Source organism: Thermosipho sp. 1244, from assembly GCF_018588215.1.
Lineage (GTDB): Bacteria > Thermotogota > Thermotogae > Thermotogales > Fervidobacteriaceae > Thermosipho > Thermosipho affectus.
This window is the reverse complement of record NZ_LNGA01000023.1, coordinates 1-57,671: the sequence shown is the minus strand read 5'-3', so window position 1 is coordinate 57,671 and position 57,671 is coordinate 1. Positions and strand designations below refer to the sequence as shown.

The following is a 57,671-nucleotide window of genomic DNA, read 5'->3' as shown; positions in this document are numbered from 1 at the left end:
GTATTTCTTCAAATAAAAAATATAGTCGATTCTTATTTAGATCATTGATATATACTTTTCAAGTATATTTCTTGCCAAATCAATCAAAGATTGCATCATCCACCCACCTAAAAACAACAAAGTCAAAAACAACACAATAATCCTGGGGGCAAACGTTAAAGTTTGCTCATTTATTTGTGTAGCAGCTTGAAAAATGCTTATTATAAGTCCAACCAGAAGACTAATCAAAAGAGGTGGTAATATAACAGTTAAAAGTGTCTTTATCCCTAAGCCAAATACATCTAAAAAAACCTCTATTGTCAAAATTATCCACCCCCGAAACTTTTTATTAAGCTTCCTATTAACATATCCCAACCATTCACTAAGACAAAGAGCAAAATCTTAAAGGGTAGTGACACCAATACAGGTGGTATCATTATCATTCCCAAGGATAATAAAATACTGGCAACCACCATATCCATAACTATAAAAGGAATGTATAATAAAATTCCCATTTTAAAACCAATCTCAAGTTCTCCAATTATAAATGCGGGAATTAATATAGAATTTGGAGTTTTTTCTATATCACTGATATTTTGCCCAACGTTTTCCGCTAACATAAAGATATTATCTTCGTTGTGGTGCACCTTTATTTCAGTCAGCATAAACGTTCTAAACCTATCCATAGTTCTTGAAAACATCTCTTCGTAACCTATCTCAGAGTTCAAATATGGCGTAATGGCGTTGTTATATACATCATTCCACACAGGCTGCATTATAAAAAATGTCAAAAACAAAGCAAGCCCTATCAAAACTTGATTTGGAGGAGTTTGCCTTGTACCTAAGGCATTCCTTACAAAAGAAAATACAATTATAATACGCGTAAAAGAAGTAAACAAAATTAAAATACTCGGTGCCAATGAAAGGATTGTCAATAAAAGTAAAATTTCAAGAGTATTCACAAGCTCCCTTGGCTGTTGAGTTGGGGTTATCTGCAAAGAAATTCCAGGAAGTGGTATTTCATTTTGTGCAAAAACAAAAAACGAAAGCAATAGTAACAAAATTACTACTGTTTTTTTCACTTTTTTCCACCTTTTTTTACAACGTTTTTGAAAAATTCAAACTTAAAATCACTCTTTTCAAGCTCACCAGATTCTATTGAATCAAATTTTTTTATAACTCTTCCACCGTTTTCGGTAATCAACAAAGCATAATATTCATCTAAAATCCTAACAATTGCTATGTAAGAATTTCTCGTAATAAACTTCCTTTCAATTACCACAATAAAACGTCCCCCTACACTCCGGGGGACTTTATTCCTGATTAAAAAATAGGTAACAAACATGACTATGGAAAAAATAAGAATAGAAACTACAAATCCAACTAATGTAGAAATAACACTCTCCCCCTAACCTGATACTTTCTGAATTGCCTCAATTACCCTTGCTGCTTGGAAAGGTTTAACTATAAAATCTTTTGCTCCCGCTTGAATTGCTTCTATAACCATTGCCTGTTGTCCCATAGCACTACATACAATAATTGTTGCATTTGGATCTATCTTTTTAATCTCTTTAATAGCCTCTATACCATTCATTTCCGGCATTGTAATATCCATAGTCACGATATCTGGTTTTAATTCTTTGTATTTTTCCACAGCTTCTTTACCATTTGCCGCTTCTCCCACTACTTCATGACCTGCTTTGGTAATAATATCTTTCAACATCATCCTCATAAATGCTGCATCATCCACAATCAAAATTTTCTTCCCCATTCTCTTATACCTCCTCCACACCAATTATTTCATCCAATATCTCCTCAATATCTAAGTATACCACAAGTCTTTCACCTTTTTTTATTAATCCCTTTGCTTTCTTACCATAAGTATCCACATCTCTAAACGCTTTATCAATTTCTTCTTGAGATGTCCTTAAAACTCCCTTAACATTTTCTACCAAAAAACCTACTTCAATATCTCTTATTTTCGTAATAATTATCTTTTTAAACTCTTCGTTCTCTATGTTGTGGCATATTCCACCGAGAATTTTTTTCAAATTAACAACTGGTATAATCCTACCTCTTAAATTAATCACACCATCTATTACCTCTTTTGATTTAGGCACAGGGGTAACTTCATCCTTATCAATAACTATTTCCACATAATCTACATCAAAACTCATTTCTTGATTACAAACATTAAAACTCAAAACTTCAAATTCCGTTTCTACACTCATTCTATCCACCTCACTCCACCAAATTTAAGGTGTCAATTATCAAAGCAATACTTCCGTCACCAAGTGTTGCACCACCACTAAATTCTTTTACATCTGAGAACAATTTCCCCAAAGATTTAATAACAATATCCTCTTGCCCAATCAAACTATCCACAGCTATACCGTATTTTCTATTTGCGACTTTAACAACAACAACATTCAATTCTTCGAACTCTTTACCATGTTCTATCCCAAGTATATCCCAAAGTTTGATTATTGGAATAACTTCTCCTCTCTTAACAATTACTTCTTTATTTTGAACCATCTGTATTTCTTCTGGAACTACAATTAAAGTACTGTCTATTACGGAAATAGGAATTGCATAGATATAATTCTTTACTTTTACAAGCAATGCTTGAATAATTGCAAGTGTTAATGGCAATTTTATAATAACCTTTGTACCTACACCTTTTTGAGATTCTATCTGCACGGTTCCATTTAAAGATTCTACTGTATTCTTTACCACATCCATTCCTACACCTCTACCAGAAAGTTCACTTACTTGATCCTTCGTTGAAAATCCAGGCATAAACAAGAATTCATATATTTTTTCATCCGGTAAAGTAGATGCTTTTAATTCATCAACTAACCCCTTTTCAATAGCTTTTTTCAAAATCTTCTCTCTATCCAATCCCCTTCCATCGTCTTCAACTTCTATAACAACATTATTACCTTCATGTCTTGCAGATAAAATCAAAGTACCAACAGGGGATTTTCCTTTTGCGATTCTTTCTTCTTTTGTCTCTATACCATGATCAATTGCATTTCTTATCAAATGAACAAGAGGATCTCCTATTTCCTCAACAAAAGTTCTATCTAATTCCGTATCCTCACCTTTCATTACAAAATTTATCTCTTTTCCCAAATTCTTTGAAATATCCCTAACCATTCTTGGAAATCTATTAAACACATAAGAAATGGGCACCATTCTTACCTTCATAACTATATTTTGCAAATCAAGTGTGATTCTACTAAGTTGTGCCAAAGATTCATCTACTTCTTTTATATTATATTTCTTCAAAATCTCAATTATCCTACTTCTTGCTATAACCAATTCACCCATTAAATTCATTAATGTATCCAATTTTTCTATATCAACCCTTACCGTTTGAGTTATTTTAACTTTTTTCTTTTTAGTTTCTTTATCATCTTTTTCATTTTCTTTTTTAGGTTTTTCTTTTTTTACTTCTTCTTTCTTTTGCTTAATTTCAACCTTTTTAACTATAACTTTTTCAACTTCGGATACAGAAGATAATTTTTCTTGCAATTTCAAAGGTTCTACCTTTACAAGCACATATAATTCAACTTCTCTATCAAATTTTTCATTTTCTATATCTTCCACAGTTGGTATACTTTTTATAACTTCACCACCCAATTCTTCAATTCCATGGAAAACCATGTACATTCTTGCAGATTTTAATTGAACATTTTCTGCTAAGATAACCTTTGTATAAATAAGATTATATCCTTTTTTCTTAGCCTCGTCTACCACATGAATTAGTGCCTCATCAGTTTCATATATATATTCCTCTGCAGAATCTTCAGAAGTTTCTTCAACTTCCTCTTCTTTAACTTCTTCTTTTTGTACATTGCTTTTGGATTCTTCTTTTTTTGCATTAGTATTAACAACTTGTCCTTCTGCTAGTTTTTCAAATACTTCAACCAATCCACTTACATCTTCTTCTATTTCCTCTGTTCCTTCTTTTGCAATTTTATCTAACATTTTATCAATTAAATCTAAACCGTTAAACAAATAATCTAATTTATCAGAATCAATTCCAACCTTTCCAGATCTAACTGCATCGAGAAAATTTTCCATTCTATGACAAAGTTTTGCCATATTTTCAAATCCCATTGTTCCAGCCATACCCTTTAAAGTATGTAAAGCTCTAAATGCAATATTTATATACTCCATATCTTCTGGATTTTTTTCCAAATCTAAGAGTGCATCATTTAATTGCTGAATATACTCTCTTCCCTCATCAATAAACACACTTAGATATTCTTCAAATGACATATATGTCACCTCCTACATTATATCCAAAAAATAATTTATAAAATATCCCGATTTTTCCTGCCAAAAAATCACTTTTGAATTTATCCTAATTCCAAGAAATTTGTATACCAAATCTCCTATATCTAAAAACACTTTTACATCATAACTTCTTTTTCTATCCAAAAAGTTATAAGCGGCTATATCCATTAACTTCTTTACCCTGGCTTTTTTTGCATAATAACTTTTCTCAATATTACTTACTACAAAAAATTGTTCATATTCGTAAAAATACAATTTAAATTCCTTTGATATATTTATTACCCATTCATCTTTTATTTTATCATATTTTGCCAAATATTTTTCAAAAATTTTTTTAATATTTTCATAACCATCGGATAATTTAAACAAAAACGCCACAGAAACACTTGTTGAATCATCCACATCACCTACAACGTAAAAAGTTGAAGTGGAATTTTCTATTAAACTTTCTGCAAGGTTATAAAACTTTGTTAAATCCGTGCTTTCAATGGAAAAAACCCATGGCTCAATGATTTTCAAAGCTTCTTTTGAATCTTCAACTGTTATACCAGCAAAATAATTTCCCAAAACGGGTATATTTTCCATTAAATCATCAACAAAGGCATTTCTTTTGTAATAATTATTCGTTTTTTGATGAATTTGTATCCTTAAGACTCCATCTTCAACTTTTCCTTTGAAAAATAAGTATTCAGTCTTTACATTTCCGTCTTCCACGGTAAAAGGTAAATTAATCTTTAAAGCACTTCCTTTTGAATATCCACAAATCCAAGTATCTTTCTCTAAAATACTAGAAATAGATTTCTCCACATTTGAAAATTGTAGCTCTGGATTTTTATATACGGAAATTAAATACTCTAAAGTTGTTTTACTACCGGAAATAATATAATAATCTTTGAATTGCTTAGCATACAAAAAATCACCAATAAAAAACAAACCATCATCTACTTTCACTTTTTCATCAAGAAGTTCACCAAAATAACTTGAAATTTCCGTTGCATTGCCCGTTTCAAATATCAAAGCAGAATCTTTTGAGAGATTTCTCAATATATCAAAATAATAATTTATATCAAATGATAAGGTATCATCTAATATCACTTCTCCACCCTTGGATAAAAACAAAACATTTTTCGAGAAAATTCTAAGGAATTTCTCTTTGTCTATTCCATCTTCATAGCCCATGTTTTCAATGTAGTTTATGAAGTAATTTTCAAAAGAAAGCCCTTCATCAGACAGGACAAAATTTACAAATGGCACTTTTTTTAAATCACTATAGATCTTTCCAGTATTCTGAAATTGGATAAATAAACTATAATCCAAAGGAACAAAGTTTAGGATATTTGAAAAGGCAAAAACAACGATAAGTAAAAAAACAGATATCAAAATTTTTTTCATCTCAACTCCTCCCAGGCTCTTTTTACAATGCTTTCAATATCTATTTCTTTTTCTTTCCCTTCTATTTTCAAATACAAAAAGTATTCAATATTACCATCTGTACCTTTAATCTTTGAAAAATCAATTCCTACAGGCTTTAAACCTTCATCTAAAGCAACTCTAATAACTTTTTCCAGCACTTCTTTATGAACTATTGGTTCCCTAACAATTCCACCTTTTCCTACTTTACCTTTACCCGCTTCAAATTGTGGTTTTACCAAAACAACAGCTTTCCCCGATTCTTTTAATATTTTCTTTATAATAGGAAAGATCTTTGTTATTGAAATAAAAGAAACATCGCAAACTACAAGATCCACTTTTTCAGGTAATTGTAAATTTCTTGCATTTGTTTTTTCTAAAACTATTGTTCTTTCATCACTTCTAATCTTCCAATGTAATTGTCCATATCCCACATCTACACAATACACCCTTTTTACACCATTTTGAAGCAAAAAATCTGTAAATCCACCTGTAGAAGCACCTATATCACATGCAACTTTATCCTTTATCTCAAATGAAAAAGAGTTAAAAGCACCTTCTAATTTATAACCACCACGACTTACATACTTTTCCTTTTGTTTTATCCTTATATTTGAGTTGATATCAACCATTTTCCCTGCTTTATCAACACGCTCATTATTAACAATTACATTTCCCGCCATTATAAGTCTTTTGGCCTTTTCCCTACTTTCAACTAAACCTTTTTTTACAAGAAGTACATCTAATCTTTCCTTCATCTTTTTATCCTCCATGTCCCATCCAAAGTTATTATAAAATACTCTTTTTCATCGTACAACAAATTTAAGTAGTTTTTAAATTTAACATCTTTAAAGTGGAAAAAATCCCCATCAAACCACACCATTTTATACCTCGGACGTATAACCATACCTCTAACAAATTTTATCTTCCCATTCTCGATTAAAAAATCATCACTTATTTCAGATATATCCTCTTTCTTTTTTGACCAGATATCTATTCTAAAAAGTTTTTTATCTGCATTTACATACAAATACTTGCCGTAACCCACACCGTAAAGTTTTTTAAATTTTTCCTTATATAGAACTCTCCTTTTACTCAAATCAAATACAACAACATCACCATTTACAAAGGCCAAAACAAGTAAATTACCGCTTATAAACCAATCAAATGGGACATCTGAGAACTTATATTTCCATGTTCTTTCCAAATCACTTAAACTACCATCAGAATAAAGCACAAAATTATTAAATACATCCAAAACAGATACTTTATTTTTTTCTAATATTTTCTCATACCAATAGTGCTGGGAAATTATTCTTTTTTCACTCGCAAAAATAGGTAGTTCTGGAAAATCAATGCTCTTTTTTCCCAAAATTAACTTTCTACCATCATAAACAAAACTTCCGAACAAATATATCCCACTTACAAAACTTTGTACATTTTCTATCTTTGTATCCTTTCCTATGTATACCACATTTCCATAAAAATCATAAAAACCTTCCTTGATGTATCTTATTTCGCTACCCACTTTAACTTTGTACATATTCTCCATATGCTTAATAACAAACGGCTTAAAGACATTTTCTACTATATAAAAATTCTCTTTGATGGGATCAAAAGCTATTGATTTTTTTGGTATATTCTTTTTTTCAAAGACTTTATCCAAACTTTGAAATAAATCATCCAGAGAATACGATAAAGATAAAAAGTTATCTTTTTCTATATCTTTGTACCTAAATTTCCAGGCTATTGTGTCATCTTTTCTTTTTAAAAAAATATACACAGGCTCTCCTATACCTATCAAATATCCCCTTTTGTAAAAATAATTTTCAACGTAAAACTTTAAATCATCAGGTCCTTCGTACAAAAGAGTTATAACAGGTTGTTTTAACCATTCTTGTATAATTTGACTTGCCTGATTGGTAATTTCATCTCCCATAAAAAATATCACACCACTTGCTTCAAATGTAACACCTATCAAAATAATACTTTGTACAAGTACAATCCATGTGGTGGTGCTGTACCAGCGGCCTCTTGTCTGGAACGTGCCTGCAAAATTTCTTCTATCTTTTCCGGTGTCCATTGACCTAATCCCACCCTTACCAAACTTCCAACTATATTTCTCACCATACTTCTTAAAAAAGATCTACCTTCTACCCTAATTAATATCAAACCGTTTGTTATCTCCAAAACCCTTATTTTATATATTGTTCTAACGGGATTTTTCTTATCATTTCCCTTTTTAAAAGATGAGAAATCATGTTCTCCCTCCAAAAAACTGCTAGCTTTCCTCATTGCATCAACATCCAATTTGTATCTAAAATGCCATACGTAATTTCTCTTAAAAACATCTTTTTCTCTCATGCTAATAAAATAGTGATATATCCTTTTTTTTGCGGCAAATCTTGGATTAAATTTTTTGTCAACTTCCCAAGCTTTTTTTATATATATATCCTCTGGAAGATTAGCATTCAAAGCATTTTTTATATCTTTATCAGTCAATCTATCAATCGGACAATTAAAAGCTGCAACTTGACCATTTGCATGAACACCTGCATCAGTTCTTCCCGCTCCCTGAGTATATATCCGCTCTTTAAATATCCTTTCCAGTGCATTTTCCAACTCACCTTGAACAGTTCTAACATTTGGTTGCCCTTGATATCCGAAAAAATTTGTTCCATCGTATGAAAATTCTATTGCAAAACGCTTCATAAAGCCATGATCCTCCCACCACCAGATTTTTTTGCAACTTTTAAAGCTTCTCTTGCTTTGCTTAACAAATCAAAATAAGAATTCTCACCTTCATCATGTACTAAACCTATACTGACCGTAACATTGAATTTTTCTAAAAGTTTCTCGTTAAACTTTCCAAAATACATTAAAGACTTTAATTTTGTACTATTTGGAAACAAAAACACAAAATTTTCTCCACTCAACTTATAAAAATAAACATCTTTTCTTTCCTCAAAATAATCATCTATATATTCGGAAATCATTTCCGCATATTCCGGCCCTTTTTCAAAATTAATACTATCAAAATTATCAATATCCAAAACTCCCAATACAACTTCTTCGCTATTACCTATTACAGATTCACAAAACCTCACAAATTCCGGATAAGATAAATACTTTAAATCTTTTGAAATCCAATATCTTGCATATGGCGTTCTCTTTAAAAACTGATATACAAACCATGATAACGTTTTTAAAAGCTTCAAATCGTTAACCGATGGTCTCATACCGGTAACTGGTTTATCAAAACTTATATATCCTATCATATTAGATTGATCATCTAAAATTGGAACAAGTAGTAAATCTTTTGGTTTCCAACTATTTTCATATTCAAAAGACATGTAATTTTCAAAGACATAAGAAACTTCTTCCTCCAAAGACACGGCATCTTCTGGGACAAAATAACAACCTTCTCTTTCAAATCGTTTTGAAAAATATTTCATAGTTGAATCTATTGATATAACCGAACTCCTTAATTTAAAAAACACATCATCGGTTATACCAGCTTTTGCAATCCTTAAAATCTTTTTATCTTTCCTATCAAATAAACTTAACAAAGCGGCTTCATAACTTGATATTTTACATATTATTTCTAATATATTATCCAATCTTTCTTCAAAATTTTCAATATTTTCGTCGTAAATAACCTCTATTAAATTCATCAGATTTTCATTTTCTTGTTCCAATTTTTTTCTTTCTATTTTCTCAACAAGCATAATATTGTATGATTTAATATAAAAAACTACAACAAAAAGATATACTACATACATAAAGGCCAAAAACAAAAACGGAAAAATTTTTACTTCAGAAAATAGATAAACAACGGAAATTATAAAAGACCCAAAAAATATCAATAAATAACTATTTAAAAGAGGATTTATTAATTCTTTTATTAACTCTAGAGAATAAATAGACATCCAAATAAAATTTGCAAGTAGTGCACCTAATATAAAAAGTGGTATCCTTAAAAATTCTTCACCTGCCAAGTAATATAAATAAGTACCAGCAGAACACATCAAAAAAGATAATAAAGCTCTTAACAACCTATTTCTCTTGGATGTCAAAAACCAAATAATCGGCAAAATAACGGTAACAGTTTCAGGAGTAATAAACAATAAATACGGAAGTGCTATCAAAAGTTCAAGTGAAAATTTGTACTTTGAAACATTAAGATCCAAAAACCTTGAAATAAATACAGATAAGGCAAAACTCACTACAAAAAACCAAGAAGTAGAAAATACAAATTTATCCGTCAAAACTAAAAGGAAAATACCAATAAATAGGGAAAAAATCACCAAATATAAATTTTTCTTTATAACAATCCCCCCTTGTACTTCTTATTTTAACATTTTTTATCAAAATTTTGATAATTTTCCAGAATGAAAAATAAGGATTGGTTAACAAAATATTAACCATTTCAAAAAATAAAAATGAACTTTTTATTAAATTTATATTTGAAATAGTTTTTCCCTAATCAAATTAAAGAAAGCAGCCTAAGGCTGCTTTCTCAAACTAGTTGATCAATCCTTTTCCCACTGTATAGTGCACTTGCAATACGTACCAACTTCAAATTCATGTTATTTTGTTGATAAGTCATAAAACTTAATAGTTGTGCCATCTGCTCCTTAGACATAACCGTATTCTTCTGAACTGAAGTCTCAACTGCTTTACTCATATGTGGTGTATATGTTATATTTCCTACTCCGGCTATTCTCAAATTATCACCTCCCTACATTACTTATCGGAAAAACTCACTCTTGGTTATAGATCCCCGCAAAAATAATACCAAGCCCTATGGAAAAAGATAAAATAGAGCTTCCACCATAACTTACAAATGGTAGTGGAATGCCCGTAACGGGAAAAATACGGCTTACCACACCCATATTAATAACCACCTGAAACAACATCAAAACAGCATATCCCCATATAAAGTATCTGACAACATCATCTTTCACTTCATCGGCTATCTTTATCAAATTACTTACAATAAACAAATAACTGATTACTATTAATAAAATTCCAAAATATCCAAAATTTTCCCCTATTGTTGCTATAATAAAATCTGATTCAGATTGTGGAACAAAAAAATAATACTTTCCCAGCGCAAGCCCTGTACCAAAAAATCCTCCATTTCCAATTGCATCGTATGCTTTTTTCACTTGCCATTGCATTTCATTTGACAAAAAAGCCTTCAGCCTATCCAATTGATAATCGTGTATAAATCCTATTTCTTTTAAAACAAACGCAATTAACACTAAAACTAAAATTAGAAAAATTACTTGAACTAATCTTGCACCTGAAAAATAAAGCAAAGTAATTGCAACCAACAAAATTAAAAGAGTGGTACTCAAGTCTGGCTCTATAAAAATTAAAAACAACAATGGGCTTATCAATAACAAGGGTTTTAACAGTCCAAACCAAATGTGCTTTATCTTTTCTTTGTTATCTTTTATATATATCGCCAAGAAATAGATCACAAATATCTTGGCAAGTTCTGAAGGCTGAAATGTCACAGAAAAACCTGGAATTTTTATCCATCTGTTTGCTCCATTTACTTTGTATGAAAATGGTCCAAAAAGAGGTAACAAAAGAAATCCAACAACTATTAAATAAAAAATCCACATTAATGCCTTATTTTCAAAAAAATCTTTCTTCAAATAAAATGTCAGAAATGTAGAAACTAGTATACCAAATAATATATAAAACACATATTTTTTAAAGAAAAAATTCATTCCAAAATCATAAAAATCCCTTGCAAAATCTATTGTATACAAAGCTACTGAAGCGACTATAAACAACGCAAAAAGCGCCGTTATCAAGATCAAAATACTATATCTCATAAAATTCCTCCCAAAGCATTAACAGCTCGGACAGGAACATAGACGAAAAATCCATACCTTTTTCACTCAATTTCACACCGTCAAAAAAAGAAAATTTCCTTTTTAGAGTATTTAAAATTGCTTCCATATTTAAATCCAAATGTACCAACTTCCTATCAATTCCCCATTTTGTCCTAAGCATCATAAATATAGTTTCCAATACTTCTCTGATATTATTATTCTCGGAATTGTATCCATATGGATATTCTCCTAAACGCAATTTTGAAAAATAACTTTTAAAGTCAGAAACATTGTTATACCTAAATTTTTTTAAATGACCACCTGCAGCCAATCCTAAACCTATGTAATCACCGTTAGCCCAATAAACTAAATTGTGTTTTCCATACTTTTCATTTAACGCAAAGTTTGATATCTCGTATCTCTCATATCCTTCTTTTTTAAAAAAATCCAACAAGGCATCGTATCTTTCAAAAGACTCTTCAGATATTCTCTTTATAATCTTTGAAATAAAAGTTCCTTCGTGAATTTCTAACAAGTACAAAGATAAATGAACGGGATACTCAAGTCTTACAAATTCCACTATTTTTTCAACGCTTCTCCAATTCTCCCCTGGTAAACCTACTATAAAATCTACGCTTACATTGTCAAAAATTTCGCTGGCAATTTTATACGCCTTATATGCCTGATAACTATCGTGAGATCTTCCTGCCTTTTTTAATACCTCATCGTCAAAAGACTGGATTCCCAAACTAATCCTATTCACACCTAAAGATTTGTAAAAAAGCGCCTTTTGCCTATCAAAAGAATCAGGATTAATTTCTATAGTAAATTCTTCTAAAAATAAATATCTATCTATGTGGAATAAAATCTTCTCAATATAATGCTCATTTATATAACTCGGGGTCCCACCACCAATATATAGGGTCTTTATCCCTTTTTTCAAAAAACTTTCATACAAACTTATTTCTTTTATCAACGCTTCTATATAATTTTCCACACTACCTTCTGTATAACTAACAAAATCACAATAATAACATTTCTTTTTACAAAAAGGTATGTGAATATAAAGTGATACTTTATCTAAATCACCAATTAAATCTGATAGAGATTTTTCCATCCCAAACAACAAATTCTCCTTTCAAAGGTTGTATTACGTAAAATCCCGTAAAATAGTTAAAATTAAATATATCATTTGTAGGAGAATAAACGTACGCATATCCAAATCCCCTTATCTTACCAAGATTAAAAAATTTTCTAATTCCTACATCCAAATAAATCTCTTTAAAATTACTACCAAGTCCCCCTAATATTCCTTGTTCCAAAGAATTATCCAAAGGATATAAATAACCCAAAAAATATTTTCCAGCTAAATTAAAAAAATAACCGGAATAATCCTTATATTTGAAAAAATACCTATTCATAGAATAACCAAAATCAAATCCCTTTTTTAAAAACAAACTCCTCGTGTTTAAAGAAATAGGACCTATTGCGTAAAAAGACTTTGAAAGAGAAGAATAAAATGCGTAATCTTTTGAAACAAAAAATTCCAAATTTTGAAAACTATTGGGAATTTGCAAAACTTCATTTTCAACATAAAGGTAAATTCCAAAATTACTCCCCACAAAAAAAGCACCTGAAAATGCCTCTTTACTTTGTGGAATTTTGACTTTCAAAAACCCTACATCCTTTACCGTATAATATCTTGTTTCAGTAGAATAGGAAAATCCCACTCCAAAACTATCGCCCAGCTGTATAAAAAAAGGTGGAGAGTTTAATATAATTGAATTATCAAAAATCAAAAATTCTCCTGAAAATATGGCTATTGAAAACACTAAAAAAAGCAACACAAATTTTTTCATTTTATCAATCTCCCAACAGTTTCTTTGCTATTTCATTTACCTTCCTTGCATCTGCTTTTCCTTTTGTTTGTTTCATTACCTGCCCCACAAAAAATCCCATCAATCCTTTTTTACCATTCTTGTATGCCTCTACCTTATCTTTGTTTTCATCCATAATCTTTTTCAACATCTCTTCAATTAACGTTTCATCACCTATTACCTCTATTCCCTTTTCTTCCACTATTTTGCTTGGACTTTTCCCCGTTTCAAAAACTTCTTTAAAGATTTCCTTTGCAATATTTCTTGTAATCTTTCCATCAACAATCAACTCAAACAACTCTTTAAAATGATGAGGTTTTATTTTCAAAGTATCAAAATCATCTTCAGACGATGTGTATTTTAGAAGCTCTGTTAAAAACCAATTTGATGTCTCTTTTGGATTCTTTGTTTCAAATACACATCTTTCAAAGAAATCCGCAAGTTTAACGGAAGAAGTTAAAATTTTTGCTTCATAATCTGTCAACGTATATTCTTTCTTAAATCTATTTAATTTTTCATCTGGAAGTTCAGGCATCTTTTCCACAATTTTCTTGATTTCTTCCTTTGAAATTACAACAGGAGGTATATCTGGTTCTGGAAAATATCTGTAATCATTTGCTTCTTCTTTGCTCCTCATAGAAATAGTTGTTTTTGTTGATAAATCCCAACCTCGTGTTTCCTTTAAAACGTTCTCACCTCTTTTAAGTTGTGACTTTATCCTTTCAAATTCATATTCTAATGCCTTTTCCACAAATTTAAAAGAATTCATATTTTTTACTTCTACTTTATTGCTCTGGACATTGTTTTCCAAGTCAATTACGGAAATATTGGCATCACATCTCAGCGCACCTTTTTCCATATCACCTGTACTTACACCTAAATATCTTAATATCTGCCTCAATTTTTCTAAAAATTTCTTTGCTTCTTCTGGTGATTCTATATCAGGTTCAGTTACTATTTCTGCAAGAGGTACACCACACCTATTCATATCAACAAAAGAACTTTCAGCCTGGGTAATAGTCTCAGAAGAGTGAATTAATTTTCCCGCATCTTCTTCCAAATGAATTCTGTTTATTCTTATCTTTTTACCATCTAATTCCAAAAAACCTTCAGTGGCAAGTGGATAAAAATATTGTGTTATTTGATATCCCTTTGGAAGATCCGGATAAAAATAATTTTTTCTGTCAAATTTTGTATATTCATGTATTTTACAATTCAACGCAGCGGCTAATAATATACCAAATTCATACATCTGCTTAGATGGCACAGGCAACGCTCCTGGTTGCCCTGTACACACTGGACAAATTGCAGTATTTGGTTCTAATTCAAATACATCCGCACTACAAGAACAAAACGCCTTTGTCTCAGTATTCAACTGGACGTGTATTTCAAGACCAATTACTGGCTTAAATCTCATTTTTTCGCCTCCCATGGAAAAACAACAGGAACATCTCTTTCAATGAAATTTGCAAATCCCAATACTTTTGGATCATCAAACCTTTTACCCATTATTTGCATTCCCACTGGCAAATTGCCTGAAAAACCAAATGGAATACTTATGGCAGGTAATCCTGCAAGATTAGCTGGAATGGTAAAGATATCCATCATATAATAGACCAAAGGATCCCTTACTTCTCCTATTTTAAAAGCGGTAATTGGAGAAGTAGGTGTGATTATAAAATCGTACTTTTCCAAAAAACTGTTTAATCTATTTGAAATCAACCTTCTGACCTTCTGTGCTTTTTCAAAATACGCATCATAATACGCAGCGCTTAAAGTAAAAGTTCCCAACATTATCCTTCTTATAACCTCTGTTCCAAGTTGTTTTCTACTTTTTAAATAAGTTTCAAGCAGACCTTTTTCCTCCACTCTGGTTCCAAACCTAATTCCATCAAACCTGGATAAATTAGAACTTACCTCAGCAGGTGCTATTATGTAATACGTTGCCACAGAGTACTTTAACTCGGGAAAAGAAATCTTTTCAACCTTTACACCTTTCTTTTCCAAAAATTTTATAAATTCTTCAAATTGTTTTTTTACTCCTTCTTCAACACCTTCACCAAAGACTTCCTCTGGATATGCTACAACAGCTTTTGAAAAATCCTTTTCTAATAATACTTCAAAATCAATTTTTTTATCAACCGTTGTTGCATCTCTTTCGTCTTTTCCGTAAATTACATTCATCAAATAAGCAGCATCTTTTGTAGTTTTAGTTATAGGACCAATCTGATCTAAAGAAGACGCAAACGCCACAAGTCCATATCTTGAAACCAAACCATATGTAGGCTTAAAACCTATAACACCACAAAATGCGGCAGGCTGCCGTATCGAGCCACCTGTATCACTTCCAAGAGCAGCAACCACCTCTCCACTAGCGACAGCTGCCGCAGATCCCCCACTACTCCCCCCTGCAACTCTCTCTTTATCCCAAGGATTTTTTGTAACAAAAAACGCAGAATACTCTGTTCCCGTCCCCATGGCAAATTCATCTAAATTTGTCTTACCAACTATTGCAAAATTATTCTTTTTTAACTTTTCTACAACTGTTGCATCAAATGGCGGAATAAAATCTTCTAAAATCTTAGAGGCACAAGTGGTCCTTATACCCTCTGTTACAATATTGTCTTTAACAGCAATGGGAATCTTACCACTTGATTGTTCTACAACTGTAATAAATGCGTTAATATCTCCATCTTCTTTTCTTATAACCTTTAAAGATTCTCCTACATAATCTTCTTCTCCTTTAAGTACATCCTTTATAGTTAGTTTCTTGAATTTATCCAACAGGATCACCTCATCACTTCAATTTAATTCAACTATATATTATATCACATAAAAAAAATCCAGGTAACAGTGATTACCTGGATTTCAATTAATCTTTTTTCACTTTAAAACGGATTTTGCAAATATTTTTCCATCTTTTGCGTAAACTTGTATCTTCAAATAGGCCTCTGTGTCTACACCTATGAAATTAAATATAGTAGGACTTAAATTCAATAACACTCCAAAGAAATAATCATCACTGTAATTTTGTTCAATAAATGTTCTATCACCTGGTGTATATTGTTCAGGGCTTATCCCATATAATGTCATCTTGTCACTTTCCAAATTCACATACACAACAGGTGTACCCTCTTCGGTAACTTCAACCCCATATTTTTTACCATTTATTACTTCAAATTTGCTTATTCCTTCTAAATCATCCCAATTCAATCCACTATAATATACCACACCATAGAAAGGTACAGTTGATTGTTGCATACCAGAAAGAGCGTTTAATATAAAATCGGATATGTTAGCAGATATGTAAGCCGTACCACTAAAATCTTCCAAAAATTTGTTTAAATCAACATTCATCTCTTCTGTAACGTTTGTTAAAAGCTTCAACAAAGATTTTGGAATCTTTTTGTTCAAAAATATAAACAAATCTCCTCCTATTTTATTATCACTTAAAATATCCTTTCCTTGTTGTTTTTCCAAATCTAAAATAAAATCTTTAGTTTCTTGGTCTTTGGGAACAATTTCATTATAAAGTCTAAATGTATTTCCCTCTAATCTTGCATAACCATACCCTTCTACTTTTAAATCCTCATTAGTATTTACATAACTTACTGCCAAATAGCCTTTTTCTATATTTTCTTTAACCTTGTTAGGTAGCTTTCCACCAAACGGTAAATTTGAAAATACAAAATAACCATCCTTAACCAAGACCTCAGACGGAAATTGTATTCCTGAAAACGCTTCAAAAATTTCCTTTATTTTTTGTGGGTCTTTAGAAGGTCCAATAGCTATAACTGCACTCCCATCGACAGTTGAGGCAACTAACAATTCCTTAAATAAATCCAAATCATCTAAGGTGTAATTTTGCATCATTAGCTGCTGTTCCAAAATACCCAAAACCATCTGTTCAAGACCTATTTGATTTATAAATACATCTCCAGTATTTGTCTTTTTTAAAGCATCGTAAAATTGTGTTAAATCTGGTACATAAAACAACGAATCAAATTTTTCAGGTAAAAATTGGAAAATATTCGAAAAAGCTAAAAATACAAACAATACTCCCACCAAAACTAAATTTTTTTTCATTCTATCACCTCCAACAATCTATTAAAACCTATATTGCTAATATAATTCCCTTTACTTCTTCCCCCTCCTCCTGTACCACCATATATTTCTTTTAATTTCATTATAATTTCACCAACGTTGTACTTTCCAGTTGATGTAAAACTATAACTTTTACCATCAAATAGAATTAAAAGAGCATCTTTCTTGTCAAAAAACTTTGGAATATATTTTAATATTTCCTTTTCACCTTCTAAATAGTACACATCACCAACATTCTTAATTTCTCTTATCTTATACTTTGCCAATTCTTGAGAAAGTCTTTCAACTTTAGATACATACATTTTTAAATCTTCCAACGTTTTTGACACTTTTTCCTCAAGTTCAAATACAGAACTAGTTAAACTCTTTGAAATCCCACCTAAAATCCTATTATACTTTTGAAAGTAACTTAAAGCTAAACTAGAAGCAACAAAATAAACCCTTGTAAGGTTTCCCTTAACTTTTTCTTTTCTCAATATCTTTATTATTCCAATCTCTCCTGTATTCTTCACATGAAAACCACCACACGGTGAATAATCAAAATCTTCAATCTTTATTATCCTTATATCACCTTTCACTTTATCACTAACAGCCTTTCTAAGATTAAATTTATCAAGTTCAAATCTTTTAACCCAAATTTCCTCTACATTATAACATCTTCTCACGATTTCATTTGACAGTATTTCTGCTTCTTGTAATACATTATCTTCAATAAAGGGTACATCTAAATCTATAGTGGTATACTCAAATCCCATTCTAAATCCAACCGTATTTATATCTGCAACTTCATGGAGTGAAGCAGATAAAATATGTTGTGCCGTATGGTGTGCCCTTACAAATTCCCTATGTTTTTCATCTATAAAAACCCCCAAGATTCCTTGTTTTATCTCTCTATCGATTCTATGATATATTTTTCCATCTTTTTCAAACACACCTAAAACCTTGGCATCACCTATGTACCCTCTATCCCCAAGTTGTCCTCCCTTAAAATCCACATAAAATGGACTATTTGAAGAAACAGCGTATATTTTTTCTCCATCCTTTACAATACTTTCAACAACAATTTCCAATTAAATCCTCTCCTTTAAAATGTTTTTCCCATTAAAAAGAAGAAATTCCACTTATCGTTATAATACGCTTCACCTACTCTTATTAACCCCAACATTGGAACATTTAAACCAAGTTCTACTCCTATAGACCAATCTATCCTATCAAATGTGTAAGTATCACCTACATACGCCACATCACCAAATAACGAAAAGTAAAATGGATAATTACTCTTTTTATCTACATATCTTAAATCATTGTTTAAGAGAAATGCCATATTCCCTTCAAGTGTTGCTCCTCTAAGGCTGTTTAATCCAGACAAATAATTGTATATTTTGTTGCCTTCTTCCTGTAAAAGTTGAGATGCATATAAACGAGAGGCTATCGAAAACTTTCCAACCGGTATATGCATAGATGCTTCCTCTTGAAATTTATACGCAACAGGTGCATTTCCCATAACTTTAAAGTATCTTTGCCCTGTAAAGTTTAGATAAATTCCTTCTGTTGGAATTATTAAATCATCAAGTGTTTCAAATATATATCCACCTAATACGTTTCCTCCCAAATATTCTTCACTAACTTGAGTAGAAACAGTAGTCTTGTAATCTACACCAGCCCCAAAGATATACGAATTGTTGTTTATCTTTAAAGTACTAAGAGATATACTAAATCCCACGTTATTAGTTATAGTTGCATCATCAGTTGAATAAGAATAATTTAATTTCGCACCAAAAATTAACGGTCTTCCAAAAGGCTTTCTTATTGAATACTCAAGCCCCACTATTTTATTTTCCAATCCCAAAGAAAGATTTAAACCAATATTCTGTCCAAATCCAAACGGATTAACAGTCTTTAATTGAACTTGCGCTGCAAATCCTTCATACCACGGTTTTCCATCACCAGGAGGTCCCCATACCCCTCCTCCTATAAAGTTAAATCTTTTTGTTTTCTCTTCCAATTTCAACTTTACATCTAAAACGTTAGTTGAAACAGGCGTAATATCAAAATCTATATTATCGAAAAATTGTGTTTTATAAATCTCAACATATGTTTTTCTAAGTTCACTTTTATTTGCAAAATCTCCAGGTACAATAAAAATTAAATCATCAAAAGTGTATTTCTTTGTTCTTGTTAGACCTTCAATCTTCACATCTCCAAATTTGTATTCAGTTACACTAACAATAAATTTATTATCCTTTATTTTTGGTTGAACATTTACTATGTATTCATTTTTCTCATACCAATCTTTTACCTTTTGTAAAATATCTAACAAATCACTATTCGTCAGTGTGCCAGACGCAGTTATCTCTGGAAAATCATATAAGGTATTTCCTTCTACTTCCACACTCTCAAAAAATAACGGATTTTTTATAAGTCTATTCTGCACAACGATAATTTTCAACTTTTTCGATGGTTTTTCACTTTCCACACTCAAAATTTGTATTTTTGAGTATGGTGAAAAATACACATACTTTCCGAACTCTTGAAATATCCTTTGCAAATCAGACATCTTTGGATAATAAGATTTTTCATCGTCAAATAAACGTAAAAACCAATTTTTTGATAAATAACTTTTATATTCTTTTAATTTTGAGTTTTCCTTTATTTTGGTCAAAATATCCTCTATATTTTCCGTTTCACCGGAAAATTCCACTTCATACAATGCATATTCAGTTACTTTAAAAGTTACACTTGTCGCGTTAACACTTCCCGAAACATAAATAAAAGCCTGCTCTTTATTTTTTGAAAAAACATTCGAAACAATATAACCTTCATCTTCGTACTCTTTTGAGATATTTAAAATACTTTCCCTGAATTTTACAAAACTAAATGGCTTATCTTCCTTTAAAGTAATAGATGCATCTAAAGTTTCCTTCGAAATTAATCCAACTCCTTCTACCACTAAGTTCACTTTTTCCACCTTTTTATTTTCTACCACATCTATAACTAACTCTAAACCTTTTCCTTCAATTTTCGACCATTCCACACTTGAAAAATAACCTGTGGATTTTAAGGATTTTACAATATCTAAAATTGCATAATCGTTAATATCTTTTCCCAAATATTGAGAATATGCAAACTCTAAATCTTTCTCATCAAGTAGTTTCAAACCATTAATAGTTACCTTCTCAAGTACCGTTGCAAATGAAAACAGAAAGATTCCCAAAAAGAAAAGGACAAAAAACTTTCGCATGCTTATTCCTCCTTGTATTCTAATTCTTTAATCATTTCCTTTAAAATATTTATTTTACTTGGAGAATCTAGCTCTCCTAAGTATTTTTTTACAACTTCTGAACTTATTTCATAGCATTCTTCATTTCTGCATCTTTTGATTTGGAAATTTACATTTTTGTTCATTAAAAGTGATAAAAATACAGAAATTAAATCTCCTACAGGTTGACAGTCTATATGTGTCTTTATAAAAGTAGCCCTTACTTTTGTACCTACACCCATTTTTGTCTGTATATCTAAAGTCCCCCCTGTCATCTCAACCGCTTGTTTTAAAAATGGAAGTCCCAGACCAAACCTTCTTATTTTTTTATCCCTCGATGTGTAAAAAGGATCAAAAACTCTATCTAAATCTTTAATACCAGGTCCATCGTCTCTTACCTCAAAGGTAAATTCCCTATCCGTTTCAAATATTTCTAACACTATATTTTTTGAACCTGCTTTCACAGAATTTTCGGCTATATCTAAAACATGATCTGCTATAGTCAAAAGTCCCATATTGTTTTCACCTTGCCTTCAACAATAGAAAGTAATACAGATTTCACTGTTTTTATTTCACAATCTATTATACTATATCTTTCACCAATCTGCTCTAAAAAATGGGCATCAGAAGAAGATATGGCTACAAACCCATTCTTACGCGCTATATCCAGCTCTTCTTTATTTGTAACTTCACAAATATTCACCGATAAACGTGGAAATACACCCAATTGGTACAGAATTCCAAATTTTCTTCCTATATGTGCATATACGGGTATTCCTTCAAACTTTAAAATAAGGGAAATTACTTTTTCTAAAGACAAATCGGTAGGAAAACCCAATGGTGTTTCTTCAACGCCTGTAAACTCATCCTTTTCATTGACATATAACTGATATCCAAAGCGTTCCGGATCATAATTAACTTTTGGCAGATGTTTTTTTACTATTAAAGAAAAGGTTTCTAAAGAAAGAATGTCAAAAAAATAACCTAAAATGTGTACATCCTCTATCGTCTGGACCTCAATTCCAGGTACAACTAACTTACCACATCTTTGAAAAACATCTCTGAAACTTCTCACATTTCCCCCTATGTTATGATCACAAATAGCCACAACATCTGGTGCCCTTTTTAATACCTCACCTGGAACCATTGTAATATCCGCACAAGGAGATAAACACGTATGAATGTGTAAATCACACTTCATCTTATCCCCAACGCATATACCTTTCCCGAAACAACAAATGCATTATCAGGAATCTTTAAAAGACATATATTTTCTTCTTTTGCTTTTTCTATGACTTCATCTGAAAAATCTAAATTCTCACAAAGCAATATCGCTTTGATCCCGGTCATAGCCGCTACAGCAATTATATTCAGATGATTCTGAACGGTAATCCATATAGAACTACTCTCTGCATTTTTCATGACCATGCTCAGTAAGTCCCCTGTATATGCATGAAGGATTTCACAATCATCTCTCAAAAAAACCTCTTTAGCACCTATTTTCTCAATTATTTCGGAAAGTCTCATAAAAAGCCCCCTTTAAGCAGTTTGATCAAACAAAATCCCTAACAAATACTTTGGAACAGACATCCCAAATGCCAAAGCATTTTTGGCAATTTCCAATAACAAAATTTGTCTTTTTAATTCCTCTCTTTTTATAGGATCTTGTTCAAGTTTCAATTTTATCTCAATTTGCCTTATTTTATCACTTATATGCCTTGTATCAACTGGTGTACTTTTCTCTTCACTTTTACGACCTGGAATGTACATCCAAACCTTTGTCTTTCCCGCAACTGCAGCTAAAAAAGAACCACGTTTTCTAATGTCAAGATAAATTCCTCCAGAAATTATGTACCCGCCTTCTTTTTCAGCTTTTCTCTTAAAAGCAAAATAATTACTCAGCTCCTGATTTAAAACCCTTAATACACTTCTACTTGCAGGCGCACCATGTGAAAGCCCTGGTTCTCCTAAGTCAAGTTTGTAACCCAACATAGGGTTTGAGATCGCTGAAACTTTCATTTTCTCACCTGCTTAAAAATTTAAGCGCTTTTTTTATTACATCATCTAAAGTATCATCCTTTTCTAAAACTCTATTAACAGCCTTTTTAGATTGAATTCTACTAAATCCCAAGGTAACCAACGCTTCTATCGCCTCAAGCACCTTTTTATCTTTTTTACTCATTGTTAAATCAAATTCCTTCATTGAATCCTTCAATTCCAAAATGATTCTTTCTGCAGTCTTTGGCCCTATCCCTGGAAGCATGGACAATGCTTTTACATCTTCATTGACAATGGCACTTACAATGTATGATACATCATTAGAAGTTATTATCTTTAACGCCGTCTTTGGTCCAAGCTTATTAACTAACAATAGCTTTTCAAACAATTTCAATTTCAAAACATCTAAAAATCCATATAAATTTATTCCATCATCATTTATTATCATCTTGGTAAAAACTTTAATTTTTTGACTTAAATATTCTTCAAAGACTCCAGGATCCCCTACAATAACTTCGTAGACTAAATCGTTTACATTTAAATAAATCCTTCCGTTTTCTATCTTTTCTAAAACTCCGAATATTGCATGTATCACAATTTCACCTCAAACAATTCTGCCGCATTTTTCACAAGAGTTTCTGAAACATCTTCACCCAAAACCCTGTTAATTTCCTCCACAACAAATCTTACATACCCCGGTTCATTTCTCTTTCCCCTAAACGGTTGCGGTGGAAGGTATGGACAATCTGTTTCTGAAACAATATTTTCTTCTCCCACCAATCTGACCACATCCCTTAAATTTTCGTTCTTTTTATACGTTACAGGTCCCCCTATTCCCAAGAAAAATCCCAATTTTACAAACTTTAACGCATATTCATTATCACCACTAAATGCATGTATTACCCCATTAAAATGTCCTATCATTTCAATTATATTATACGCATCTTCATATGCATCTCTAATATGCACAACAACTGGTAAATTTAACTCCTTTGCCAAAATAAGTTGCTCAGTAAAAACTTTTTGTTGAATCTCAAAAGGTGAAATATTTCTATAATAATCCAATCCTATTTCTCCGATGGCTACTACCTTTTCGTCTTTTGCTAACTTTTCCAAAACTCCGAGATAATCTTTACTCACATCTTTACTATCATGTGGATGAACACCTACTGTAGCGTAAATTTTTTTATAATTTTTTGCAAGCGATAAAGATAAATAACTATCTTCAATATTAGTGGCAACATTAACCAAAAACGGAAAATCATTTAACTTTTCTATTATTTCTTTTCTATCTTTATCAAAGTGTTTCATATGTAAATGCGCATGCGTATCTACAAATCTCATATATTATCACCTCAAAAATATTATACCACTTTCAAAAGAAAAAAGTCCCGGAAAACCGGGACTTTTATTTAGATTCTTTCTCCTTTAATTTTTTTACTATAAATGAAGCGACATGTATTCCTTTTGTTCCCCGACCAAATCCTGCATCCATACCATTTTCAATTGCCAAATCATTGTTAATCTGTGTCCCACCTGCAATAATTATAACCTTATCCCTTATACCTTTTTCAATGGCTAATTCATGTATTTTTTTCATATTTTGTACATGCACATCATTGTGGGTTATAATCATAGAGGCAAGTATTGCCTTTGCTCCAGTCTCAATAGCTGCATCTATGAGCTTTTCGGGTGGAACACTTGTCCCAAGATACGTATATTTTATACCATACTTTTCAATTCCACCATGTTTAATATCCAATATTTCCCTTAATCCAACAGAATGCTCATCGTTTCCCACTGTACCGGCAACTACGTGTATAGGATTGTTCTTTACATATTCGAATATCTCTTCTTCAGGCAAAGTTTCAGGTTTTTTTGGAAGTTCCAATTTATCAATTTCAATTTCAAATGGCACCTTTGCTTTCACTTCAATATATGTTCCTTCAGATGGATGTAATATTGTCTTATGAATAATCGTTGGCTCCTCAAGCCCTAATTTTTCACACAACGCTATAGCAGCAGCTTCTGCAAGTTCTTTAGGCAGTGCAAATGTCATATCCATTTGGATCCAACCATCTGAAAACCATTCCACCTCAGGTTTAACAACCTTTCTTTTCCTCATATCCCTTATCTTCTCAAGTCTAACATTAACATTATCACTTTCATCTAATTCGTCTATAAATTGTATTTTATCTGGATTATGTAAAGTACATCCACCAATTAAATCACATGGCTTTTCTATATCTTTTGGTAAATTGTTGTAACCAAAATGCTCGCAAACTGGCGCCATGTAATCTGCATCTCTTGGTACTACTGTACCTGCAGCTATCTCTCCATCTTTCTTCCTTGCAATTCCATCTCCTATTCTCTCTGGATAATATCCATTATCAACAAACATCCCTGCTTCTAACGCTTCAAAATATCCTCCCATATCCAATATTTCTTCAAGCATTAAAATTGCACGCATTTTAAGTTCTCTGACCCTTTCCCTTATTTTCTTTTCGTCTATTTTCACATACTGCTTCATTCCATCTAATGCTACTAAGGTGTGCTTTGCCGTTTCTACTCCACGTATTGAATTTACATGCCACGGCACATTTCTACCTTCATCTGGAGTAATAGTTGATTGCAGATCAGCAGAGGTTAGTCTTGAAATCAATGTATTAAGCACATGTATCCTTGTCGCATCAAATAAATCGGATTCTATATATCTTGTATTCATTTGAGCTCTAAATTTAAATCCATCAAATAATTCCCTTAAAGCCACTGCATAAGGAAGGTTATACCTAAACTCGGGCATTGGTGCTACAACAGGCGGCACTGTAGAAAGTGCAATATATTCTTTTTTCATTCCTGCTTTTAAAGAATACATACAATTAATTCCATGCTGTACTAAAAGTTCAGGCATAACTGTCCATGCAAGCTTTGCAGAGGCATTGGCATTGTGTGCACCGTCAATTTGTAGCATGTTAACAGAAGCCATAATTTTCTTTGCAACGGCAGCATCTACAAATGAACGAATAGGGTTAATTCCCCTATACAAAACATTATATTGAGGATCCTGGTGCGCTCCATTTACCCCTTCTTCTGCAAACAAAACGGCAATTTCAGGTCCAGCAACCCCCGACACATAACTGTGAAAGTTTATAGGTCTTCCTACCTCTTCTTCTATCAAATCTAGGGCTTTTCTTGTAGCTCTAAGTTGTTTTCTTGTAATGGGAATACCACCTATACCTTCTGGTGTACCTTCAATAAGTCCATCGTAATGCGATTGTCCCAAAGTCCTTATAACCATAATATGGTCTGCTCCATGCCAAGCGGCCATTCTCATTCTTCTGATATCATCTTCAAACCTTCCAGAGGCAATTTCCGAAGTAATTACAACCTCCGGTTGTGGATCTATACTTCCAAAATAGTGTGCAGCGGGAAGAGGAATAGAATTTTTCAAGTCTTCGCTAACTTGGTAGTACTTGTAATCTCCTATTTTCGTACCTTCAGGAAGTCTTTTTCTCCACACCCACCCTTTTCTCTTTGGCCTATATTTATCCAAGTCTTTCAATATTTCATCTATATCTATAGGTTTTTTTGGATCAAGCATCATTATTCACCCCTTTAAATATCCTATCCACATCTTCCCAATACTTCCCCTCTATAAGTGCCCTTCCTGCATCTAAAATATCCATATTTTTCTCTTTAGCTATTCTCCAAACAATGTGACCTGCGCCCTTTCCCAACAAATTTCTCTGAAAAACTAAATCTACAATTTTTGAAGCTTCCAAACTATTAAATCCCATTCTAAGAAGTACTGATCTTTCCACAGAAGGAGAAGTATGTGTTTCTGCAAGCTCTATTAGAGGATCAACAACTTTTTCAACAAGATGCCAAAAGTACTGATTAAGTTCTTCTTCGGTCATCTTTTGTAAATGTTTACTTCTTTCTTTAAAATCATCTTTTCTAGGCTTCAACTTATTCACCTCCAAGTAAATCTTTAACAATTTGCCTTATTTTTTCTTCTGTAGTCTTTGTATCCTCAGCCATAAATTTGACTTCTTCATCGCTAAACTTTCTTTTGTTATACCTTTTCATCACTTCTTTTACATAACTTTTTCTTACATTATCCATGTTAAGCTCGATATACCCTATTTGTGAAGGATGCTCTGGAATAACTATTCTTTTCCCAGGCAAGTCCTCATTAATTGGATCTCCTCTTTTTATTTCCATTCCCATCTTTTTTGCAAAAGTAAGCTGAGCAGATGGAAGTTTTCCAGCACCCGTATATTCCGTTTCGTTAACCACAATTACTTTATCCTCATCCATTTCAAGTGCAAGTGCAAATGCTGCAGCAAGCGAAGTGTTACCAGCAGGTCCTCTTTGTATACCTTCAAGTTGTGCAAGCATTTCTGTTATATAAAAGACCTCTCCTTGGGAAACAAGTAAGTATTTATCCATATATCTTAAAGCACGTGCTGCATTTTTTGGTACATCTGATCTATCGGGGAAGGTAGCAAAAGGTAATCCAAAACCCGTATGACCTGTAGTAAAGTATTTTTTATTAAAATCGCTATCACTTGCCATGTGAAGTCCCTTCAAATTAACACTCGCTGCAACTACTTGTGTTTCTACAGCTCCTGCTTTTTTCAATCCTCTTGCAGTTCCAGTTAAAATTCCCCCACCCGCATGGGTAATCACCACAGCATCTGGATATTTTCCTACAAACTCCTTCGTTTGCTTGGCTATCTCATATCCCAAGGTTTCAACTCCTGCTATTGCATATGGTGTGTACAACGAAGCGTTAAAAAATCCCGTTTCTTCAAGTAAAACTAATGTATAATAAAAAAGTTCTGGACCTACTGTTAATTGGACTACTTCTGCTCCATATGCTTCACATGCCCTGGCTTTTTCTAAAATTTCTGGTTGTCCAATCCATTTACTGTCATAACATTCTTGTACAATTATACATTTTAAACCCCTTTTTGCCGCTTGTGATGCAACTGCCGCTCCATAATTTCCACTAGTTGCGGCAATTACTCCTTTATATCCATGTTTTTGTGCATGATATACACTCACAGACGCCCTTCTATCCTTGTAACTTCCAGAAGGATTTGTAGCTTCATCTTTTATAAAAATCCGTGCACCTTTACCCTTTGGAGCAATCTTTTTTATAAGCCTATTAATTTGTTTTAACTCTACTAATGGAGTGTTCCCAACCCCTGTTTCTTGTTGAATTTCCCTGACCTTTTCTAAACTATATCCTACCTCCCGCATCATTTTTTCATAGTCAAAAACAATATCTGATATTATAAATTTTTCGTAATCTATACCTACCGCTCTTTTCATAATCTCATTTTTTCTAGACATAACTGCATTGTACGATAAATCAGACATTATTATCACCTTCTAAAATCTTTCTAAGTTCCAATCCTACTGTGATAAGTTCTGGAACAGGTTCTCCAAAATCATGTTCATATTTTGGATTAATTGCAACTAGTTTCCCCTTTACAAGTCTTCCCGTTAATGTCTTTATCTCAACTTCCTGTCCAATTTCTGCAGTTTCATTAATCAAAAACCCTTTTATCCTCATCATTAAGGGAACCTTTTGGGTATCTTCTGGCAGTGGTGCGGTTCTTTCCTCTGGTTTTAAAAGTATCTGTTGAATTTGAACCCAATCACCTTTTTTTGCATGCATAAAAATCACCTCATTTTGTTGAAAGGATAGACCTTGGTACAGGTAAATCCGCCATAGTCTTTAACCCAGGTGTTGCATCAATTACTATAGGAATCATATTCGTTGCTATTGCTATTGTAGCCTTACCACCTGGTATTTCCGGCTTTATAGCAAGTTTTATATCTGGATCTCCGTATATTTCTATATAATCTCCTGTTTCCACCCCTTCAAGATGTGGATGTATCTGTTGAGGGTGTTGCATTTCAATAACTACCCTATCACCTATATAAGCCTTTGCAGAATGATTACAACCTGCCACCATACCAGGTTCCACCTTTACAACAGGAGTTTCTCTATGAACATTTGAAATTATCGGCTTTCTCTCTTCTTCGATCTTTGTTATATTCCATCCCAACGCCCTTGCTATCATCATAATACTCTGTGGAAATCCAATGTGTCCAACTATTTTTCCCGTCTTTAATCCTTCTTCAAATTCCTCTGGCGTAGTTCCAACACCTTGTGTTTCCATAACTGTTTTTCCAAAAGGAGAAAGATCATTTATTCTTCTTGCAATAATTTTATCTACCCTATTACAAACACCCGTTAAGGAAAGTATCAAAGTATCAAGTACAAAACCGGGATTTACTCCTGTACCTAAGATTGAAACCCCATATCTTTTTGCAAGACTATCCATGTATAACGATTCCTCTGGGTGTGAATCAAATGGAAAAGCCATCTCCTCTGCTATTGTAATAACATTACAGTGGTTTTTCACGGCATATTCTATTTGTGGAAGCACATCTTTGACAAAAGAAGATGTGGCAATAACAACTAAATCAGGATTTGTCCTTTCTATAATCTCCTTCTCTTTTGAAATCTCAACACCTAGCTTTTCCATATTCAAAACTTCTCCAACATCTTCTCCCGCATGGTTAAAATCTATTGCCCCTACCAAGTTCATAAAATCACTTTCAACTATGTTTTTTGCTACTCCACTTCCCATAGCACCTAATCCCCAACAAACTATCCTCATACTAGAACCTCCTTTTTTAAGACTTTCCATTCTAATGTTATCATGTGTTTTATTTTTTTTCTATCTTGTATAAATTCAATTAATTTTACGTAAAAATAATAAAGCGTAAAAAATAACATTATACACATTTTTATATAACAATACTCAAAAAAATAGGCCCCCGTACGGGGACCTTAATCAATTTTCTAAATTTCTAGGATAAATATCAAACTCATCGAGAATTTCATATACCTTTGAAAGTTTGTGATTTTCTTCCTTTCCAACTGCTTTTACAACAAAATGAATACTATCATCTTTCACATTACCTACAACATAATGTAAATAACCTGCTGCAGCAGCTTTAGAAAATGGTAAATATGACACATCACCGGAATATAATCCATATCCAAAAGGAGCTCCCCCTCCACCAGTTGTTACATACATTACACCATCTTTAAAAAAACGCTCATAATGGTGAATATGTCCGTTAAAGACCGCAGAAACTTTATACTTCACAAAAAGTTCATGCCATTTCTCTCTAAACTCTTGACCCCTTCCTTTTACATTTGAAAAGAAAGGATGGTGAAATAATACAATTACATAAGCTTTTTTCGTCTTTTTTAAATCTTTCTCTAACCATTGAGTTTGATAAAAACCCAAAGTAGTATTCTCTTGAACATCACTGTCAAGCACAATATAGTGCACATCCCCCATGTCAAAAGAATACCACTGTTTGAGAAAATCTCCTCCTCCCATTTTTGGTGGCATAAAAGCCTGATAATAGTATACGGCATTATGCTCGTGATTTCCTATTACAGGCATAATAGGGGTTGTTGAAAAAAGAGAATGTCCCGTATTAAAGAACAATCCCCACTCGAATAATTGAGGACCACTTTCCACAAGATCTCCTGTATGAAGCACAAAAAGGGCATTTTCTTTCGACATCTCATCGCAAATAATCTCATGCCAATCTGTATTTGTCCTAGTATCGCCATAAACTAAAAATTTGTATTTTTTGTCTCCTGCCATCTTAAAGGATATTTTCTCCTTCAAACGACCTACAACAATCTCACCTTCATAATTAGTTGATAAACTTAAATCATCTATCTTAACCATATGAAATGTATCATAAAGGTTGTCTTCTATTTTTCTACCATTTATAAACAACACTGCCGTGCTAGGTCTATTAACTTTGAATGCCACATACACACTATCCGTTGAAAGTCCTGTAAGATACGGTTGCCATAAAAATCTAATTTTTTTTATCAAATTAAGTTCTATTTTATCATTCGAAAAATCCTTTATTTTTAAATCCTCGTTTAGCAATTTAAAATTATCTCCAACACTGGAAAAATAAATTTCCCCTTTAAAATTACTGGTTGAAACATCTACTGGTTTATCCCCCTTTAACAATACCACAGTTACATTTCCAACAGGTTTATTTTCCGTATCCAAAATTACATATTTATCTTGATATTCTAATAATCCCATTTTTTCTCTTAAACTATGCACATCCTCATCAACAACAATATCAAATTCAAATTTTGAATAATTACCTACAAACACTGGTTTTCTGGACATAAACATCAAGGCACCTATTCTGTACATCGATAACGCATTTGAAAAAAACACTCCATATGCCACATGTCTACACTGAATAAAAGTATAATTCTTCTCCTTAAAAAATATAGGCTCTAAGTCACTTTCTTTGAAAAACACTTTTAATTCTTTTGCTTCTTTTGAAAAGACACTAACATGTAATCCATTTTGAGTTAACACGTACTCAACATGTACATCTTTTTTACCATTTGTTCCATATGCCACTATTTTTTCATTATTTACCACTTCTATTTTCTTAAAAGATACTTTAGATTTATCAAGTGTAAAATACATGTTGTATATTGCATCAACCATTGTTTCCTTTAATGCTAAATTTTCAAGAAGTCCATCATTTCCAATAGATGCCACCACATTTTCATTCGATAATACAAATTTTTCATTTTCTACAAATGGCGTCATTCCTCTAAAATTAACAAAGGAAAATACCACAACGGAAAATATTAATAGAAAAGTAATAATCTTCAATCTCATTGCTTAAATACCTCCCTCTTATTTATTAGAATATTATATCACTAAAAACAATGATATAATCTATTTGAGGTGATTTAAATTGGATAAATACATCAAAAGATTAATACAACTTGTTGAATTCGAAAGAAATGAAGAAGTAAAAATAATGGAATGGGAAATGAAAAATCTAACTGGACCACAAAGAGAAAAAAAAGGGCGTGCCGTTTTAGACCTCACCCCAAAAATAATTGGAGAAGAATTAGGTATGTACCTTATAAAATTTGGTAGAAAAAAAGTTATAGACACAGAAATATCCGTTGGAGATGAGGTAATAATAAGTAAAAATGATCCAACGAAAAGTGACATAAAGGGTATAGTCGTGGAAAAAGGCACAAGGTTTATAACTATATCAACAAATAATTTACTTCCAAAAAGCTTTAAAAAGGTAAGACTTGATTTATACGCAAGTGACATAACATACAAAAGACAAATCGAAAATTTGGAAAATTTAAACAAGAACGGAAAAAAAGTATTGACATACATACTAGAAACTAAAATACTTTCCGATAATGGCATAGAAAAATTCAAAGAAGTAGATAAAAAATTAAACAAATTTCAAAAACTTACAATTTCAAAAGCTTTAAGAAGCAAGTATTTTTTCTTAATCCATGGACCTTTTGGTACAGGAAAAACAAGAACCTTAGTTGAATATATCATACAAGAAGTAAAAAGAGGAAAAAAAGTATTGGTAACTGCGGATAGTAATCTGGCAGTGGATAATTTAATAGAAAGATTGGAAAATAAGGTTTCACATGTAAGACTGGGACACCCTTCAAGAATTTCCAAAAATTTAAAGAAATCATCTCTAATCTTTCAAATTCAAACACACGAAAGATATAAAAATATAGAAAAATTAAAATATGAATTTGAAAAGCTACTTGAAAAAAGAGAAACATTTCAAAAGCCCATACCAAAATGGAAAAGGGGACTAAATGATAATCAAATATTAAAACTTGCAAAAAACAACAAAACACAGCGGGGAATACCTCTAAAAGTAATTAAAGACATGGCGGAATGGATAAAGCTAAACAACAAAATAGAAGAAATCAAAGAAAAAATTTCAAAAGTAGAGGAGGAAATAGCAAATGAAATAATCGAAAACTCTCAAGTTGTTTTTTCCACAAACTCCTCTTCTTACATATTGGACAAATGCAATTTCGATGTGGTTGTAGTTGATGAAGCTACACAATCTACAATTCCAAGTATATTGATTCCCCTATCCAAAGGTGAAAAATTTATACTTGCTGGAGACCACAAACAACTTCCACCAACTATTCTCTCAAATAAGGCAAAAGAACTTTCTATAACACTTTTCGAGAAATTGATTGAAAAATATCCAAAAAGAAGTGAGGTACTAAAAATCCAATACAGAATGAACGAAAAATTAATGGAATTTCCAAACAGAGAGTTTTACAACAACATTTTAATTTCACATGTAAAAAATATAACACTAAAAGATCTTGCTTTTAGCGGAAAAGATATAATAACAAATCCTAGTAGCATTTTAATATTCATAGACACTTCAAATGTTGAACATTTTGAAAAACAAAAGAAAGATTCTTCCTCATACTTCAACGAATTTGAAGCACAAATTGTTAAACATATTGTAGAAAAATTTCTAAAAGAAGGGGCAGATAAAAATTGGATTGGTATTATTTCTCCTTACGATGACCAAGTAGAATTAATTAGAAGTTACAACTTAGATATCGATATCAACACAGTTGATGGTTTTCAAGGACGCGAAAAAGAAGTCATAATAATTTCTTTTGTGCGCTCAAACAAAAGAAAAGAAATAGGATTTTTAAGTGATCTTAGAAGATTAAACGTAGCACTTACAAGGGCAAAGAGAAAACTTATATTAATTGGAAATACAAGTACTCTTGAAATTAATCCAACGTATAAAAGGTTAATAGAATTTATTAAAGAAAATGATGGAGGGATAAAATGGTTGAAAGCATCATCTTTGATTTAGGTAGAGTATTAATAAACTGGGAACCTAAAAAATATATGGAAAAAGTGTTTGATATGCGAACAACAAAGTTTTTATTGGAAAATGTCTTTAATACGGAAGATTGGAACCTAATGGACAAAGGGATAATAGATGAAAACGCACTTTGGGAAAAGAAATTAAAAATGTTTCCAAAATACAAAAATGAGATATTACATATGAAAAATAAAGTATTTGAATTACTTACCCCAATAACTGAAAACGTAGAAATTCTTTATAAATTGAAAGAAAATTACAGACTTTACATACTTTCAAATTTCAGTCAAAACGCATTTAAATACATATACGAAAAATATGATTTTTTCAAACTTTTTGATGGACTTGTAATTTCAAGTCATGTAAAATCTATTAAACCAGAGGAAAAAATCTACCAAATACTAATCAAAACGTACAACCTAAACCCTTCAAAATGTTTGTATATAGATGATAAGCTGGAAAACATAAATACGGGAAAAAGATTAGGTTTTAAAGTTATCCATTTAAAAAAACCAAAACTATTAAAAAGTGAAATAAAAAAATATCTTTAAATGCCAGGCCAGCCAAAGTCAAAAGATATACCTTGATCTATTATTTTTCCATCTTTTTTCAACTCAAAAATTACATTAATATATTTATCTACGTACACATACGTTGTAGTGGTGGAAACAAGCGTATAAACAACCTCTCTAGTTGAATTTAAATTATACTTAAAATTAGTATTAAAAACAAGACTTGTGTTTTTGTAAGGATCAGATTCTTTTTGAATATAATCCCAAAATGCCGCATTCTCCGTCAAAAACTTTTTCCAAATATTTGCCCCAGAAACATACATTATCTTTGTGTACGTATTATCAATACTTTCAAGTACTTTTTCTTGTACATGTATTGCATCTCTCGATAAGTAAGATAACAAAAGTGCTGAAACTGCTGAAAAAAATATCAAAATTATACCTACCGAAATATTTAGAAATCCCTTTTTCATATTTTCCCCTCACAAATTTGGAATAAGTAAAATCACTCTTGTTTTTGTAATTTCAAAATTTTTGCTGCCAAATTTCCACGGAGAAGACCACGTCACTAAAAACTTTAATGCGTATATAGAACTCAAATCAAAACTTTGGTTTTTTATCTCGGAAAGTCTTTTCTCTCCGTTAGGGTAATACAAGGCATACACTTCAAAACTCTTTACATTTTCCAGTATATCCTGTCTGTAAACTTTTTTTGTTAAATCAAGTATAGGGAAAAATTTTTCTATATAGATTTTTCCAGTGTTTTTTTCAAACACAACTTTAATTTGCCTAAAAAGATTCTTTGAAAATTCTACAGAAGTAAGTGTATTTCTAGACAACGGATAGATATACTTATCCTCGTCACCTAGCACAACCTTTTCCGTTTGATCAGCAAGATTTATCTCTTCAATTTTAAACGTATCCTCAGGACCCACAATTCCAGGAAATTCATCTGGTCCCGATATTTTTTCAACATCTAGCTTTACAAATCTTGTAAAATAACCTTCTGTAGAGGGCGATAATTTATTTTTTATTATCGCCCATCTAAAATCTCCAACATACCCCTTAAACAACGGAGAATACGTACCGTCTGCATTTCTTACGAAAAAATTCTTGTATGTTACAACATAAGTTACGTAAAATTCCAGTTTATTTGTATCTTCTTTTACATCTATAGAGTTTGCAAGCCATATGCGATCCGTTATTTCCGAATATTTTTCTCCTTTTTGAATATAACTAGAAACATTCCCTAAAACATAACTAGGTTTATACAAATTTTTTAAAAGTTCTCCACCACTTCCCGCATATTTTAGTTCATTTTCCAAAATATCGTACAAAAGTGAGACATAACTTTCTGCGTATAAATTCTGCATATTTACTTTTGAAATCTTGTACGATTCCATTATGTTAAAAACTACCGAAAATACTATTTGAAAAGTTAATGTGAGTATAATTAGCGACACAAGTAATTCAACAAAGGTAAAACCTTTTCTCATATTATCACTCCGCCATTTTTGGTAAAGAATTCTCAATTATTATCTTCTTTGATTTTTCCAATTTTATCTCAATTTCCAAATTTGAATAATCTGTATTTAAATATCCACCTATATTTTTCAAAAAAAATCCATCGTATGTGTAAATCAAGAAATTATTCACTTTGTTACCATTTAGATAAACTTCCATAGAATCTTCAAGAGAAAATTCAGATTTTTTACCATCATCTGATATTCCATCCAAATCTTCATCAACAAAGCTTGAAAATTTTCCATTTTCAAACTTTATACAATGAATTCTATTCTTAATAACAGCACCTCTTCTTGCATCTACAAGCAAATAAAATAAATTTTGCGTAATACCAGAAAGCTTAGAATTTATCGTCGTATTTTTGTATACAACCTCAAATCCCACATATCCAATTCCCATCAAAACTGAAATGATGGTAATAACAATCAAAACTTCTATTAAACTAAATCCTTTTCTCACCATTGTTGAGGCACCACCTGTGCTTCAATATACTTTCCATCTTTTTCTACACGTATAGTAACAACAGTTATTATAGGATAAATAATTTCACTATAATTTGAATAAACGTTGAAATTGCTTTCTAAATGCTTCTTTAAAATCGTTATTTTATATACTTCTCCATTATACTCTTCGGTGAATGTACCAGCTACTATATTCGAAACACTAAAGTAAGTATACTCTTCGCATTTGTTCAATAAAATTTCAGACATTTTCATAAGCTCTGAATTTTCCTTTGTTTTCTTTAAAAGGTTCCACGAAGGTAAAAATGCTATTCCAAAGGCAAAAGTTATAATGATTAACGTTACAAGTGCTTCAACTAGCAAAGAGCCTTTTTTCATACTATTTATCCCCTTTTATCCAATTAAATCCCTTAATTATAACCTGTGATGGTTGCGTTTCAATTTCGTATTTCAAATAAGTAATATGAGGTGCGGAAAATGGTCCAGCAGGTCTTGTGATTATTATTATCTGTGGATCAGGTACAGGTTTGTCAAATTCTATCTCTGTTGTAAAACTTCCAACTATTTTACCGCTTGCCCCTGGCATTAAGGGATAACTCTCTGGATCGATAAGCTGTGGGTCTTTTATTCCACTTTTTACATATCTAATTTCAAATGTACCATCTCCAAGTGACAAATCGAACTTAATAGTTACTTTTATCCTCTTTACAAAGTTATTTGGTAAATCTTTTGGTAAAATTCCAACAAGATTTGGTAGATAATCACTTATTATATAACCCGCCTCATCTGTTTCATACTCTTTTTGCGTCTGTGTGATTATCTTGTAAAAATTACCGGAATGATTACCATCTGCCGCCACAAAATCTGGTACACCATCATTATCCAAATCCGCAACTGTACCCGCATCAAAATCATACGGTGGATTATCCTCCCAACTATAACTACCGTGTACCAATTCCAAACTCACAAATTCCGGTTTATTATCTGAAGTAATGTTAAACCCTTTAAACAAGTACACACTTCCCCCAAAATCTTTATTTTGTCTCCACGCATCTGTTCCTACAAAGATATCTTTGTATCCATCTCTATCCACATCAGTTATCTTAATTATTGTAGGTCCAAAACTTGGTAAATCTTTCGGTGATTTTGAATTTGAATACCTTGAATCAACTTTTACGTGTTCTCCCAATTTTCCATCTCTTGTTATCACAAACTTATTTTCCACATCAAACTCTAATTGATTATTCACAATTTTTCCAAAATACACGTATATATCTTTTTTATCGGTATGTCCCGCTATTAAATCTATTATTCCATCGTTGTTCAAATCTCCTATATCTAAAACGGCACCACCACCATTTGAAGACAAATCTTTATCACGAAAAAGTTTAATAATATTATTTTTGTTAAAAAACCTCTCTCTACCTTTAGAATTATCATTTATCCATACCCAAAATCTCCCCTTATAATCCACGTAAAATATGTCCTTGTACCCATCTCCGTTGTAATCATAACTCGCCATAGCAGAAACCGTCCACTCTGTTACAAAATTCTTATCTTTTGAAATTTTCTTGTAAGTAGATTCATCTTTATTTAAAACATCGTCCACATATTGTGCATATTGCCAACTGTTAAAGGAAAATAAATCTAACTTTCCATCATTATCAAAATCATCTACAATCATCGTTCCATCACCATTTTTTACCAAAAGTCTAAAATATCTTTCATTTTCAAAACTTAATTCACCAGTCTCCTTCATCTTATTTTTCTTAATAACTACAAATCCATCGTACGTTAATGAAATTATATCCGCATATCCATCGTTATTAAAATCAACGGAAAATGTCTGTGAAACCTGAGTAAATGGGCCATAGCCAGGCACAGCAGAAATATCATTTATCTTGTAAACATTTACCGCCACTATTTTATCTTCAACAACCCTTGTAGATATATTTTTTACATAAATTGCACCCCAAGCTTTTTCAGGATATTGCTGGCTCCAGTTAGAAATAGGAAAAGTTGCCGTATATGTTTCTGCAAAAGAAAGAAATGATATTAATAACATAATTAAAACAAACTTTTTCATATTTTTACCTCCTATAAAATATCTTTTGCAAAAGTAATCATGTGTGGTTTTATTCCAAATCCTATAAATAATCCCCATTTTCCTTCAGAAAATTTTAAACCTCCTTGCAAATACAACATATTGTTATCTGGCATTCCCAAATAAATATAACCTAGAAAACTTGGAATATCATTCTTTCCAATTGCCCCAACACCAATACCAGATTGTTTGTAAAAAGGAAAAATATTTGAAATTAAAATCACACTATACCTTATGTTATTTAAATCGTAATTCACATCTATATAACTATACGTTTTTTGGTTAAAAATATCCAAAAAGTATCCACCTATCAAAAGATAAGAAATATTTTTCATTGCACTTAAGGTAAAATAACCTCCATAATTCTTATCGACAGCATTTATCCCTATATTAGGAGTTAAATTTACAAATATCCCATTAATATCATAATATGCCTCTACTGAAGTTTGTATATAAAAAGTTCTATCATATGAAACTTTTCTTACAAATGGAATCCAGTTAAAAGACGAATACCCAAGGACATTTGGTTCTTTTTCCTTCACAACTCCAAAACTAGCAAAATTCACCCTATCATTTTCAAAACTATATGCAAAACCCATACCATACTCCTTAAATATCCATTCATATCTTTGTAGTTCCAAAGTATATTTCAAATCCGTATAAAATGGCACAAAAATCAAATCGGAATCTACCGATGGTTTAAAATCAAAAATGGCACCAACTCCCCAACCTTCCAACGTATCATTGGGAACAAAATAAGTTGTAAACGCAAAAGGTGCAAAAACTGATGGTGTAATACTATAGAGTTTATCCTCACAAAAACTCGATTTTTTGTACTTTGCTTTAAACATATTTTCTTTCCTTGCCTTTTTAAATACCACATCTCTTCTTAAAATTTCTTTTTCTTCTTTGTAAACATTCATTCCCCCTTGGGAATAACCTATGTAAATTATTCCATCACCTTCTACTAAAGCATCAAATGCAAATAAACCCTCCGTTATCTTTTTTTTCTCATCTATATCGACTAAATCCATATAACCTTTTTGTTTCATAATCACATAGATTTTTTCTCCTTGTTTTTTTAAAAATGCCCCTTTTAGACAATAATCATCTAGCAACTTATCATCTTTCCAAAGTTTATTTCCCACAAGATAATAAAGATTTTTCCCGTTATATACTAAGTTCCTTACAAATCCTTTTACCTCAAAAACTTTTTCTAAACCAAAAATTTTTGATGAATCGTATTTATCATCGTAGACAGCGTATATTATATTTCCATTTTCCACATCAAAAGCGGAAATAAATCCTTCAAATAACTTTTTATTATCTGTCACATTCCAAATTTCCATCTTATCACTATTTACAAGCGCGTATATTTTCCCATTGTCCACCCTAAAATCCACTGCAGATACGTTATATTCCTCTACCTTTTTTTTGCCTGCAAGAACTATTATTTTATTCAAAGGATAACCTAGATATCCAGAGACACTTCCAAAACTACTTTTCAAAATATAAAGTTTATCTTTTTCCCTTTCCACCTTGTAAATTCTTTCATTTTCACCAATATAAATTTGTTTACTTCCTTTTCTTAAAACATAATTTGACAACCAATTTGAAACTTCCTCATCATATGTACTACCAAAATGCTTTTTAAACAAATCTTCCAAAAGGGTTGGTACCCTGAAAAGAAAAACATATGGAATGGAAAACTCAAGCATTAATTCAGGATAAGTGTACGATCTTTTCAGTGCATCTTTTAAATACGCATTAACCTTATCCATGCCGTATTTTTCCTTTAAATATTCAAAAAAACCACCATTTGCGTTGTAAAATACCTGACCAACTCTAAAATCGTTGGGTATCTTATCTTCTGGTAATTCACCATTAAAAGTATCAAAAAGCGCTTCTGACACCAAAGGATTTCTCAATCTACCAGAATTTTCTGAAAATTGAGACTCAGAAAAAACAGTAGGAGCTTCAACCGAAAAGACCCCCAAATCTGGATAATACGGTATTGACAACTGGGAAAGAAATTTTAAATAACCCTCATCAGGTTTTAAAGTAACTATATGCGTGAACTCGTGAATCAAAAGATACCTATACCAATCATCAAATGGCAAATAATTGTATAGATATCCCGTTGGATGCCAAGTATAAATAACAATTGTATTTTTCTGGACAGGATTAGCATACCCATTTGTGATTGTAGTCTTTGTTTTAATAAATATATTTACCCTGCCTGGATCATTTTTAAATAAATTTATCACATATTTTCTAATATTTTCAAATTCCATACCAACTCTTTTGGCAAGTTCGTCATATCCTGCAGGATAATAAATTGTTGCATGTTCAAAATACAAACTTTGAGAAAAAAACTGTAAAGAAATTATCAAAAAAACAAACACAAACTTTTTCATTCCGATTCCCCTTTCATATTTTTCCAACTGGTGCAAGATAAATTACAAACTCGTTTTTTCCATCTACACCCACCAATTTATCCATTTTATCTTGGTCATACGCAGCAACTGCACAGGTTCCACAATCTATAGCAGTTGCGGCAAGGTAAAGATTTTGACAGACATGCCCTGCATCAATGGCAATAGTTTTATACGATTCTTCTTTATACTTCCACTCTGTTCTATATGGTACTGCCACCCAAACAAATACCACAGCACTTTCTCCAACAAATCTTTGTCCCAAAGTAGCTTCAATAACATCAGTCTCAAAGCTACCTTTTTTTATCTCACACAAACCATGATTTAAACCAGAATATCTGTAAATCCCTTTTTCAACTTTATCGATGTTAAAAACAATAAGATAGGTGTCAAATGGATGTGTAGAACCCGCCGATGGGACTGTTCTAAAAATTACCTTCTTTTTCTCTATATACTTTCTTACTCCCTGAGTTGCCCAAAGTAAAAAAGAAAGTTCCTCTAAGGTTAACGGTTCTTTAGAATATTTTCTTATACTTAGCCTTTCTTTGACTACCTGATAGAAAGGTTTTTCCCCCATATTAAAGCTTGGAAGTGCTATCAGATTTCCACAATCTTTTTCCACATCTGGCTTTTCAATTCCTTTCTCTCTATCCGTATCTTTAATCGCCATCCAATTTGACTTTAAAAATTCCCTATTCTTCATATTTTCAATTTTCCTCCAATCATTTTAGTCTTTATTATATTATATCAAATAAATATTTAAAATCACAGAGCAGAAATTGTAAATTCAAAAATTTGAAAATAATGATATAATTTACCAGGAGGTGCATAAAATGAAGGTTTTCATAACTTATAAAATTCCAGAAAAGGGAATTAAACTATTAAAAGAAAAATTTCATGTAGATGTTTACGAAGGTAAAAACTTTTTGACAAAAGAAGAAATGCTAGAAAGGGTAAAATATGCCGACGCCGTAATTACGCAACTAAGAGATCCAATAGATAGAGAATTTATAGACGCAGGAAAAAAACTAAAAATTATAGCAAATTACGCAGTTGGATACAACAATATTGACGTGGAATACGCAAAAGAAAAAGGTATCTTTGTTACAAATACCCCTGATGTATTGACAGAGGCAACAGCTGATATAGCATGGGCTTTAATACTAGCAGTTGCAAGAAAAATAATACCAGCTGATAAATTTGTAAGAGAAGGAAAATTTGAAGGTTGGAAACCACATCTTTTCTTGGGATATGAAATATATGGAAAAACACTTGGAATAATAGGAATGGGAAGAATAGGAAAAGCCGTTGCCAGAAGAGCTTTGGGCTTTGGAATGAATGTGATTTACCATAACAGAAAAAAGGTAGAAGATGATTATAAATACAACGCAAAATACGTGGATCTTGAAACACTTTTAAAAGAAAGTGATTTTATATCTATAAATGCTCCTTTAACCAAAGAAACATACCATCTCCTTGATAGTGAAAAACTTTCACTACTAAAACCTACAGCAATAATAGTTAATACGGCACGAGGCCCTATTGTAGACGAAAAAGCGTTATATGACCTATTAAAAGATGGGAAAATAGCAGGTGCAGGTTTCGATGTTTATGAAAACGAACCAAAACTCACAAAAGGGCTTGAAAAACTCGACAACGTTGTACTTTTACCGCATATTGGTTCTGCCACATTCCAGACAAGGGAAAAAATGGCTATAATGGTTGCAGAAAATGTAATAGATGCACTTGAGGGAAGAATACCAAAGAATTTGGTGTGGAAAAATGATTAAAATAGCAGTAGCAGGTGGAGTAACAGGAGGACACCTTTATCCGGCTCTTGCTGTACTCTCTGAACTTCAAAAAATTACAACCATTGACGTATTGTACTTCACCGTTAAAGGGAAGTTGGAGGAAAAAGTACTAAAAAAATACACTTATAAAACTGTATCGTTGGATGTAAAAGGCCTTGTAAGACCAATTTATTCTCTTGCAAATATATCAAGGATATTAAAAATAATAAATGCACAAAAAACAGTAAAAAAAACTCTAAAAGATTTCAAACCAGATATAGTTTTTGTTACAGGTGGATACGTCAGTTATCCCGTTGGAATTATCGCAAAAAAATTGAGAATTCCATTATTCATACACGAGCAAAACGTAATACCAGGACTTACAAATTTAAAACTTTCAAAAGTTGCAGATAAAGTATTTGTGTCATTTAAAAGTTCCAAAAAGTATTTTAAAAGAAAAGTCATTGTAAGTGGAAATCCCGTATTTATAAACGAAAATAAAAAGATCAATTTTGATAAAAAAACCGTATTAGTTGTCGGTGGAAGTGGTGGAAGTGAATTTTTAAATAAACTTGCATGCAACCTTTCAAAAAAAATGAAAGATTTTCACTTTATACTATCTTCCGGAGGAAAAGAGGTTAGCTGTAGCAACGAAAACATAGAAATAACAAAATATATAGAAAATATGGCAGATTACTACAAAGCGGTAAACTGTGCTATTACAAGAGCAGGGGCTACAACAATTAGTGAACTCTTGTATTTTCAAGTTCCATCAATTGTTATTCCATGGGAAGGTGCAACTGAATCTCATCAATTGGAAAACGCAAAAGAAATTGAAAAAAATAACTTGGGATTTGTAATAAGGGAAAAAAATTTGGATTTAGAAGATGTAATAAATAAACTAATTGTACTTTCAAACAAAACAAGAAACCTCAAAAAGCTTGAAAATCCTGCAAAAATTATTGCAAAAGAAATAGTAAAAGAGGTGTTAAAATGAAAATTCACTTTTTAGGTATCGGTGGAATTGGTATGAGTGCCCAAGCAATACACGAGCACCTTTTGGGAAATGATGTTTCTGGAACAGATCCCTATTCTACAGAAAGAACCAAATATCTGGAAAATGTAGGAATAAGAGTTTTTAAAAAACATCTTCCCGAAAATGTAGATAATGCCGACTTAATAGTTAGAACTCCTGCAGTCCCAGACACAAATCCAGAAATTAATAAAGCGAGGGAAAAAAATATTCCCATACTCTCAAGGCTAGAACACCATATCAAAATATTAAAACCCTATGAAAAGATAGGTATAACAGGTACAGATGGAAAAACCACAACTACCTCAATGATGGCACATGTTCTTCTAAAACTAGGGAAAAACCCTACAGTGTTTTTAGGTTCTACCCATCCTATGCTTGAATATAAAAACTATAGGAAAGGTGGAAATATTTCCGTATTTGAGATGGACGAAAGTCAACCTGGATTTGAAAATTATAGCCCGGACTTCTTGATTATAACCAATATAAGATATGATCACATAGAAAATTTTAAAAACTCGCAACATTATAACAACTGTTTTGAAAAATCATGTAAAAATGCTAAAATATGTATATCAAACTCTGAAAATAATTTAATTAGAAATGCAAAAACATTTGGTCTTGAGAATGCAGATTACAAAATTTTGTCCATAGAAAAAATGGGGTTTAGACAAAAAATTGAGATCTCAACTCCACACAAAACCAAAAAATTTATTTTAAACGTTCCAGGTGTGCACAATGCGTTAAACGCATTATCTGTAATTGCTTTGTGTTTTGAAATGGGATATGAAAAAGATGCGGTATTAGACACATTCAAAGATTTCGTATTACCTGGAAGAAGGTTTCAAATTTCATTTAACAACGAAAAGATAACTGTCGTGGATGACTATTCACATACACCTATTGAAATAAAAAGTCTAATATTGACGGCAAAAGAAGTATTTAAAGGGAAAAAAATCAACATAATTTTTCAACCACATAGATTTTCGCGCCTAAAAAGAGACTGGAAAGAATTTGCAAAAGCACTTTCTATAGCGGATAGGACATACATAACAGAAGTATACAGTGCATTTGAGCACGATGAAAAAATAAGCGCAAAGGTTATTGCAGAAGAGATTGGAGCAACCTTTGTACAAAATAAAGAAGATATATTAAATATTGAAATTGAACCAAACAACGTGTATATCTTTGCTGGTGCTGGTGATATTATTAAAGTTTCTCAAAAATTCAGGAAAAAAATAGGAGGGCTCAAAGTTTGAGCATTGTTTTGAAGGAGATTTTTCTAAAAGGTTTCAAATCCTTTGGGAAACCTACAAAAATTCCCATATCTCCAAGCATTACGGCCATAGTTGGACCAAATGGTTCTGGAAAATCAAATATTGTTGAGGCTATCCAATGGGTTTTAGGAGAACATTCTTTGAAAAACTTGCGGGCTTCAGAAAAATTTGATGTTATATTTAAAGGTAGTAAAAAATATTCCGCATCCAAAAGCGCATACGTTGAACTAACCTTTGATTTTAACGACGTGGAATATAAGATAGCAAGAGAACTAAACACATCAGGCGAAAATACATATTTTATAAACGGCGAGAAAGCAAGACTTAAAGACATTACAAATTTGTTTGGGGCAAACGGCATGGTATCCATAATAGGTCAGGGCAAAATAGATAAAATAGCCATGTCCAGTCCTGATGAGCTTAAAAAATTATTTGAAGATGCCGCTGGAACAACCATATACATAGAAAAAAAGAAAGAAGCGCTCTCCAAACTTGCCGGTACTGAGGCAAACATAGAAAGGCTAAAAGACGTCATATATGAAATAGAAAAAAACAAAAAAGGACTATATATAAAAGTAAAAAAAGCAGAAAAATACAGAGAATACTCACAAAAATTAGAACAGTTGAAAGAAAGGTATTTTGGTGGAATTTATTACTTTGAAAAACTCAAACTAAATTCTTTAATAAATCAGCACACGAAATACAAAAATTTGTTAAAAGAAAAAATTAAAAACCTCGCAGAAATTGAAAGTAAATGGAATATTTTAAGAGAAGAATTCAATGACTTAAACAAAAAAATGGAAGATTTTACATCATTGCTTGAAACTCAAAAAACCCGCCAAAATCAGTTGCTTGAATTAAAAAATGCGTATACAAATAGATTAAACGATTTAAAAAGCTCATATGTGGAAAAAATGTCAAAAATAGATTCACTAAAGGAAGAATTACAAAGAATTAAAGAAAGAGAACAAGAAATTACGCTTATTTTTGATTCTCTAAAAGGTGAAATATCTGAAAAAGAGAAAAAACTTTCAAAAATAGAAGAAGAAAGGAATTCACTACTCTCAAAATATTCGGCAAAAGAGATGGAATATCTGAAAAAAAAGAATGAATACGACGAGATGGAAAAACATATCAACAAACTGGAAAATGAACAAAAATCACTCCTTTCATCTTCAAAAGAATTAAAAGAAAGAATTTCCATGATAAAAGAGCAACTTGAAATAAAATACGAAAGAAAGAAAGATTTAGATGCTGAGATACAAGAATTAACTGAAAATGCCGAAAAATATGATTCAAAAACTCAACAACTCCTAGAAGAAATAAATAAAATTAGAGAAAAAAGAACATCCATTTCCCAAGAAAGGGAACTTTTAAAAGAAAATCTAGAAAAACTAATAAGAAGAAAAAAAGAATTACAATCGGAAATTTCAATTATAGAAAGACAACTTTCAGAGTACCAAGGATATTCACATGCTATAAAACGAATATTTGAAAATAAAAAGCAATTTCCTGGAATTATCGATGTTGTTGCAAACATTATAGAAGTCGAAAAAAAATACGTTGAAGCAATTGAAGCACTATTAGGGGGAAGATTACAACACATAGTGGTCAAAGATTCTGTAGTTGCAAAAAAAATTCTTCAATTTGCTAAAAAAGAAAAAATAGGTAGAATTACAATAATTCCACTTGACCTTATAAAAGTATATACAAAAACTTGTACTCTCCCGAAAAAAGCTATAGATTTTGCAAAAAATATTGTAAAACTTAAAATCAAAAAAGAAGAAAAACTCTTAAATTTTCTATTTGGCAACGATATAATCGTTGACAACATAGACACGGCAGTAGAAATAAAGAAAAAATTTGATTTCAGAATTGCAACCTTAGATGGTGAATTAATAAGCAATTCCGGAACTATGACCGGTGGAAAATCAGAACATATTTCACCACTTCTACGAAAAAAATTACTTGAAGATTTAAAAGAAGAATTAGACAATATATTGAAAATAGAAGAAAAGACAAGCAAACAAATTTCCCACTTGAAAGAAGAAATAAACGAACTAAACAAATACAATGAAGTGGTTAATTCGGAGTTTCTAGAAATAAACAGCAAAAGTTCTTCTGCAAAACGAATGCTACAAGAACTGGTAAAATCTCAAAATGAATTGAATAAAGAGATAACAAATCTGGAAAAATTACTTAAAGATTCCACTTTAAGATTAACTGGAATTAATGAAAGATTAAAAATAATAAGTATAGAAATGGAAAATTCAAAAGATGTAATTAAACAATTAAAAGTAGATATAGATAACTCAAATAAAGAAATGTACAGTGATAAAGAAAAAATCGAAGAAATCAATGAAAAGTATATGGAACTACAATCTGATTTAATGGGTCTAAGAGAGAGAAAAATACAATACGATGGTGAACTTAAAAGACTTTTAAAAAGAAAAGATGAAATTGAAATAGAGACTTCATCAATATTAAACGAAACATATTCCTTTAAAGAAAAAATGGAAAAACTAAAACTATCAATTAAAGAAATAGATGAAGAATTAAAAACATTAAAAGAAGAAACGGAAACACTTTTTAAAAACATGAGCAAAGACAAAAGTGGAAAAAAAGACAAATTAAAAGAACTTGAAGATTTGGAAAACACAATGGAAAAAGAAAGAAACGAAATAGAAAAACTAAGGGAAACAATCCATTCAACAGAACTTGAAATTCAGAAGATAAAGATGAAAATAGAAAACATAGATGAAAAGTACAAAAAAAGCGTAAAAATTTCAAAAGAAGAATTAGAAACCTTAAAAAATGAAATGGAAGATATTGAGACTAAACTAAAATACATCGGACCTGTAGACTTTGAGGCAGAAGAAGAATACATTGAAGTTTCAAAAAAACTTGAATCTCTTGAAAAACAAAAAAAAGATTTGGAAGATGCAAGAAAAAAAATAATAGAATTAATAGAAACAACAGATAAAGAGGCAACGCAAATATTTATGAATACCTTCAACACCATAAAGAAAACTTTTAAAAATTACATTAAAGAACTATTCTTTAGCGGAAAAGGTGATATAAGACTCCTTGATAAAGATAATGTTCTGGAAAGCGGTATAGAAATTGTTATTTCAAAGGGAGATGGCCGATCTCAAAAATTACAACTTTTGTCCGGAGGGGAAAAAGCTCTTGTAGGTCTTGCACTACTTATGTCATTACTACAAGCCCAACCAAGTGCTTTCTATGTCCTTGACGAGCCAGATGCACCACTTGACGAATTTAACGCAGAAAGATTTAAGTTACTGCTTAAAAATTCTAACGCACAGATAATAATAATAACTCATAAAAAAATTGTTATGGAGGCGGCTGATATAATGGTGGGAATTACAAAAGCAGATGATATCTCAACAGTAGTACCTGTGAGAATGGAGGAGGTAGTATGAGACATCTATTTTACCTACAACAATTTTTCGAAAGATTACCATCCCCAGCTTTTATAAAAGACAACAAACACAAATATATTTGGATAAACAGAGAATGGAAAAAAACATATGGTTTGGACGATAGGAAAGTGGTTGGAAAAACCGATGAAAAAATCTTTAATGATTCACTAACTCTAAAAATTGAAGAATCTGTTATGAAAACCAAGAAAAAACAAGAGTACGAAAAAGAATACAACGGTAAATACTTCAAGGTAACTGTAATACCCATTAGATTAGGCGATGGTACTTATGGTATCGCAGGCATTGAATTTGATGAAACACAGAAATATTTTAACGATTTAATACTCGATATCAACTTAAAAATATCGGAAATAATAAGAGAATTATTACTATCAAATTTAGATAGCAAAGACTTTTTTATTGAATTATTTTCGGAAAAACTATACGAAAAAATTAAAATAGGCGATTATGCCCTATTAAAAGGAAATGAAATACTAAAAACTTATCTTCCAGAAAAAGTTTGTCTTAAAGCTATGCAAAAAGAAGGTATAAAAGAATTCAGCGTAAGTGGTGAAAAATACATAGTCATTCCATTATTTGAATACAAGTTAGTAATTAGAAGTTTGCCAAATTACTTTAAACTTGTAAACTACATTGTTCCTCTTGTTTTACCAAAAATCGAAAATGTGCTGGAAAAAATCGAAAATGAATCAAAAAAGAAAAGATATTATTTTACACTTGAAAAGATGGTCGATGCAGTAGTTTCATGGAAAAAAATCGAAATTAATTCATTTCTTAAAAAGGTATTAAAAGATATAGTAGAAATCATTCCAGAGGCGGAAAAAGGAACAATTTGGCTGATCAAAGACAACAAGTACAAATGCGTTGCGGAAGTTGGATATGAAAATGCAGAAATGCTTGAATTTCCACCTGAAAAAACCGCTTATGGTCAAAAGATAGAAGAAAATATAGAAAAAGGCTATACCGTATTTGAAATAGATGACGCAAAAAGCCTTGTAAAAACAAGCCCACTAGCAGAAACGTTTAGAAAGTATGGCATGTTTGATGAAAAATTTAGACCATTGTTAGGTGTCTTTAAGATAGGGGGAAAAGTTGTTGGAAGTATATCCATCGATAATTTTTCTGGAATAAACTTTTCAGACGAAAGCAGAAAAATACTGGAGTTATACGTAAAAATCCTTACAAATTTCTTAGAAGACTATGAAATTTAGACTACAAAAACTCCTCGATATTGCCAAAAAAGAAGAGGAATTAAAAAAACAGCAGTTATTTAAGATAAGAAAAGATATTGACAATTTAAAAGAAGAAATAGAGAAAAATAAAGAATATATTTCACAATTAAACGACGAAATTTTAGGAAAAAAAATTCAAGGCACCTACCTTCAAATGATCCTAGAGATCAAAAAAAATGGAGAAAGACATTTAAAAGCATTGCACCAAAAATTGGAACAATTAAAAGGCATTGAAGAAAAAATCCTTATGGAATACCTTGAAAAAAGGAAGGAAAAAATGTCATTTGAAAAATTAAAAGAAAGATTTGAATTAAAAAACAAATTGGAGCAGCAACGAAAGGAAAACAAAAATATGGATGAAATAGCAGAAAGAAAATTCTTTTTCGGAGGAAAAAGATGATTTATTTGTATAAAATGATCGGCAGTTTTGTACAATTTCCAGGAATTTTAATATTATTTTTTGTGCTCTTTTCTTTATATTTTCTTTTTAAAAGACGCCAAATGTGGCGATTTTTTATTATTCTTTCAATATTTCTCTATATCATTTCAACTTCAGCCTTTAATTATGTTGTTTCTAAACTCTTCTACGTTAAAGAAGTTCCCATTCCAAAAACTGGAACCATTGTAATCTTAGGAGGTGGAATAACAAATTACTCAAACCACGTAGAATTGGGATCGCATACACAAAAAAGATTATTTAAGGGGTTTGAAGTTTACAAAAATTTACACCAAAAAATAATACTAACAGGTGGAGTTATAGGTAAAGGAGCAACAGAAGCAGACCTTATGAAAAAATTTCTAATTACATTGGGGGTCCCAGAAAATGATATCTTAGTTGAAAACAAATCAAGAACGACAAAAGAAAATGCCAAAAATGTGGCTAAAATTGTAAAAGAAGAAAATATAATACTTGTAACATCGTATATTCATATGAAAAGGGCCAAAATGTTGTTTGAAAAATACACAAAAAAAAATATAATCCCAGTTGTATGCGACTATCCAATAGATTTTAGAAATAATTTCTTAGATTATCTTCCATCACCTCAAGCACTTTATACCTTTTCGCAAATTACACACGAGTTTTTTGGCATACTTAAGGGGGGATAATTTGAAAAGGGGAAATTTAGCTTTAATTGTACTTTTAGTTTTTCTTTTTTGTAGTTTTATCCTTGCAAAAATTTGGCAACTTCTATACATAAGGTTAAATGGCATTCCATAAGGAGGGAGAGTATGTTTCCACTTTACGATACTATACCAAGTAAAAAAAAGCCAGTAATAACTTATTCCATTATTTTCATCAATGTTTTGATATTTATATACGAATTAACACTAAATAACTTTCAGCTCCAGGAATTCTTTTTCAACTACGGTATAGTTCCACTCAGATACACCTGGAAGTTCAATTACAAATATTCCATAATTTGGAAAGAGATATTTCCCGTTATTTACTCCAATCCGTTTGTTCCCTTTCTTTCACATATGTTTATTCATGGTGGTTGGTCTCACATATTGGGGAATATGTGGTTTTTGTGGATCTTTGGTGATAACGTAGAAGATAAAATGGGACATTTTAATTTTCTTTTTTTCTACATATTTGGTGGTTTTTTTGCTTTGTTCTTTCACTGGATGTTTAACTTTTTCTCCCCATACCCATTAGTAGGTGCCTCTGGTGCAATTTCTGCTGTAATGGGGGCTTATTTTGTACAATTTTGGTATTCAAGAATTGTAACATTAATTATCTGGTTCATACCATTTTTAGTTGAAATTCCAGCTGTAATATACCTCTTCATATGGTTCGTATTACAAATACTAAACGGAACAATATCTAATATAACTGGATCAGGAGTAGCGTATTGGGCACATGCGGGGGGATTTATCTTTGGAATGATTGTTGGAAACAGAGCAAAAAGGAGGTATTATCTATGAAAAGAATCGTAATAATTACCACTGGTGGTACTATTGCTATGGTAAAAGGAGATCAAGGGGTAATTCCATACGAAAAGGGGAATTTATTAATAAGTGAGATACCATTACTTAAAAAAGTTGGAGTAAAAATAGATTTAATAGAATTTTCAAATATTCCAAGTCCTCATATGAAACCCTCAGATATGTGGGCTTTATCACAAAAAATAGACGAAATACTTAAGGATGACAACGTTATTGGTGTAGTTGTAACGCACGGTACAGACACCCTAGAAGAAACCTCATATTTACTAGATCTTACATTAAAAAGTGAAAAACCCGTTGTTTGTACAGCTGCTATGCGAAATATAGGAGAACTGGGCACTGATGGACCAAGAAATGTCTATTCATCAGTATTAACTGTTCTATCTCCACAGGCTTCCAAAATGGGCGTAATGGTTTGTTTAAACGATGAAATACACGCAGCAAGAGAAGTAACAAAAACGTATACAAGTAATGTTGCAACTTTTGACTCACCTGGATATGGTCCACTTGGAATTGTTGATGAAGATAATGTTATTTTTTTCAGAAAATCACTCACAAGAGAAAAGATATTAGTCGATAAAATAGAAGAAAGGGTCGCATTAATAAAAACATTTACAGGAGATGATGGAAAATTACTAAAATACGCAAAAGAAATAGGGTACAAAGGAATAGTACTAGAAGGCTTTGGAAGGGGAAATGTTCCCCCCTCTGTTGCAGATGTTGTAGAGGAAATTGTAGAAGAAGGAATCCCAGTGGTTATTACTTCTAGGTGTTTTAAAGGAAGAATATATCCAGTATACGCATACCACGGTGGAGGTGCTGATCTTAGAAAAAAAGGTGCAATAATGAGTGAACATCCAATAGGTCAAAAAGCAAAAATAAAATTAATGGTGGTAATGGGAAAAACAAGAAAACTAGATGAAATTAGACGTTATTTTGAACCAAATATATCAAGGAGGCCAATCCTATATGAGGGATAAAAGAAACTTAGCTGCAATTTATGTAAGCGCATATGCACTACTTTTTCTAATCATATGTATAATATTCAACACAGTTTTAAATGTTTTTGTTTTCACGTTAATTTCCGTTTTAATTGTAAATTTAATAACAAAATTATTGAAGTTTTTAAAGTTAAAAACAAAATCCGCTATAATTGTAGGACTTGTTATTTACTTTTTTTTGATAATTTATGGTATAATATTAATAATCCCAGCTGCCACTGAACAATTTGGAAGTTTCGTCTCAACTATCAATTATGTCTTTGAAAATCAATCATGGAAAACTTATCTTGAAAAAAATCCGGAATTGCTATCTGGTGTGAATAATTTGATGAAGTGGTTACAACCTAAATTAAATGATCTCACAAATTATCTGCTTGACAACATTGCAAAAGGAACTCCTTCGTTTTTTGTAACCATATTCTATTCTATTCTCTTAACAATTTACACACTTTTGTATTCTTCTTGGCTAAAAAAATCACTGCCAAATTTATTCCCAAAAAAAATAAGACCACAAATTGAAAAGTTCTTTGAAAAAGTATACAGTGCTTTGTCTAGTTTTGTGGATGTTGTAATAATAAACGCAGTTATTACAGCCGTTGCTTTTTATCTATTATCAAGTTTTTATTTCAAGGACACAGCAGTTATTCTCTCTTTTTGGGCGGGAATAACAAATTTGATACCCATCGTTGGAGTTTTCTTTGAATACATTCCCGTTTTTCTATTCTCTTTAACATTAGGATTAAAAGGATTTATCATAGTAAATATCTTCGTTATCGCTATACACTTGGGATTATTCGTGATATTTGTAAACGTTATGAAAATGCATTTAAACCTAAACCCTGTACTTATGATCATATCAATAATAATAGTAAACCAGATATTTGGATTAGTAGGTACATTTTTTGCAGTACCACTTTTGATATTCATAGTTGCTTACTGGGATGAATTTGTAAAACCTAAATTTGAAACTTAACCTTTTGGAGGTGAAATACATGAAAAAGATAATTTTTATAACCATTATAGCCTTATTATTTGTTTTTTGGTCTTGCGGAATAGTTCCAAAAAAATTACCAAACACCCTATCTATTAAACTAACAAAACATGTGGAATTTCCAATAACCACAATGAACTTTTCTATTCCAAAATTAATAGATCCACTACTTGACAAGCTTAATGAAACAGGATTTTATATATCAAAGGATAACCCAATAACACTTACCTATGCAACATCTATCGAATTTTCTCCCGGAAAGATGATTGATGAAATAAGTCAAAATATAACAAAATCTTTATCCGATGTTGCAACTTCTCTTAGCTTCTCCTTTTCCGTAGATAATATAACAGCACTAAATACTCAACAAGAAATTCAACTTCCCACAATACAAGATTCTTCAGACAATTTTAATCTCACTTCGATAAATATAGGGGATATTACTCTGTTTTCTACATCCATCTACGTGGATCCTGCTTATCCAAACGCTACAGTAGAAATTTCTTTTTCCACGGATAAATTTAGCTCTATAAACATATATGAAAGTATCCTTTCTATTAATAAAACATCATCTGAAGTAGATCCGTCAAAAGTAGAATTGGAAATTATAATAAATGGCACAAAATACACAAATAACGACATTATATCAAATCTAACAGTTAGAAACGGAGATAAAATAACACTAGTTGCAACATACACAGGCACAAATTCTGGAAATGTAAATATTAACACTAAACTATTATCAGTAAAAATAAACAAAGGTACAGGATTAAATATTGAAAACGTAAATATTAATCCAAGTCTCTCTCCAATCATCATTGATGATCAAAATTCGTGGATGTTAAAACTCTCTGGAACTTTAGATACATCTTTTTCATTTGACGCAACCAACTTAAATATAGACAAAGAAATAGTAGTAAAATCTGGTTCCACCATAGTTGCACAAGGTAACCCTCTCACATTTGACAACACAAAAACGATTGATGCAAAAATTCCATTAAACATTGATGCAACACTTACACTATATGGAAATAACGTAGATATTGATTTAACACAACCTATTAGCTACAACGTGATTCCAAACATCACAATAGAGAGTATATACAACTACCCTGTCAATCTTGAACAATATATCTCTTTGCCATCTGAAATATTGGAAAGTGAAATTGGCACGGGAACACTTTATATAGAATTCTTAGGGCTTTCATCAGTTGATGCAACAGGTTTGATAACCGATGGTACTAGCACCCACAATATAACAAGTATTAATAATTCCCTTGCTATTGACCTTTCAAATATTTGCTTGCCGGCAACATTCAATTTAAATTACATCTCAGGAAATGTTGATAACAACGTTATTAACATTAAGACTTCGCTCTCGGATGATTTTGAAATAAGAAAAGCAAAGATTTCAAATTCACTTTTAACTTCTGCTTACAAAGAAATATCATATGAAATCCCACAACAGCTTAAAGATTATCTAAATACCGTTGATGCCACTATTTTAATCCAATTTGATTACAATGCAACTAATGTATCAGACTTAACGTTAAAAATACAATCTAATTTCTTTGAAAATAAAGATATATACATCTCAAACAGCGGTAGTACAACTATTTCCAATACCACACAAACCATTGATTTCTCAACGCTTAACAATATTTCTATAACGGTGGATGCAACAGGTAATCCCATAATCACAAACATAAAGAAAAATGAAAGCTATGGTATAGATATTTTTGTAAGTATAGCAAAATTTGAATTGGATAATTTTATTATTAAAAATCAAGAAATAGAAGTACTACCTAAAACCACTCTTTTAGACTTTTCAACAAATAAAGAATTAGAACTTATTAAAAACCTTGAATCAAATATATCGATGCCCATTGAATTTAAAGCAACTGACACAACTATTGATGCCACCGTATCATTGCTAGTCTCTGGAAATTTAGTAAAATTGCAACTTGGCGAAATGGTTAATATAGGTCCTATTTTAAGTAATTTAATCAAAAACGCTTCACCAATTACTATATCTGCATCGCTTACTACAGATAATGGTATTTTAAACCAAAACTCCGTTTTTGGATTTGATGCAATAATGAATTTACCATTATCCGGTACCCCATTAGTAGACACACCAATATTAGAGGAAAATTTTGACATATCCGATCTTAGAGATTTAGTTGATATTCTAGATACAGCAACACTTACATTTAATCAATGGAAAAACACAACGGGATTAACTGCAAAGTTGAAAATACTCAACAAAGAAATTACAATAGGAGAAAGTACACCTGTTATCTCCTTTACCCACGAAGATTTCGTTAATTTACTGGAACCATCTACAATTTCCATACTACTTCCAAAAGATGAGTACATACAAATAAACAAAAACGGAATTATCGATATATCCCCATATATAATCATTGATTTAACTGTTGCTACTAAAGTATCTTTTGAAGGGAGGGAATAATAATGAGGAAAATAGTCTTATTTATACTTTTATTAAGTTTAATTTCATTTTCAAATCCATTAACTCCCTTTGGGCTTTACGCAAACCAAGGGTTAGTATTAAATGAAGGATTTTTCTTCTTAGGTGTTAATTTTTCAGGAGATTTTCTCTTAAACCAGGACATATTTTCTGCAGAGGATTTAAATGATTTCCTTGAAACTGGGACGATTAATTTAAATAACATAAACAAATTATCTTTAAATACGATATTGAATGCCTCCGGTTTTGGAACCTTAAAATTGGGAAATTTTGCAATAAGTCCATATATTTATCTTAATGGAAATATTGATTTAAAAATATCAGATCAAATAAAGAACTTTTTAATAGATCCAATTACAATAGGTACTGAGTATAACATATCAGAAAAATTTATAGTCACAAATGTATTTTTCGATGCAGGTGTTGTATTAAATTTGGGTAAATTTTTCATTGCCCCTTGTGTATTCCTGCCAATTTTATACTCTGGTGAAAACCAATATTTGGAATTTACCTATACTTCTTCTGCATCACCTGCAATGGCTAATCTACACTTATCGGAAAAGGCAGATATTTACTCTTCTTTCCCATTAGATAACGATTCTTATGAAATAAAAGGAGAAAATTTTGGAATGGCTTTCTCTTTTGGAATTTCAACAGATAGTTTTGGAATTGCAATAAACAACATCCAAATTAAACCATCTGTTGCAACGTACAAATCTACACTTAATTTAGGATTTGATTTTTCATATAGTGCGCAAGCAACAGACATTACAGCAGATGTAAGCGGTCCTAATGCAACACTTACAAATTTCCAAGAAGACTATATGGAAGTTTCAAAAACACCTGAAATAACCGCATATTACAAAACTTCTATTTTCTTCTTAAAATTAGGTGCAAGAGGAAAATATACAATAGGCAAAAAAGATAATTGGGACATAGGAGTTTTTGGATATACAAATCTTCTATTTTTCACACCATACTATTCTTTAGATTATTTAAATTCAAATGGATTATTCGTTCACAACTTTGGTTTCAAAACAGATCTACGCGTATTCTACACAAATATAAATGTAAAATCCATTTCACACACTTTTTCTCCATTTGACGATGCATCTTTTGGAATAAGTGTAAACTTTGGCTTTGGAATTTAAGTACTATACAAAAATGGCAAATATGGTATACTTGTCTTAGTTAATCTTATAAAGGGAGAGTTGAAAGTTATGCACGATCATAATCATGAACATGAACATGAACACCTCGAGGCTTTTACGTTATTTGACGAAGAAGGAAAAGAACACAACTTTGTACTATTAGGAGAACTTGAAAGGGAAAACAATCAATATTGGGTATGTGAAGAAATATTCGTTGAAGGGGAAGAAATAACAGATTTTGGAGAACTATACATATTCAAAAAATCTACGGATGAAGAAGGAAATATTTTTCTTGATACAATCGAAGATGAAAACGAATTTAACGAAGTTGCAAAGATGTGGGAAGATTTAGGAGACTTTGAAATCCTTGATGAAGATGAAAATATGGGAGTGTTTCAAAAATAAGAGGAAGTGGTTCAAAAATAAAAGGGGAGATGATATAATCTCCCCTGATATGAGAAGAACTAACATAAAGAAAATACTCAAACTTGTTAAAAAATTTTACAACAATATTTTACCACAACTTCCTCAAAAATCTACCTCCAAAGGTAGACCTAAGAAATACCCAGACGCACTAATTCTTTCCTTAGCAGTTTTAAAAGAACTGTTTGCTCTTTCGTTTAGAGAGACATTAGAAATGGGTGCATTATACTTTAAGAGAGTTCCATCTCTTAGAGATT

55 protein-coding genes and 1 pseudogene (1 of these 56 running past the window's edge) are annotated in these 57,671 nt (G+C 31.4%); 17 read left to right on the top strand and 39 right to left on the bottom strand.

Translation table 11 applies throughout. The annotated features are described in order from the left end of the window. Nucleotides 1-48: the final stretch of a dTMP kinase gene (gene tmk, locus AS157_RS05300; protein WP_077289434.1), read on the top strand. The gene continues 546 nt to the left of window position 1, outside the view; the window shows 48 of its 594 coding nt (coding positions 547-594); the start codon falls outside the window, past its left edge; its stop codon occupies nucleotides 46-48. Here tmk and fliQ read toward each other — a convergent pair. The 32 genes from fliQ to AS157_RS05140 all read right to left on the bottom strand — a co-directional run bounded on the left by fliQ (nucleotide 37) and on the right by AS157_RS05140 (nucleotide 31,555). Beyond that, nucleotides 37-303: a flagellar biosynthesis protein FliQ gene (gene fliQ, locus AS157_RS05295; protein ID WP_075665988.1), complete on the bottom strand. Its 267-nt coding sequence runs from the start codon at nucleotides 301-303 to the stop codon at nucleotides 37-39. The two genes, tmk and fliQ, sit on opposite strands and share 12 nt — an antisense overlap. A 2-nt stretch (nucleotides 304-305) precedes the next feature. Further along, nucleotides 306-1,061: a flagellar type III secretion system pore protein FliP gene (fliP, locus tag AS157_RS05290; RefSeq protein ID WP_077289433.1), complete on the bottom strand. Its 756-nt coding sequence runs from the start codon at nucleotides 1,059-1,061 to the stop codon at nucleotides 306-308. Continuing rightward, complete coding sequence (locus AS157_RS05285; protein ID WP_231450344.1) at nucleotides 1,058-1,261, bottom strand: flagellar biosynthetic protein FliO; 204 nt, start codon at nucleotides 1,259-1,261, stop codon at nucleotides 1,058-1,060. The genes fliP and AS157_RS05285 overlap by 4 nt, the downstream gene beginning before the upstream one ends. Nucleotides 1,262-1,387: 126 nt before the next feature. Beyond that, nucleotides 1,388-1,750 (bottom strand): chemotaxis protein CheY, encoded by a 363-nt coding sequence (cheY, locus tag AS157_RS05280; RefSeq protein ID WP_077289432.1) that lies wholly within the window; start codon nucleotides 1,748-1,750, stop codon nucleotides 1,388-1,390. Nucleotides 1,751-1,754: 4 nt separating this feature from the next. Beyond that, nucleotides 1,755-2,210 (bottom strand): chemotaxis protein CheW, encoded by a 456-nt coding sequence (locus AS157_RS05275; RefSeq protein ID WP_075666719.1) that lies wholly within the window; start codon nucleotides 2,208-2,210, stop codon nucleotides 1,755-1,757. A gap of 10 nt (nucleotides 2,211-2,220) precedes the next feature. After that, on the bottom strand, nucleotides 2,221-4,266 hold the full coding sequence (locus AS157_RS05270) for a chemotaxis protein CheA (protein WP_214494990.1): 2,046 nt from the start codon (nucleotides 4,264-4,266) through the stop codon (nucleotides 2,221-2,223). A 12-nt stretch (nucleotides 4,267-4,278) separates the two neighbouring features. Continuing rightward, entirely contained in the window at nucleotides 4,279-5,676 is a 1,398-nt protein-coding gene (locus AS157_RS05265) for a hypothetical protein (RefSeq protein ID WP_077289430.1), read from the bottom strand. Further along, nucleotides 5,673-6,452, bottom strand: a complete 780-nt coding sequence (locus AS157_RS05260) for a TlyA family RNA methyltransferase (RefSeq protein WP_143609001.1) — start codon at nucleotides 6,450-6,452, stop codon at nucleotides 5,673-5,675. Before AS157_RS05260 ends, AS157_RS05265 begins: the two co-directional genes overlap by 4 nt. Beyond that, on the bottom strand, nucleotides 6,449-7,777 hold the full coding sequence (locus tag AS157_RS05255; RefSeq protein ID WP_143611769.1) for a hypothetical protein: 1,329 nt from the start codon (nucleotides 7,775-7,777) through the stop codon (nucleotides 6,449-6,451). Before AS157_RS05255 ends, AS157_RS05260 begins: the two co-directional genes overlap by 4 nt. Beyond that, entirely contained in the window at nucleotides 7,672-8,406 is a 735-nt protein-coding gene (gene truA / locus AS157_RS05250; RefSeq protein WP_077289428.1) for a tRNA pseudouridine(38-40) synthase TruA, read from the bottom strand. Before truA ends, AS157_RS05255 begins: the two co-directional genes overlap by 106 nt. Further along, nucleotides 8,403-9,920, bottom strand: coding sequence for a nucleotidyl cyclase domain-containing protein (locus AS157_RS05245; protein WP_231450342.1), 1,518 nt, complete (start codon nucleotides 9,918-9,920; stop codon nucleotides 8,403-8,405). Before AS157_RS05245 ends, truA begins: the two co-directional genes overlap by 4 nt. Nucleotides 9,921-10,213: 293 nt before the next feature. Then, nucleotides 10,214-10,423, bottom strand: coding sequence for a hypothetical protein (locus AS157_RS05240; RefSeq protein WP_077198325.1), 210 nt, complete (start codon nucleotides 10,421-10,423; stop codon nucleotides 10,214-10,216). 34 nt (nucleotides 10,424-10,457) lie between these two features. Next, nucleotides 10,458-11,546, bottom strand: coding sequence for an FtsW/RodA/SpoVE family cell cycle protein (locus tag AS157_RS05235; protein WP_077198324.1), 1,089 nt, complete (start codon nucleotides 11,544-11,546; stop codon nucleotides 10,458-10,460). Then, nucleotides 11,536-12,663: a radical SAM family heme chaperone HemW gene (gene hemW, locus AS157_RS05230; RefSeq protein ID WP_077289506.1), complete on the bottom strand. Its 1,128-nt coding sequence runs from the start codon at nucleotides 12,661-12,663 to the stop codon at nucleotides 11,536-11,538. Before hemW ends, AS157_RS05235 begins: the two co-directional genes overlap by 11 nt. Next, nucleotides 12,632-13,405, bottom strand: coding sequence for a hypothetical protein (locus tag AS157_RS05225; RefSeq protein WP_197023233.1), 774 nt, complete (start codon nucleotides 13,403-13,405; stop codon nucleotides 12,632-12,634). Before AS157_RS05225 ends, hemW begins: the two co-directional genes overlap by 32 nt. Nucleotides 13,406-13,409: 4 nt before the next feature. Beyond that, a complete protein-coding gene (gene gatB / locus AS157_RS05220; RefSeq protein WP_077289426.1) occupies nucleotides 13,410-14,840 on the bottom strand; it encodes an Asp-tRNA(Asn)/Glu-tRNA(Gln) amidotransferase subunit GatB in 1,431 nt (476 codons plus the stop codon). Continuing rightward, entirely contained in the window at nucleotides 14,837-16,207 is a 1,371-nt protein-coding gene (gene gatA / locus AS157_RS05215; RefSeq protein WP_077289425.1) for an Asp-tRNA(Asn)/Glu-tRNA(Gln) amidotransferase subunit GatA, read from the bottom strand. Before gatA ends, gatB begins: the two co-directional genes overlap by 4 nt. 99 nt (nucleotides 16,208-16,306) lie before the next feature. After that, a complete protein-coding gene (locus tag AS157_RS05210; protein ID WP_077289424.1) occupies nucleotides 16,307-17,509 on the bottom strand; it encodes a hypothetical protein in 1,203 nt (400 codons plus the stop codon). Beyond that, entirely contained in the window at nucleotides 17,506-18,597 is a 1,092-nt protein-coding gene (locus AS157_RS05205) for an alanyl-tRNA editing protein (RefSeq protein ID WP_077289423.1), read from the bottom strand. Before AS157_RS05205 ends, AS157_RS05210 begins: the two co-directional genes overlap by 4 nt. 14 nt (nucleotides 18,598-18,611) lie before the next feature. Beyond that, nucleotides 18,612-20,768 (bottom strand): BamA/OMP85 family outer membrane protein, encoded by a 2,157-nt coding sequence (locus AS157_RS05200; protein ID WP_077289422.1) that lies wholly within the window; start codon nucleotides 20,766-20,768, stop codon nucleotides 18,612-18,614. A gap of 2 nt (nucleotides 20,769-20,770) precedes the next feature. Next, the gene (locus AS157_RS05195; protein ID WP_077289421.1) at nucleotides 20,771-21,301 is read right to left on the bottom strand and encodes an ATP-binding protein; all 531 of its coding nucleotides are present in this window, start codon (nucleotides 21,299-21,301) and stop codon (nucleotides 20,771-20,773) included. Further along, nucleotides 21,289-21,987: a PHP-associated domain-containing protein gene (locus tag AS157_RS05190; RefSeq protein ID WP_143611768.1), complete on the bottom strand. Its 699-nt coding sequence runs from the start codon at nucleotides 21,985-21,987 to the stop codon at nucleotides 21,289-21,291. The genes AS157_RS05195 and AS157_RS05190 overlap by 13 nt, the downstream gene beginning before the upstream one ends. Then, complete coding sequence (locus AS157_RS05185) at nucleotides 21,984-22,313, bottom strand: DRTGG domain-containing protein (protein WP_077289420.1); 330 nt, start codon at nucleotides 22,311-22,313, stop codon at nucleotides 21,984-21,986. The genes AS157_RS05190 and AS157_RS05185 overlap by 4 nt, the downstream gene beginning before the upstream one ends. Nucleotides 22,314-22,325: 12 nt before the next feature. Further along, the gene (locus AS157_RS05180) at nucleotides 22,326-22,805 is read right to left on the bottom strand and encodes a hypothetical protein (protein ID WP_077289419.1); all 480 of its coding nucleotides are present in this window, start codon (nucleotides 22,803-22,805) and stop codon (nucleotides 22,326-22,328) included. Nucleotides 22,806-22,809: 4 nt separating this feature from the next. Next, on the bottom strand, nucleotides 22,810-23,379 hold the full coding sequence (gene ruvA, locus AS157_RS05175; RefSeq protein ID WP_077289418.1) for a Holliday junction branch migration protein RuvA: 570 nt from the start codon (nucleotides 23,377-23,379) through the stop codon (nucleotides 22,810-22,812). Beyond that, nucleotides 23,376-24,128 (bottom strand): TatD family hydrolase, encoded by a 753-nt coding sequence (locus AS157_RS05170; RefSeq protein ID WP_077289417.1) that lies wholly within the window; start codon nucleotides 24,126-24,128, stop codon nucleotides 23,376-23,378. Before AS157_RS05170 ends, ruvA begins: the two co-directional genes overlap by 4 nt. A 64-nt stretch (nucleotides 24,129-24,192) precedes the next feature. Continuing rightward, nucleotides 24,193-26,385, bottom strand: coding sequence for a D-ornithine 4,5-aminomutase subunit OraE (oraE, locus tag AS157_RS05165; protein WP_077289416.1), 2,193 nt, complete (start codon nucleotides 26,383-26,385; stop codon nucleotides 24,193-24,195). After that, nucleotides 26,378-26,761 carry an ornithine aminomutase subunit alpha gene (locus AS157_RS05160; protein ID WP_231450338.1) on the bottom strand — a complete coding sequence of 128 codons (384 nt, stop codon included), beginning with the start codon at nucleotides 26,759-26,761 and terminating at the stop codon, nucleotides 26,378-26,380. The genes oraE and AS157_RS05160 overlap by 8 nt, the downstream gene beginning before the upstream one ends. Further along, nucleotides 26,754-28,172, bottom strand: coding sequence for a 2-amino-4-oxopentanoate thiolase subunit OrtB (gene ortB, locus AS157_RS05155; RefSeq protein WP_077289415.1), 1,419 nt, complete (start codon nucleotides 28,170-28,172; stop codon nucleotides 26,754-26,756). Before ortB ends, AS157_RS05160 begins: the two co-directional genes overlap by 8 nt. Then, nucleotides 28,165-28,473, bottom strand: a complete 309-nt coding sequence (ortA, locus tag AS157_RS05150; RefSeq protein ID WP_075665963.1) for a 2-amino-4-oxopentanoate thiolase subunit OrtA — start codon at nucleotides 28,471-28,473, stop codon at nucleotides 28,165-28,167. Before ortA ends, ortB begins: the two co-directional genes overlap by 8 nt. A 10-nt stretch (nucleotides 28,474-28,483) precedes the next feature. After that, nucleotides 28,484-29,485, bottom strand: coding sequence for a 2,4-diaminopentanoate dehydrogenase (gene ord, locus AS157_RS05145; protein ID WP_077289414.1), 1,002 nt, complete (start codon nucleotides 29,483-29,485; stop codon nucleotides 28,484-28,486). Nucleotides 29,486-29,662: 177 nt separating this feature from the next. Next, nucleotides 29,663-31,555 (bottom strand): metallophosphoesterase family protein, encoded by a 1,893-nt coding sequence (locus tag AS157_RS05140; RefSeq protein WP_077289413.1) that lies wholly within the window; start codon nucleotides 31,553-31,555, stop codon nucleotides 29,663-29,665. 79 nt (nucleotides 31,556-31,634) lie between these two features. Between AS157_RS05140 and AS157_RS05135 the strand changes: the two genes are divergently transcribed. Both AS157_RS05135 and AS157_RS05130 read left to right on the top strand, forming a co-directional pair. Next, nucleotides 31,635-33,566: an IGHMBP2 family helicase gene (locus AS157_RS05135; protein ID WP_077289412.1), complete on the top strand. Its 1,932-nt coding sequence runs from the start codon at nucleotides 31,635-31,637 to the stop codon at nucleotides 33,564-33,566. Next, the gene (locus AS157_RS05130; protein WP_077289411.1) at nucleotides 33,539-34,129 is read left to right on the top strand and encodes an HAD family hydrolase; all 591 of its coding nucleotides are present in this window, start codon (nucleotides 33,539-33,541) and stop codon (nucleotides 34,127-34,129) included. Before AS157_RS05135 ends, AS157_RS05130 begins: the two co-directional genes overlap by 28 nt. Here AS157_RS05130 and AS157_RS05125 read toward each other — a convergent pair. The 7 genes from AS157_RS05125 to AS157_RS05095 are packed head-to-tail and all read right to left on the bottom strand — an operon-like array spanning nucleotide 34,126 to nucleotide 41,317. After that, on the bottom strand, nucleotides 34,126-34,563 hold the full coding sequence (locus tag AS157_RS05125; RefSeq protein WP_077289410.1) for a hypothetical protein: 438 nt from the start codon (nucleotides 34,561-34,563) through the stop codon (nucleotides 34,126-34,128). The genes AS157_RS05130 and AS157_RS05125 overlap by 4 nt on opposite strands. Before the next feature lie 9 nt (nucleotides 34,564-34,572). Further along, complete coding sequence (locus AS157_RS05120) at nucleotides 34,573-35,586, bottom strand: type II secretion system protein (RefSeq protein ID WP_077289409.1); 1,014 nt, start codon at nucleotides 35,584-35,586, stop codon at nucleotides 34,573-34,575. A 4-nt stretch (nucleotides 35,587-35,590) separates the two neighbouring features. Then, the gene (locus AS157_RS05115; protein ID WP_077289408.1) at nucleotides 35,591-36,076 is read right to left on the bottom strand and encodes a prepilin-type N-terminal cleavage/methylation domain-containing protein; all 486 of its coding nucleotides are present in this window, start codon (nucleotides 36,074-36,076) and stop codon (nucleotides 35,591-35,593) included. Further along, the gene (locus tag AS157_RS05110) at nucleotides 36,070-36,453 is read right to left on the bottom strand and encodes a hypothetical protein (protein ID WP_077289407.1); all 384 of its coding nucleotides are present in this window, start codon (nucleotides 36,451-36,453) and stop codon (nucleotides 36,070-36,072) included. Before AS157_RS05110 ends, AS157_RS05115 begins: the two co-directional genes overlap by 7 nt. A 1-nt stretch (nucleotide 36,454) precedes the next feature. Continuing rightward, nucleotides 36,455-38,161, bottom strand: coding sequence for an FG-GAP repeat domain-containing protein (locus AS157_RS05105; protein WP_077289504.1), 1,707 nt, complete (start codon nucleotides 38,159-38,161; stop codon nucleotides 36,455-36,457). A gap of 11 nt (nucleotides 38,162-38,172) precedes the next feature. After that, nucleotides 38,173-40,596 (bottom strand): hypothetical protein, encoded by a 2,424-nt coding sequence (locus tag AS157_RS05100; protein WP_077289503.1) that lies wholly within the window; start codon nucleotides 40,594-40,596, stop codon nucleotides 38,173-38,175. Nucleotides 40,597-40,609: 13 nt separating this feature from the next. Continuing rightward, a complete protein-coding gene (locus AS157_RS05095) occupies nucleotides 40,610-41,317 on the bottom strand; it encodes a SagB/ThcOx family dehydrogenase (RefSeq protein ID WP_077289406.1) in 708 nt (235 codons plus the stop codon). A gap of 130 nt (nucleotides 41,318-41,447) precedes the next feature. Here AS157_RS05095 and AS157_RS05090 point away from each other — a divergent pair, with 130 nt between their 5' ends. From AS157_RS05090 to AS157_RS05025, 14 genes and pseudogenes are all read left to right on the top strand, one after another. Next, entirely contained in the window at nucleotides 41,448-42,404 is a 957-nt protein-coding gene (locus tag AS157_RS05090; protein WP_077289405.1) for a 2-hydroxyacid dehydrogenase, read from the top strand. After that, the gene (gene murG / locus AS157_RS05085; protein WP_077289404.1) at nucleotides 42,397-43,401 is read left to right on the top strand and encodes an undecaprenyldiphospho-muramoylpentapeptide beta-N-acetylglucosaminyltransferase; all 1,005 of its coding nucleotides are present in this window, start codon (nucleotides 42,397-42,399) and stop codon (nucleotides 43,399-43,401) included. Before AS157_RS05090 ends, murG begins: the two co-directional genes overlap by 8 nt. Next, the gene (gene murC / locus AS157_RS05080) at nucleotides 43,398-44,696 is read left to right on the top strand and encodes a UDP-N-acetylmuramate--L-alanine ligase (RefSeq protein WP_077289403.1); all 1,299 of its coding nucleotides are present in this window, start codon (nucleotides 43,398-43,400) and stop codon (nucleotides 44,694-44,696) included. The genes murG and murC overlap by 4 nt, the downstream gene beginning before the upstream one ends. Continuing rightward, entirely contained in the window at nucleotides 44,693-48,157 is a 3,465-nt protein-coding gene (gene smc, locus AS157_RS05075; protein WP_077289402.1) for a chromosome segregation protein SMC, read from the top strand. The genes murC and smc overlap by 4 nt, the downstream gene beginning before the upstream one ends. After that, entirely contained in the window at nucleotides 48,154-49,389 is a 1,236-nt protein-coding gene (locus tag AS157_RS05070; RefSeq protein WP_077289401.1) for a PAS domain-containing protein, read from the top strand. Before smc ends, AS157_RS05070 begins: the two co-directional genes overlap by 4 nt. Next, nucleotides 49,379-49,810, top strand: coding sequence for a flagellar export protein FliJ (gene fliJ, locus AS157_RS05065; RefSeq protein WP_077289400.1), 432 nt, complete (start codon nucleotides 49,379-49,381; stop codon nucleotides 49,808-49,810). Before AS157_RS05070 ends, fliJ begins: the two co-directional genes overlap by 11 nt. Next, nucleotides 49,807-50,517: a YdcF family protein gene (locus tag AS157_RS05060; RefSeq protein WP_077289399.1), complete on the top strand. Its 711-nt coding sequence runs from the start codon at nucleotides 49,807-49,809 to the stop codon at nucleotides 50,515-50,517. Before fliJ ends, AS157_RS05060 begins: the two co-directional genes overlap by 4 nt. 123 nt (nucleotides 50,518-50,640) lie before the next feature. Further along, a complete protein-coding gene (locus AS157_RS05055; RefSeq protein WP_077289398.1) occupies nucleotides 50,641-51,336 on the top strand; it encodes a rhomboid family intramembrane serine protease in 696 nt (231 codons plus the stop codon). Then, entirely contained in the window at nucleotides 51,333-52,337 is a 1,005-nt protein-coding gene (locus AS157_RS05050) for an asparaginase (RefSeq protein ID WP_077289397.1), read from the top strand. Before AS157_RS05055 ends, AS157_RS05050 begins: the two co-directional genes overlap by 4 nt. Beyond that, nucleotides 52,327-53,331: an AI-2E family transporter gene (locus AS157_RS05045; RefSeq protein ID WP_077289396.1), complete on the top strand. Its 1,005-nt coding sequence runs from the start codon at nucleotides 52,327-52,329 to the stop codon at nucleotides 53,329-53,331. The genes AS157_RS05050 and AS157_RS05045 overlap by 11 nt, the downstream gene beginning before the upstream one ends. 19 nt (nucleotides 53,332-53,350) lie before the next feature. After that, nucleotides 53,351-55,822, top strand: coding sequence for a hypothetical protein (locus tag AS157_RS05040; protein WP_077289395.1), 2,472 nt, complete (start codon nucleotides 53,351-53,353; stop codon nucleotides 55,820-55,822). Between the two features lie 2 nt (nucleotides 55,823-55,824). Further along, nucleotides 55,825-56,991, top strand: a complete 1,167-nt coding sequence (locus AS157_RS05035) for a hypothetical protein (RefSeq protein WP_077289394.1) — start codon at nucleotides 55,825-55,827, stop codon at nucleotides 56,989-56,991. Between the two features lie 69 nt (nucleotides 56,992-57,060). Further along, entirely contained in the window at nucleotides 57,061-57,396 is a 336-nt protein-coding gene (locus AS157_RS05030; protein ID WP_077289393.1) for a DUF1292 domain-containing protein, read from the top strand. 49 nt (nucleotides 57,397-57,445) lie between these two features. After that, nucleotides 57,446-57,671: pseudogene (locus AS157_RS05025) on the top strand (hypothetical protein); the annotation flags it as partial.

Bases quoted from the DNA above. Each gene is read 5' to 3' on its own strand.
- cheY (WP_077289432.1), bottom strand. From the start codon at position 1,750: ATGGGGAAGAAAATTTTGATTGTGGATGATGCAGCATTTATGAGGATG.
- AS157_RS05275 (WP_075666719.1), bottom strand. From the start codon at position 2,210: ATGAGTGTAGAAACGGAATTTGAAGTTTTGAGTTTTAATGTTTGTAAT.
- AS157_RS05270 (WP_214494990.1), bottom strand. From the start codon at position 4,266: ATGTCATTTGAAGAATATCTAAGTGTGTTTATTGATGAGGGAAGAGAG.
- AS157_RS05265 (WP_077289430.1), bottom strand. From the start codon at position 5,676: ATGAAAAAAATTTTGATATCTGTTTTTTTACTTATCGTTGTTTTTGCC.
- AS157_RS05260 (WP_143609001.1), bottom strand. From the start codon at position 6,452: ATGAAGGAAAGATTAGATGTACTTCTTGTAAAAAAAGGTTTAGTTGAA.
- AS157_RS05255 (WP_143611769.1), bottom strand. From the start codon at position 7,777: ATGGACACCGGAAAAGATAGAAGAAATTTTGCAGGCACGTTCCAGACA.
- truA (WP_077289428.1), bottom strand. From the start codon at position 8,406: ATGAAGCGTTTTGCAATAGAATTTTCATACGATGGAACAAATTTTTTC.
- AS157_RS05235 (WP_077198324.1), bottom strand. From the start codon at position 11,546: ATGAGATATAGTATTTTGATCTTGATAACGGCGCTTTTTGCGTTGTTT.
- hemW (WP_077289506.1), bottom strand. From the start codon at position 12,663: ATGGAAAAATCTCTATCAGATTTAATTGGTGATTTAGATAAAGTATCA.
- AS157_RS05225 (WP_197023233.1), bottom strand. From the start codon at position 13,405: ATGAAAAAATTTGTGTTGCTTTTTTTAGTGTTTTCAATAGCCATATTT.
- gatB (WP_077289426.1), bottom strand. From the start codon at position 14,840: ATGAGATTTAAGCCAGTAATTGGTCTTGAAATACACGTCCAGTTGAAT.
- AS157_RS05210 (WP_077289424.1), bottom strand. From the start codon at position 17,509: ATGAAAAAAAATTTAGTTTTGGTGGGAGTATTGTTTGTATTTTTAGCT.
- AS157_RS05200 (WP_077289422.1), bottom strand. From the start codon at position 20,768: ATGCGAAAGTTTTTTGTCCTTTTCTTTTTGGGAATCTTTCTGTTTTCA.
- AS157_RS05195 (WP_077289421.1), bottom strand. From the start codon at position 21,301: ATGGGACTTTTGACTATAGCAGATCATGTTTTAGATATAGCCGAAAAT.
- AS157_RS05190 (WP_143611768.1), bottom strand. From the start codon at position 21,987: ATGAAGTGTGATTTACACATTCATACGTGTTTATCTCCTTGTGCGGAT.
- AS157_RS05185 (WP_077289420.1), bottom strand. From the start codon at position 22,313: ATGAGACTTTCCGAAATAATTGAGAAAATAGGTGCTAAAGAGGTTTTT.
- AS157_RS05180 (WP_077289419.1), bottom strand. From the start codon at position 22,805: ATGAAAGTTTCAGCGATCTCAAACCCTATGTTGGGTTACAAACTTGAC.
- AS157_RS05170 (WP_077289417.1), bottom strand. From the start codon at position 24,128: ATGAGATTTGTAGATACGCATGCGCATTTACATATGAAACACTTTGAT.
- oraE (WP_077289416.1), bottom strand. From the start codon at position 26,385: ATGCTTGATCCAAAAAAACCTATAGATATAGATGAAATATTGAAAGAC.
- ortB (WP_077289415.1), bottom strand. From the start codon at position 28,172: ATGTCTGATTTATCGTACAATGCAGTTATGTCTAGAAAAAATGAGATT.
- ortA (WP_075665963.1), bottom strand. From the start codon at position 28,473: ATGCATGCAAAAAAAGGTGATTGGGTTCAAATTCAACAGATACTTTTA.
- ord (WP_077289414.1), bottom strand. From the start codon at position 29,485: ATGAGGATAGTTTGTTGGGGATTAGGTGCTATGGGAAGTGGAGTAGCA.
- AS157_RS05140 (WP_077289413.1), bottom strand. From the start codon at position 31,555: ATGAGATTGAAGATTATTACTTTTCTATTAATATTTTCCGTTGTGGTA.
- AS157_RS05130 (WP_077289411.1), top strand. From the start codon at position 33,539: ATGGTTGAAAGCATCATCTTTGATTTAGGTAGAGTATTAATAAACTGG.
- AS157_RS05125 (WP_077289410.1), bottom strand. From the start codon at position 34,563: ATGAAAAAGGGATTTCTAAATATTTCGGTAGGTATAATTTTGATATTT.
- AS157_RS05120 (WP_077289409.1), bottom strand. From the start codon at position 35,586: ATGAGAAAAGGTTTTACCTTTGTTGAATTACTTGTGTCGCTAATTATA.
- AS157_RS05115 (WP_077289408.1), bottom strand. From the start codon at position 36,076: ATGGTGAGAAAAGGATTTAGTTTAATAGAAGTTTTGATTGTTATTACC.
- AS157_RS05110 (WP_077289407.1), bottom strand. From the start codon at position 36,453: ATGAAAAAAGGCTCTTTGCTAGTTGAAGCACTTGTAACGTTAATCATT.
- AS157_RS05105 (WP_077289504.1), bottom strand. From the start codon at position 38,161: ATGAAAAAGTTTGTTTTAATTATGTTATTAATATCATTTCTTTCTTTT.
- AS157_RS05100 (WP_077289503.1), bottom strand. From the start codon at position 40,596: ATGAAAAAGTTTGTGTTTGTTTTTTTGATAATTTCTTTACAGTTTTTT.
- AS157_RS05095 (WP_077289406.1), bottom strand. From the start codon at position 41,317: ATGAAGAATAGGGAATTTTTAAAGTCAAATTGGATGGCGATTAAAGAT.
- AS157_RS05090 (WP_077289405.1), top strand. From the start codon at position 41,448: ATGAAGGTTTTCATAACTTATAAAATTCCAGAAAAGGGAATTAAACTA.
- murG (WP_077289404.1), top strand. From the start codon at position 42,397: ATGATTAAAATAGCAGTAGCAGGTGGAGTAACAGGAGGACACCTTTAT.
- murC (WP_077289403.1), top strand. From the start codon at position 43,398: ATGAAAATTCACTTTTTAGGTATCGGTGGAATTGGTATGAGTGCCCAA.
- AS157_RS05070 (WP_077289401.1), top strand. From the start codon at position 48,154: ATGAGACATCTATTTTACCTACAACAATTTTTCGAAAGATTACCATCC.
- fliJ (WP_077289400.1), top strand. From the start codon at position 49,379: ATGAAATTTAGACTACAAAAACTCCTCGATATTGCCAAAAAAGAAGAG.
- AS157_RS05060 (WP_077289399.1), top strand. From the start codon at position 49,807: ATGATTTATTTGTATAAAATGATCGGCAGTTTTGTACAATTTCCAGGA.
- AS157_RS05055 (WP_077289398.1), top strand. From the start codon at position 50,641: ATGTTTCCACTTTACGATACTATACCAAGTAAAAAAAAGCCAGTAATA.
- AS157_RS05050 (WP_077289397.1), top strand. From the start codon at position 51,333: ATGAAAAGAATCGTAATAATTACCACTGGTGGTACTATTGCTATGGTA.
- AS157_RS05045 (WP_077289396.1), top strand. From the start codon at position 52,327: ATGAGGGATAAAAGAAACTTAGCTGCAATTTATGTAAGCGCATATGCA.
- AS157_RS05040 (WP_077289395.1), top strand. From the start codon at position 53,351: ATGAAAAAGATAATTTTTATAACCATTATAGCCTTATTATTTGTTTTT.
- AS157_RS05035 (WP_077289394.1), top strand. From the start codon at position 55,825: ATGAGGAAAATAGTCTTATTTATACTTTTATTAAGTTTAATTTCATTT.
- AS157_RS05030 (WP_077289393.1), top strand. From the start codon at position 57,061: ATGCACGATCATAATCATGAACATGAACATGAACACCTCGAGGCTTTT.